The sequence below is a fragment of the Alloacidobacterium sp. genome (genome assembly GCF_035631355.1).
GTDB lineage: Bacteria > Acidobacteriota > Terriglobia > Terriglobales > Acidobacteriaceae > Alloacidobacterium.
Map to the genome: position 1 here is coordinate 1 of NZ_DASQIX010000025.1, position 56,611 is coordinate 56,611.

General features: G+C 56.8%; 59 protein-coding genes (1 of these 59 cut by a window edge). 35 read left to right on the top strand and 24 right to left on the bottom strand.

Annotated elements, in window-relative coordinates; translation table 11 throughout:
• On the bottom strand, positions 1–1,664 hold a 1,664-nt coding region (gene lepA, locus VEV40_RS05320; protein ID WP_324830682.1), incomplete at its 3' end, for a translation elongation factor 4.
• Between the two features lie 109 nt (positions 1,665–1,773).
• Between lepA and VEV40_RS05325 the strand changes: the two genes are divergently transcribed.
• Both VEV40_RS05325 and VEV40_RS05330 read left to right on the top strand, forming a co-directional pair.
• Positions 1,774–3,546, top strand: a complete 1,773-nt coding sequence (locus VEV40_RS05325) for a lytic transglycosylase domain-containing protein (RefSeq protein ID WP_324830683.1) — start codon at positions 1,774–1,776, stop codon at positions 3,544–3,546.
• Positions 3,547–3,667: 121 nt separating this feature from the next.
• A complete protein-coding gene (locus VEV40_RS05330) occupies positions 3,668–4,288 on the top strand; it encodes a hypothetical protein (protein ID WP_324830684.1) in 621 nt (206 codons plus the stop codon).
• Positions 4,289–4,363: 75 nt separating this feature from the next.
• On the opposite strand, the gene VEV40_RS05335 is transcribed toward VEV40_RS05330, so the two are convergent.
• Genes VEV40_RS05335 through VEV40_RS05350 form a run of 4 tightly spaced genes read right to left on the bottom strand, consistent with a single transcriptional unit; the run spans position 4,364 to position 6,624 of the window.
• Positions 4,364–4,735 carry a DUF120 domain-containing protein gene (locus tag VEV40_RS05335; protein ID WP_324830686.1) on the bottom strand — a complete coding sequence of 124 codons (372 nt, stop codon included), beginning with the start codon at positions 4,733–4,735 and terminating at the stop codon, positions 4,364–4,366.
• Positions 4,723–5,172, bottom strand: coding sequence for a DinB family protein (locus VEV40_RS05340; RefSeq protein WP_324830687.1), 450 nt, complete (start codon positions 5,170–5,172; stop codon positions 4,723–4,725). Before VEV40_RS05340 ends, VEV40_RS05335 begins: the two co-directional genes overlap by 13 nt.
• 5 nt (positions 5,173–5,177) lie before the next feature.
• Entirely contained in the window at positions 5,178–5,732 is a 555-nt protein-coding gene (locus VEV40_RS05345) for a peroxiredoxin (RefSeq protein ID WP_324830688.1), read from the bottom strand.
• A 31-nt stretch (positions 5,733–5,763) separates the two neighbouring features.
• Positions 5,764–6,624: an LpxI family protein gene (locus VEV40_RS05350; protein ID WP_324830689.1), complete on the bottom strand. Its 861-nt coding sequence runs from the start codon at positions 6,622–6,624 to the stop codon at positions 5,764–5,766.
• A gap of 138 nt (positions 6,625–6,762) precedes the next feature.
• On the opposite strand from VEV40_RS05350, the gene VEV40_RS05355 reads away from it, so the two are divergent.
• Entirely contained in the window at positions 6,763–7,233 is a 471-nt protein-coding gene (locus VEV40_RS05355) for a DoxX family protein (RefSeq protein ID WP_324830690.1), read from the top strand.
• A gap of 38 nt (positions 7,234–7,271) precedes the next feature.
• On the opposite strand, the gene lpxA is transcribed toward VEV40_RS05355, so the two are convergent.
• From lpxA to VEV40_RS05380, 5 genes are all read right to left on the bottom strand, one after another.
• The gene (gene lpxA, locus VEV40_RS05360; protein WP_324830691.1) at positions 7,272–8,048 is read right to left on the bottom strand and encodes an acyl-ACP--UDP-N-acetylglucosamine O-acyltransferase; all 777 of its coding nucleotides are present in this window, start codon (positions 8,046–8,048) and stop codon (positions 7,272–7,274) included.
• Positions 8,045–8,578 (bottom strand): 3-hydroxyacyl-ACP dehydratase FabZ, encoded by a 534-nt coding sequence (fabZ, locus tag VEV40_RS05365; RefSeq protein ID WP_324830692.1) that lies wholly within the window; start codon positions 8,576–8,578, stop codon positions 8,045–8,047. Before fabZ ends, lpxA begins: the two co-directional genes overlap by 4 nt.
• Positions 8,579–8,790: 212 nt before the next feature.
• Positions 8,791–9,378, bottom strand: a complete 588-nt coding sequence (locus VEV40_RS05370) for a Spy/CpxP family protein refolding chaperone (RefSeq protein ID WP_324830693.1) — start codon at positions 9,376–9,378, stop codon at positions 8,791–8,793.
• Positions 9,365–9,850, bottom strand: coding sequence for a hypothetical protein (locus VEV40_RS05375; RefSeq protein ID WP_324830694.1), 486 nt, complete (start codon positions 9,848–9,850; stop codon positions 9,365–9,367). Before VEV40_RS05375 ends, VEV40_RS05370 begins: the two co-directional genes overlap by 14 nt.
• Entirely contained in the window at positions 9,847–10,425 is a 579-nt protein-coding gene (locus VEV40_RS05380; protein ID WP_324830695.1) for an RNA polymerase sigma factor, read from the bottom strand. Before VEV40_RS05380 ends, VEV40_RS05375 begins: the two co-directional genes overlap by 4 nt.
• A gap of 246 nt (positions 10,426–10,671) precedes the next feature.
• Between VEV40_RS05380 and VEV40_RS05385 the strand changes: the two genes are divergently transcribed.
• The 3 genes from VEV40_RS05385 to VEV40_RS05395 all read left to right on the top strand — a co-directional run bounded on the left by VEV40_RS05385 (position 10,672) and on the right by VEV40_RS05395 (position 13,941).
• Entirely contained in the window at positions 10,672–11,322 is a 651-nt protein-coding gene (locus VEV40_RS05385; protein ID WP_324830696.1) for a hypothetical protein, read from the top strand.
• A gap of 291 nt (positions 11,323–11,613) precedes the next feature.
• Entirely contained in the window at positions 11,614–13,080 is a 1,467-nt protein-coding gene (locus VEV40_RS05390; RefSeq protein WP_324830698.1) for a hypothetical protein, read from the top strand.
• A 438-nt stretch (positions 13,081–13,518) separates the two neighbouring features.
• A complete protein-coding gene (locus VEV40_RS05395; RefSeq protein WP_324830700.1) occupies positions 13,519–13,941 on the top strand; it encodes a hypothetical protein in 423 nt (140 codons plus the stop codon).
• Positions 13,942–14,152: 211 nt separating this feature from the next.
• Here the strand turns inward: VEV40_RS05395 and VEV40_RS05400 are convergent, their stop codons facing one another.
• Positions 14,153–16,279 carry a prolyl oligopeptidase family serine peptidase gene (locus VEV40_RS05400; RefSeq protein WP_324830702.1) on the bottom strand — a complete coding sequence of 709 codons (2,127 nt, stop codon included), beginning with the start codon at positions 16,277–16,279 and terminating at the stop codon, positions 14,153–14,155.
• Between the two features lie 68 nt (positions 16,280–16,347).
• Between VEV40_RS05400 and solA the strand changes: the two genes are divergently transcribed.
• From solA to VEV40_RS05445, 9 genes are all read left to right on the top strand, one after another.
• On the top strand, positions 16,348–17,490 hold the full coding sequence (gene solA, locus VEV40_RS05405; protein WP_324830703.1) for an N-methyl-L-tryptophan oxidase: 1,143 nt from the start codon (positions 16,348–16,350) through the stop codon (positions 17,488–17,490).
• A gap of 232 nt (positions 17,491–17,722) precedes the next feature.
• Positions 17,723–18,073: a phosphoribosyl-AMP cyclohydrolase gene (hisI, locus tag VEV40_RS05410; RefSeq protein WP_324830704.1), complete on the top strand. Its 351-nt coding sequence runs from the start codon at positions 17,723–17,725 to the stop codon at positions 18,071–18,073.
• Positions 18,073–18,948 (top strand): ATP phosphoribosyltransferase, encoded by an 876-nt coding sequence (gene hisG, locus VEV40_RS05415; RefSeq protein WP_324830705.1) that lies wholly within the window; start codon positions 18,073–18,075, stop codon positions 18,946–18,948. Before hisI ends, hisG begins: the two co-directional genes overlap by 1 nt.
• Positions 18,949–20,214: a histidinol dehydrogenase gene (gene hisD / locus VEV40_RS05420; protein ID WP_324830706.1), complete on the top strand. Its 1,266-nt coding sequence runs from the start codon at positions 18,949–18,951 to the stop codon at positions 20,212–20,214.
• Complete coding sequence (gene hisC, locus VEV40_RS05425; protein WP_324830707.1) at positions 20,207–21,289, top strand: histidinol-phosphate transaminase; 1,083 nt, start codon at positions 20,207–20,209, stop codon at positions 21,287–21,289. Before hisD ends, hisC begins: the two co-directional genes overlap by 8 nt.
• Positions 21,279–21,899 (top strand): imidazoleglycerol-phosphate dehydratase HisB, encoded by a 621-nt coding sequence (gene hisB, locus VEV40_RS05430; RefSeq protein ID WP_324830708.1) that lies wholly within the window; start codon positions 21,279–21,281, stop codon positions 21,897–21,899. The genes hisC and hisB overlap by 11 nt, the downstream gene beginning before the upstream one ends.
• Entirely contained in the window at positions 21,896–22,486 is a 591-nt protein-coding gene (gene hisH / locus VEV40_RS05435; RefSeq protein WP_324830710.1) for an imidazole glycerol phosphate synthase subunit HisH, read from the top strand. Before hisB ends, hisH begins: the two co-directional genes overlap by 4 nt.
• Positions 22,483–23,265 (top strand): imidazole glycerol phosphate synthase subunit HisF, encoded by a 783-nt coding sequence (hisF, locus tag VEV40_RS05440; protein ID WP_324830712.1) that lies wholly within the window; start codon positions 22,483–22,485, stop codon positions 23,263–23,265. Before hisH ends, hisF begins: the two co-directional genes overlap by 4 nt.
• Positions 23,259–23,945: a HisA/HisF-related TIM barrel protein gene (locus VEV40_RS05445; RefSeq protein WP_324830713.1), complete on the top strand. Its 687-nt coding sequence runs from the start codon at positions 23,259–23,261 to the stop codon at positions 23,943–23,945. Before hisF ends, VEV40_RS05445 begins: the two co-directional genes overlap by 7 nt.
• Here the strand turns inward: VEV40_RS05445 and VEV40_RS05450 are convergent.
• Positions 23,938–24,102 (bottom strand): hypothetical protein, encoded by a 165-nt coding sequence (locus VEV40_RS05450; RefSeq protein WP_324830714.1) that lies wholly within the window; start codon positions 24,100–24,102, stop codon positions 23,938–23,940. The two genes, VEV40_RS05445 and VEV40_RS05450, sit on opposite strands and share 8 nt — an antisense overlap.
• 131 nt (positions 24,103–24,233) lie before the next feature.
• Between VEV40_RS05450 and VEV40_RS05455 the strand changes: the two genes are divergently transcribed.
• The 3 genes from VEV40_RS05455 to VEV40_RS05465 all read left to right on the top strand — a co-directional run bounded on the left by VEV40_RS05455 (position 24,234) and on the right by VEV40_RS05465 (position 27,234).
• Positions 24,234–25,406: a pyridoxal phosphate-dependent aminotransferase gene (locus VEV40_RS05455; RefSeq protein ID WP_324830715.1), complete on the top strand. Its 1,173-nt coding sequence runs from the start codon at positions 24,234–24,236 to the stop codon at positions 25,404–25,406.
• Positions 25,407–25,533: 127 nt separating this feature from the next.
• Positions 25,534–26,259, top strand: a complete 726-nt coding sequence (locus tag VEV40_RS05460; protein WP_324830716.1) for a hypothetical protein — start codon at positions 25,534–25,536, stop codon at positions 26,257–26,259.
• A 9-nt stretch (positions 26,260–26,268) separates the two neighbouring features.
• Positions 26,269–27,234: a 2-hydroxyacid dehydrogenase gene (locus tag VEV40_RS05465; RefSeq protein ID WP_324830717.1), complete on the top strand. Its 966-nt coding sequence runs from the start codon at positions 26,269–26,271 to the stop codon at positions 27,232–27,234.
• Here the strand turns inward: VEV40_RS05465 and VEV40_RS05470 are convergent.
• The gene (locus tag VEV40_RS05470; protein WP_324830718.1) at positions 27,218–30,160 is read right to left on the bottom strand and encodes an FAD-binding and (Fe-S)-binding domain-containing protein; all 2,943 of its coding nucleotides are present in this window, start codon (positions 30,158–30,160) and stop codon (positions 27,218–27,220) included. The two genes, VEV40_RS05465 and VEV40_RS05470, sit on opposite strands and share 17 nt — an antisense overlap.
• A gap of 85 nt (positions 30,161–30,245) precedes the next feature.
• On the opposite strand from VEV40_RS05470, the gene VEV40_RS05475 reads away from it, so the two are divergent.
• From VEV40_RS05475 to VEV40_RS05500, 6 genes are all read left to right on the top strand, one after another.
• Entirely contained in the window at positions 30,246–31,418 is a 1,173-nt protein-coding gene (locus VEV40_RS05475) for an acyl-CoA dehydrogenase (protein ID WP_324830719.1), read from the top strand.
• 137 nt (positions 31,419–31,555) lie between these two features.
• On the top strand, positions 31,556–32,788 hold the full coding sequence (locus tag VEV40_RS05480) for an MFS transporter (RefSeq protein ID WP_324830720.1): 1,233 nt from the start codon (positions 31,556–31,558) through the stop codon (positions 32,786–32,788).
• 187 nt (positions 32,789–32,975) lie between these two features.
• The gene (locus VEV40_RS05485; protein ID WP_324830722.1) at positions 32,976–34,595 is read left to right on the top strand and encodes an acyl-CoA carboxylase subunit beta; all 1,620 of its coding nucleotides are present in this window, start codon (positions 32,976–32,978) and stop codon (positions 34,593–34,595) included.
• Entirely contained in the window at positions 34,592–34,933 is a 342-nt protein-coding gene (locus VEV40_RS05490; RefSeq protein ID WP_324830723.1) for a cupin domain-containing protein, read from the top strand. The genes VEV40_RS05485 and VEV40_RS05490 overlap by 4 nt, the downstream gene beginning before the upstream one ends.
• A gap of 54 nt (positions 34,934–34,987) precedes the next feature.
• Positions 34,988–35,272 (top strand): DUF3175 domain-containing protein, encoded by a 285-nt coding sequence (locus VEV40_RS05495; protein ID WP_324830724.1) that lies wholly within the window; start codon positions 34,988–34,990, stop codon positions 35,270–35,272.
• A gap of 128 nt (positions 35,273–35,400) precedes the next feature.
• Positions 35,401–37,008, top strand: coding sequence for a S53 family peptidase (locus VEV40_RS05500; RefSeq protein ID WP_324830725.1), 1,608 nt, complete (start codon positions 35,401–35,403; stop codon positions 37,006–37,008).
• Here the strand turns inward: VEV40_RS05500 and VEV40_RS05505 are convergent.
• Both VEV40_RS05505 and VEV40_RS05510 read right to left on the bottom strand, forming a co-directional pair.
• The gene (locus VEV40_RS05505; RefSeq protein WP_324830726.1) at positions 37,005–37,898 is read right to left on the bottom strand and encodes an MBL fold metallo-hydrolase; all 894 of its coding nucleotides are present in this window, start codon (positions 37,896–37,898) and stop codon (positions 37,005–37,007) included. The genes VEV40_RS05500 and VEV40_RS05505 overlap by 4 nt on opposite strands.
• Positions 37,895–40,099, bottom strand: coding sequence for a S9 family peptidase (locus tag VEV40_RS05510; RefSeq protein ID WP_324830728.1), 2,205 nt, complete (start codon positions 40,097–40,099; stop codon positions 37,895–37,897). Before VEV40_RS05510 ends, VEV40_RS05505 begins: the two co-directional genes overlap by 4 nt.
• 192 nt (positions 40,100–40,291) lie before the next feature.
• On the opposite strand from VEV40_RS05510, the gene VEV40_RS05515 reads away from it, so the two are divergent.
• Positions 40,292–41,200, top strand: a complete 909-nt coding sequence (locus tag VEV40_RS05515) for a transporter (protein ID WP_324830729.1) — start codon at positions 40,292–40,294, stop codon at positions 41,198–41,200.
• A 43-nt stretch (positions 41,201–41,243) separates the two neighbouring features.
• Here VEV40_RS05515 and VEV40_RS05520 read toward each other — a convergent pair whose 3' ends face one another.
• Positions 41,244–41,993, bottom strand: a complete 750-nt coding sequence (locus VEV40_RS05520) for a secretin N-terminal domain-containing protein (RefSeq protein WP_324830731.1) — start codon at positions 41,991–41,993, stop codon at positions 41,244–41,246.
• 207 nt (positions 41,994–42,200) lie between these two features.
• Here VEV40_RS05520 and VEV40_RS05525 point away from each other — a divergent pair, with 207 nt between their 5' ends.
• Both VEV40_RS05525 and VEV40_RS05530 read left to right on the top strand, forming a co-directional pair.
• Entirely contained in the window at positions 42,201–42,983 is a 783-nt protein-coding gene (locus tag VEV40_RS05525; RefSeq protein WP_324830732.1) for a zinc ribbon domain-containing protein, read from the top strand.
• Complete coding sequence (locus VEV40_RS05530) at positions 42,980–43,510, top strand: 5' nucleotidase, NT5C type (protein WP_324830734.1); 531 nt, start codon at positions 42,980–42,982, stop codon at positions 43,508–43,510. Before VEV40_RS05525 ends, VEV40_RS05530 begins: the two co-directional genes overlap by 4 nt.
• Here VEV40_RS05530 and VEV40_RS05535 read toward each other — a convergent pair.
• Positions 43,507–44,268, bottom strand: a complete 762-nt coding sequence (locus VEV40_RS05535) for an XRE family transcriptional regulator (protein ID WP_324830735.1) — start codon at positions 44,266–44,268, stop codon at positions 43,507–43,509. The genes VEV40_RS05530 and VEV40_RS05535 overlap by 4 nt on opposite strands.
• Before the next feature lie 236 nt (positions 44,269–44,504).
• On the opposite strand from VEV40_RS05535, the gene VEV40_RS05540 reads away from it, so the two are divergent.
• The 4 genes from VEV40_RS05540 (at position 44,505) to VEV40_RS05555 (ending at position 48,463) form a co-directional block, all read left to right on the top strand.
• On the top strand, positions 44,505–45,428 hold the full coding sequence (locus VEV40_RS05540) for a TIGR01777 family oxidoreductase (RefSeq protein WP_324830736.1): 924 nt from the start codon (positions 44,505–44,507) through the stop codon (positions 45,426–45,428).
• Positions 45,429–45,470: 42 nt separating this feature from the next.
• On the top strand, positions 45,471–46,568 hold the full coding sequence (locus tag VEV40_RS05545; protein WP_324830737.1) for a hypothetical protein: 1,098 nt from the start codon (positions 45,471–45,473) through the stop codon (positions 46,566–46,568).
• 7 nt (positions 46,569–46,575) lie between these two features.
• Positions 46,576–47,370 carry a fumarylacetoacetate hydrolase family protein gene (locus VEV40_RS05550; RefSeq protein ID WP_324830738.1) on the top strand — a complete coding sequence of 265 codons (795 nt, stop codon included), beginning with the start codon at positions 46,576–46,578 and terminating at the stop codon, positions 47,368–47,370.
• 82 nt (positions 47,371–47,452) lie between these two features.
• Positions 47,453–48,463: a transaldolase gene (locus tag VEV40_RS05555; protein ID WP_324830740.1), complete on the top strand. Its 1,011-nt coding sequence runs from the start codon at positions 47,453–47,455 to the stop codon at positions 48,461–48,463.
• 55 nt (positions 48,464–48,518) lie between these two features.
• On the opposite strand, the gene VEV40_RS05560 is transcribed toward VEV40_RS05555, so the two are convergent.
• Positions 48,519–49,151: an FMN-binding negative transcriptional regulator gene (locus tag VEV40_RS05560; RefSeq protein WP_324830741.1), complete on the bottom strand. Its 633-nt coding sequence runs from the start codon at positions 49,149–49,151 to the stop codon at positions 48,519–48,521.
• Positions 49,152–49,360: 209 nt separating this feature from the next.
• Between VEV40_RS05560 and VEV40_RS05565 the strand changes: the two genes are divergently transcribed.
• A complete protein-coding gene (locus tag VEV40_RS05565; RefSeq protein WP_324830742.1) occupies positions 49,361–49,801 on the top strand; it encodes an REP-associated tyrosine transposase in 441 nt (146 codons plus the stop codon).
• Positions 49,802–50,083: 282 nt separating this feature from the next.
• Positions 50,084–50,305, top strand: coding sequence for a type II toxin-antitoxin system VapC family toxin (locus VEV40_RS05570; protein ID WP_324830743.1), 222 nt, complete (start codon positions 50,084–50,086; stop codon positions 50,303–50,305).
• Between the two features lie 690 nt (positions 50,306–50,995).
• On the opposite strand, the gene VEV40_RS05575 is transcribed toward VEV40_RS05570, so the two are convergent.
• The 5 genes from VEV40_RS05575 to ribH form a co-directional block, all read right to left on the bottom strand.
• Positions 50,996–51,703, bottom strand: coding sequence for a hypothetical protein (locus VEV40_RS05575; protein ID WP_324830744.1), 708 nt, complete (start codon positions 51,701–51,703; stop codon positions 50,996–50,998).
• Positions 51,688–52,071, bottom strand: coding sequence for a DUF262 domain-containing protein (locus VEV40_RS20675; protein WP_414637804.1), 384 nt, complete (start codon positions 52,069–52,071; stop codon positions 51,688–51,690). Before VEV40_RS20675 ends, VEV40_RS05575 begins: the two co-directional genes overlap by 16 nt.
• Before the next feature lie 168 nt (positions 52,072–52,239).
• Positions 52,240–53,103, bottom strand: coding sequence for a sugar phosphate isomerase/epimerase (locus VEV40_RS05580; RefSeq protein ID WP_324830745.1), 864 nt, complete (start codon positions 53,101–53,103; stop codon positions 52,240–52,242).
• A 67-nt stretch (positions 53,104–53,170) separates the two neighbouring features.
• Positions 53,171–53,596 carry a transcription antitermination factor NusB gene (gene nusB, locus VEV40_RS05585; protein ID WP_324830746.1) on the bottom strand — a complete coding sequence of 142 codons (426 nt, stop codon included), beginning with the start codon at positions 53,594–53,596 and terminating at the stop codon, positions 53,171–53,173.
• A complete protein-coding gene (gene ribH, locus VEV40_RS05590; RefSeq protein WP_324830747.1) occupies positions 53,593–54,453 on the bottom strand; it encodes a 6,7-dimethyl-8-ribityllumazine synthase in 861 nt (286 codons plus the stop codon). The genes nusB and ribH overlap by 4 nt, the downstream gene beginning before the upstream one ends.
• Positions 54,454–54,537: 84 nt before the next feature.
• Between ribH and VEV40_RS05595 the strand changes: the two genes are divergently transcribed.
• Positions 54,538–55,161: a hypothetical protein gene (locus VEV40_RS05595; protein ID WP_324830748.1), complete on the top strand. Its 624-nt coding sequence runs from the start codon at positions 54,538–54,540 to the stop codon at positions 55,159–55,161.
• A gap of 82 nt (positions 55,162–55,243) precedes the next feature.
• On the opposite strand, the gene VEV40_RS05600 is transcribed toward VEV40_RS05595, so the two are convergent.
• Positions 55,244–55,414, bottom strand: coding sequence for a hypothetical protein (locus tag VEV40_RS05600; RefSeq protein ID WP_324830749.1), 171 nt, complete (start codon positions 55,412–55,414; stop codon positions 55,244–55,246).
• A gap of 474 nt (positions 55,415–55,888) precedes the next feature.
• Here VEV40_RS05600 and VEV40_RS05605 point away from each other — a divergent pair, with 474 nt between their 5' ends.
• A protein-coding gene (locus VEV40_RS05605; protein ID WP_324830751.1) for a DNA polymerase Y family protein crosses the window boundary here: on the top strand, positions 55,889–56,611 show its 5' portion. The gene runs 585 nt beyond the window's last position; 723 of the gene's 1,308 nt are visible here — the first part of the coding sequence; the start codon lies at positions 55,889–55,891; its stop codon lies beyond the right edge, outside the window.

A 56,611-nucleotide genomic window follows, 5' to 3' on the forward strand; every position in this document is an offset into this window, starting at 1 on the left:
TTGGCCAGAACGTTCTTGCGAATTGCGGCAACTGTCTCGCGGGCGATAATCTTGGCGCCGATCGATGCCTGTATGGCGACCTCAAACATCTGTCGCGGTATTAACTCGCGCATTTTCGAAACCAGCGCGCGTCCGCGTTCGTAGGCGAAGTCGCGATGCACGATGATGGACAATGCGTCCACCGGATCGCCGGCCACAAGAATGTCGAGCTTCACCATCGGCGATTCCCAATATCCCGCCAAGTGGTAGTCAAGAGAGGCGTATCCCCGCGAGACCGACTTCAGCCGGTCGTAAAAATCAAGCACAATTTCATTCAGCGGCAGCTCGTATTGCAACATGACTCGCGTCGAGCTTACGTATTCGAAGCTCTTCTGTTTGCCACGCTTCTCTTCGACCAGTGCCAGAATTCCACCGACAAATTCTTCATTGCTGAGAATCGTCGCGAGAATCACCGGCTCCTCAACTTTGGCGATTTCGCTCTGCGGCAGCCATTTTGAGGGATTGTCGACCTCGATCACCTCGTCGTCAGTCTTTGTAATCTTGTAACGCACCCCCGGAGCCGTAGTGATCAGATCAAGCCCGAACTCACGCTCCAGCCGCTCCTGAATGATTTCCATGTGCAGCAGGCCAAGAAAGCCGCAGCGAAAGCCGAAGCCCAGCGCCGCCGAACTCTCCGGCTCAAAGCGGAAGGACGAATCATTCAGCCGCAGCTTTTCTAGTGCGTCACGCAATAACGTGTGTTCGTGCGAGTCAACAGTGTAAAGTCCGGCAAAGACCATCGACTTGATGTCTTCAAATCCGGGCAGCGGGGCGGCAGCGGGGCGATTATCTTCCGTGACCGTATCGCCAATTTTAGTGTCGGCGACATTCTTGATCGTCGCCACAAAAAAACCTACTTCGCCGGCCGTCAGCTCGTCAATCTCAACCGGCTTCGGCGTCAGCACGCCCAGCGATTCCACATCGAAGACCTTGCCATTCGACATCAACCGGATCTTAGCGCCTTTCTTCAGCGTGCCGTTTACGATACGCGCCAGCACAATCACGCCGCGATAGGCGTCGAACCACGAATCGAAAATCAGCGCCTGCAGTGGAGCACTCGCATCGCCCGTCGGCGGAGACAGCCTGTGCACGATGGCTTCAAGAATGTCCGGCACTCCCTGCCCGGTCTTCGCGCTTACCGGAATCGCGTCCGTAGCATCGAGACCCACAGCCTGCTCAATCATCTCCTGCGTGCGCGGAATATCGGCGCTCGGCAGATCGATCTTGTTGATGACGGAAATAATCTCGAGCCCGTGATTGATGGCCAGATACGCATTCGCCAAGGTCTGCGCCTCAACGCCCTGCGAGGCATCCACCACCAGCAGCGCTCCTTCACACGAAGACAGCGAGCGCGACACTTCATAGGAGAAATCCACATGCCCCGGCGTATCGATCAGGTTCAGTTGATACGTCTTGCCATCTTTCGCCGGATACATCATGCGCACAGCGTGGGCCTTGATGGTAATGCCGCGCTCGCGTTCAAGGTCCATCGCGTCGAGCACCTGTGCCTGCATTTCGCGCGCAGACAAAGAGCCGGTTAGCTCCAGCAAACGGTCGGAGAGCGTAGATTTGCCGTGGTCGATATGCGCGATGATCGCGAAGTTGCGGATAAGCTTACTGTCCATGAGAAAAAAGCGCGAGGTGGAAGGAAACGTCCCAGACCTACTTGCTCTATTATCGCATCCAACTATGGCAAGCAAGCGCTCGCAACCCATACAATAAAGCAGTATCTGCATGGTTGTTGCCAAACTTTCAGGCGCCGCTATCGTTGCGGCCATCGCATCTCTCCTGTGCTGCAGCGCGAGCGCTGAAGGCCAGGCTTCCCCGGTTGTCCCCGGCGCCGCACAGCAGGGGCAACCCACAGCGGCTCCGCAGAAAACCGCGCCTTCTCCTCAGGCGATATCGTCGCGCGACCAATCGCTCATCGACAGCGTAGAACACGCTTATCAGACCGGCCTCAGTAATTACCGCGACGGCCACATTGATGCGGCGCGATCCAACTTCAACTATGCCATCGACATGATGCTGCGCAGCGGTATCGACATCAAGAACGACACCGCCATCAGCGAGGAATTCGACCACATCGTCGACGCCGTCAACACGCTCGAGCTGGACGCGGTTCAGGAAAAGGGTATCCAGACGGCGCAGCAGCATCCTGAAGACGCGCCTGTCGACATCGCCAACGATGTCACTTTCCCCGTCGACCCGACGGTCAGGGCACAGGCGGAAGCGGAATTGAAAACTACGCAGTCCGACCTGCCGCTCGTCATGAACGACTACGTCGCCGGCTATATCAACTTCTTCACCAACACCGTCAAGGGACACAACACCATCGTCAACTCGCTCACGCGCGCGGGCCGCTACAAGGACATGATCGAGCGCGTGCTCAAGGAAGAAGGTGTGCCGCAGGACCTTATCTATCAGGCCGTCGCCGAGTCAGGCTTCCGCCCGCAGGCAGTCAATCCACGCTCGCGGGCCGGCGGCATGTGGCAATTTATGCCCGGCGATGCCTTTGCTCCCGAGCGCAGCGCCTGGTTCGACGACCGCTTCGATCCGGAAAAAGCTACGCGCGCCTACGCGAAGTACATCAAGTATCTCTACGACCAGTTGGGCGACTGGTATCTGGCAATGGCCTCCTATGACTGGGGAGCAGGCAACATTCAGCGCGCCGTCGAGCGTACCGGTTATGCTGACTTCTGGGAGTTGTACCGCCGCAACAACCTTCCCCAGGAAACAAAGAACTACGTCCCCATCATCCTGGCCGTCACTATCATGGCGAAGAACCCGAAGCAGTATGGGCTCACGGACCTGGTGCCTGATCCTCCGCTGGTCACTGATACCGTAACAACGAACAATGCCGTCGATCTCCGGCTCGTGGCGGATGTGGTTGACGCCCCCCTCCAGGAAATTGAATCTCTAAACCCCAGCCTGCTGCGCATGAGCACGCCGCCTGACGAACCATTCGACCTGCACCTGCCTAAGGGGACAAAGGATCTCTACGAAAAGCGCATCGCCGAAATTCCTGAAGACAAGCGACGTTACTGGCGGTTTCATATCCTCTCGTCCAGCGAGTCTCTGGAAGACTTGGCCCACCAGTATCACGTCTCTGCCTCGGAAATCGCCTTCGTCAACCAGCTGAGTTCCACTTCCGCTGACCTTGGCGGAGTCGATTCGCTGGTCATTCCTGTCGCGCCTTCAGCTGTAACGTCATCGGCACGCAACAGCACCTACAAAGTTCGGCACGGCGATACCCTGGTCACTGTGGCTGATCGCTTTGGAGTCACCGTAGAACAGCTGCGTCGCTGGAACCACCTCAGCGGCGATGCGATTGCGCCAGGCCATAAGCTCTATGTCAGCGAGCCGGCGCGGATTTCAACCTCGCGGTCCCGGCATGGAAAAACGACAGCCCGCAGTTCGCAGGCTGCATCTCATCATGGACAGGTGCATGCTGAGCCAAAGGCCGCGGCACACACCGCATTGCCGAAGGGGAAAAAAACGGACGAGTGAGAACCACTATATACTTGCGTTCATTGGCAAGCCGTTGCATGCTGTTGCTATAATCCGCGCCGCAGAGCATTTCACTCTGTGATAGAACGGAAAACAGGCGCCGAAGCCGGAGGGCATTTTCATGCAGGACGATCGCAAACTTTACGCGCAGAATGACGGTGAATTCGAACCTGAAACCGACGACTACTCGGAAGAAGTGGAAGACGGCTTCGGAGAAGACGAGGAAGAGGAAGAAGTAACCGTCTCTGTCTCTTCCGACGACGACGACATCGAAGATCTCGACGAAGAAAAACCGGGAGTCTTTGAAGAACCCGCGATTGTCGCCGAAGAAGTAATTGTGGCGCAGCCTGCGGCTCCGCCAAAGGCGGCGAAAAAAGCCGCCCCGAAGAAGAAGGCACACGCAAAGAAGGTTGCCAAGAAAGCAGCCAAAAAAGCGCCTGTCAAAAAAGCCGCTAAGAAGGCGGCGAAAAAAGCTCCAGCCAAAAAGGCCGCTAAGAAATCTGCCGCTAAGACCAGCAGTAAGGGCGCTCGTAGCGGCGGTAAAGCCACAAAGAAATCTGTGGCCAGTAAGAAGAAGAGCGCCAGCGGTAAAAAATCAACCAAACGAGGTACTAAATTGGCAGTAAAGAAGGCAGCAAAGAAGGCAGCGGCGAAGAAGGCCCCTGCAAAGAAAGCAGCGAAGAAGGCAACAAAGAAGGCCCCTGCGAAAAAGGCAGCCAAGAAAGCGGCCAAGAAGAAGTAATCGTGTAATTCTCAGGCAAGCAAAAGAGCCCGGCTCATAGCCGGGCTTTTTTGCATCCATACGCGAGCCTCCCGGCTACAACTGCACCTCAACTTCATCTCCATCACGGAGACCATAGGCATCACGCAGCTTAATATCCGTCGCAATCTCAACGATGTTTTTAGGATGATGTCCGATTCCAGCTTCGTTTGCATCTGTACGGAGGAGAAATGCACGGCGGCCGAGGATGGTACAAGGCACAATGTTGACGGAAACCGTCCCGCCGTACTCTTCTTTCTCCAGACGAATCACTTCTTCGGGTAGGGAATAGGGCTCAGGCAGCCGCAGATTCAGCGTACCCGGAAAGAGTCGCAAGCCTGTCTTCTGGGTATAGAAAACTTCCAGCTTTTCCAGCCAGTACGAGAAATTTCCCATCCCGGAAACAACGACTCCTTTTAGGACGGGCATAGTAACTGCGCCAGATGATGCCGCTGGTGGACGATATAGTCCTCGATCAGGAAACGCAGCGTCACCTGCTCGTCGTCTCCAACGCGGCATTCTGCGTCCAGCCTGTCCTCAGGAATGCGTTCAACTACAGCTTTCAGCATCTCGTGATAGGTCTGCCACCATGCAATCAGCGTCGGCCACGGTGTCTCGTTATAGCCGTGCGCTGCAACCCAGCCCTCCTGTGCATAGAAGGGACCGGCATAGCTGCCATCAAGCGACGCGCGTACGAAGCGCTGATGGTTATTAGCGGCTGAATCGATCATGTGTCCCAGCACCTGCTTGCGCGTCCATCCGCCATCGCGCCATGGTAGGGCGGCAATCTCTTCCGGCACCTGTAAAAGCGAATGGCGGATTGCTTCGCAACCCGCCAAAAAATCCTTCGCTGTTTGGTTCATCATACTGGTTAGTGTTGCCCCTCGGCCTCGTTCAGCGCTGTCAGCACTTCTTCACTGTGGTGCGAAGGATCGACCTTCGTCCAGACCTTCACAATTTTTCCCTGCGGATCGATGAGAAATGTATTTCGGTTCGCGATCTTAAAGCCGGCATAGCTGCCCAGCGATCCGTATTCCGCTACCACCTTCTTTTCCTCATCGCTCAACAGCGTGAAGTTGAGACCATCCTTCGCGCAGAATTCCTTGTGGCTGTCGACTGAGTCCACGCTCACGCCCACGATCACCGCGTTCACCTTCTGGTACTTTTCCTGGTCGCGCTGGAAAGCGTGTGCCTCAATCGTGCAGCCCGTAGTCATGTCCTTCGGGTAGAAATAGAGCACCACCCACTTGCCGCGAAAGCTGTCGAGGCTCACCGGCTTGCCTTCCTGCGAGTTCAATGTGAAGTTGGGGGCCATTTGGCCCACCTGCGGCATCGCCGACTCGTCGGCTGCGAAGCCGCGAACAGCAAACACGCCCAATCCGACAACGACAACAACCCCAAGCAATGCGATCCAAATCTTTGACACGGCGATTGGCCCTCCTTTTCGGGCGCTTTTATTATCCCCGCTCCACCGCCACAATCGCAATCTTCGCTGTGTTGGCGCGCAAAAGAACTGTACTCCTGTCAAAAATCAGCGTCCGCCCAGCCTCAATCGCCAGACAAGTCGCATTTGCCCGCTCCATGGCCTCAATCGTCTTCAGCCCAATCACCGGCACATCGAAGCGCATGTCCTGGTTCGGCTTGGCAACCTTCACTACCGTCAGGCGGCGGTCCAGCGTTGAAGCATCGCCTTCCTCGGCCAGAGTCTTCATGATCGTCCCCGCGCGTTCGATGGCCGCGTCTGTCCCCTCCATCGCCTCAACCGCAACGCACGCCTGGCTCGCGACAACTACCGTCTGCCCAATGTCATATCCGGCGACCGCCATCGCTACTTCACGTCCGTAATCAATATCACTCTGCTCCTGCTCGGAAGGCACGCGCTCGGTCAGCACTCCGGCCTGCGCCAAAAGCGGTTCCAAGTATGCTGTAGACGAAATCAGTTCAATGCCCTCATCGCCCAGAACCTTAGCCACAGCGCCCAGCAGCATGTCTGTATTCCTGGTGCGCAGAGAAAGCAGCAGCTTTGCCAGTCTCCAGTCAGGCCGGATGCTCGAAAAAATCTGCTTGTGCTTTACCTGCCCAGCCATCACCGCGCGTGTGACATTTTCTTTCTGAAACGTCTCGATCAGCTTCGACAACTCACCCAGTGAAAGCCAATAGACGCGCACGCCAGAATCCGCAGCCGCACGCGCATCCATTTCCGGATCAGTCTCTTCCTTGATCGCCGCAACAACAACCTCAAGCCCATGTGCGCGCGCCGCATCCAACAGCAGAAAAGGAAAACGCCCATTCCCGGCAATCAATCCGAGCGTATTCAATCAATACTCCATCCAGATACCGCCATATTTTCCTTGTAACCCCATGCCCAAAAACCGGGTCGAATAAACGACACAGTATTCGCTCAATGCCATCACAGATCCTTACTTTCGAGCAACCATGAGGTTTTTTCCCCAGCTATGTTTAACCGACTTCAATCTTCTTCGTGGGCACCTATCGCATTGCGCTTTATCGTGGGCTATGGCTTCATCGAACACGGCTACTCCAAGCTGCTCAAGGGTCCTGATGGGTTTGCATCTATCCTGCATGCGTTAAACGTTCCTGCTCCCCACCTCATGGCATGGTTAACTATCCTGGTTGAACTGTTCGGCGGTTTGGCCGTGCTGCTTGGGGCATTCGTTCGCATCGCTAGTGTGCCAATGGCAGTGGTCTTATTAACGGCCATGTTCACGGTTCATTTGCGTTACGGCTTCAGTTCCATCAAGATTTTGGCGGTAACACCCGGGGGAGCAATATTCGGTCCGCCGGGATATGAGTGCGATCTCCTGTATCTCGCCGCATTAACAACGCTCGTCCTCGCAGGCTCAGGACCGTTTGCAATCGACGGCTTTCTTGCAAGACGGCGAATAGCTGGAGATGAAGCTATTTGAGAAGAGCAATCCGTACGGGCATTTTGTCCTGCTGCGAATTACTTGTGGAGCCCGCGCTCCGATTTCTCAATAAACTCCACTAGATACACCACATCTTCGCTCGTGGCTCCCTCGGACTTGATCTTTTCCAGAGCCTGCGAAGTATTCATCTTCCCCGCCAGCAAATGCCGATAAGCACGCTGCAGCGCCCGCAACCGCGTGCTATCAAACCCCTTGCGCTCCAGCCCGACTTTGTTCAGCCCGTAAGCATGCGTCTCGCGCTTCGCCGAAGTCAGCGAGAACGGCAGCACATCCTGCACCACCGTCGTCCCGCCACCCGTATACGCATACTTCCCGATCCGGCAAAACTGGTGAACCTGGTTCAGCGCGCCGACAGTAGCGAAATCCTCGACAATCACATGGCCCGCCAGCGTAGCAGCATTCGCCAGAATGCACCCGTCGCCCACCACGCTGTCGTGCCCGATATGCACGTACGCCATAATCAGGCAGCCGCTGCCCACGCGTGTTGTGCCGCCGCCGCCAGCAGTTCCGCGCGAAATGGTCACAGCTTCACGGATGACGTTGTCATCGCCCAGCACCGCGCCAGTAGGCTCGCCTTTGTATTTCAGGTCCTGCGGCGCAACACCCACGCAGGCAAAGGAATAAAACCTGTTCCGCGCTCCAACCTTCAGCCGTCCGTCGAGCACCACATGCGAAACCAGTTCGCAGTCTTTGCCCAGCTCGACATCCGGCCCAACAGTGCAATACGGCCCGACCGTGCATGATTCAGGAATGACGGCCCCAGCCGAGACAATCGCCGTCGGATGAATATTCACTCTGTAGTCACCGCCGTCATCGCAGGCGCATCTTCAAGCTGCGCAGAAGCCGTATCCGGCCTGCGCCGCGGAACAAGCTGGCACATGACCGTACCCTCGCATGCCAGCTTGCCGTCGACCGTTGCCTTGCCTTCCAGCCGCGCGTAGCGCGCCTTCCACTGCAAGACATTGACCTCGATGCGCAACTGGTCCCCAGGCACCACCGGGCGCCGAAACTTCGCCCGCTCAATCCCGGTAAACACCATCAGCTTGCTATCGCGGTCAGGAATCTCCGTCAGAAGCAGCGCCCCGCCCGCCTGTGCCATGGCTTCCACCACAAGCACGCCGGGCATGATCGGATAATCCGGAAAATGTCCCTGAAAAAATGACTCGTTGATCGTCACATTCTTAATAGCGACAATCCGCTTCTTCCGCTCCATCTCGATCACCCGATCGATCAGAAGCAGGGGGTAGCGGTGCGGCAAAATCGCCATGATGTCGGTAATATCCATCACCAGGCGAGACTCCGGAGCGTGGGTTGAGTTCTCCATAATCTGCACGTGCGATTATAAAGGGGACTGGCCGTCCAGGCACACCCGCCCTTCGGGCGTCAATCCTTGCCTCATCAAAATTTTGTCATCCTGAGCGAAGGCTTCTCGAAGAGAAGCCTTCGTCGAAGGACCTGCGTCTCGCAGACAGAAGCACGAACAAGAGCACACTAAAAAAGGAGCGGCTCATAAGCCGCTCCTTCTAACCAGAAAACCTATTCCATCTGTGGTTGCGGAGTCGGAGGTCCTCCGTTGCCGCCATCGGCCGCAGGCGGCGGACCGCCGGGACCGCCCCATCTGCCGCGCATGCCGCGTCCGTCGCGATTCCGCTCGTCTCGCTTCTCATCACGCATGGCCTTCAGCTTCGTCCACTGGTCCGGCGTCAGCGTCTGCCGAATTCCCAGCAGCATCCGCGCATTCGCCTTTTCCAGCTCTGCCCGGGCCTGCGCAATCGAGTCGATCTGCGCCAGGATCTTCGTCTCATCCGGCTGATCCGCTTCCATCAGCGGCTGCATGATCGTTTCCTGCTTCTCCAGCGCTGCATGCAGATCGATCAGCTTTAGACGATTCTGCTGCATGATGTCGTCCATCTTCTTCTGCTGATCGGCCGACAGCCCAATCTTCTGGGCCGTCTCCGGATCGTCCCACCACCGCCCGTGCATCCGGCCGCCGCCAAACGCGCGTTCCATCGGAGGTGGTCCCGGCTTCCAGTCCTGCGCCACGGCGTGTCCATACACGCCGAGAGCACCAAGGCAGCCGGCCAAAATCAGCGCCAGTCCCAAAGATTTCCTAGTTTCTCCCATTGTTCTTCTCCGTTTCCCCCGCCGTACTCTGATAGCTCACATGATCCGCACCCATCTCCGCCAGCGGCTGCATCGAATCCGGGACCGCCTCGGAAAGCTCGCTTGTCACCTGGTCCAGCAGGGCCGAATCCGCCTCGCGCTGCTTCAGAATCTGCGCTTGCCGCTGTGCTTGCAATTGCGCCACATGCTCGCGGTGCGAATTGACCGTCGGCACTACCGCAGCCGCGCACAGCACGATCGCAGTCACCGCAGCCATGGCCCATTCCAGCACTAACCGGCGCCGCACAGACCGTCTTCGCTGCCGCGCCTGCTCCAGTTGCCACGCTACCTGCGCTGGCTCTCCCTGAGAGGCAATATGATGCACTGCCGCGCGAAACTGGCTGATCGAATTCGCCAATACTTCCAGGTCGCGTCTGCTTGCCGCATCGCGCTCCGGATAAAGCTCGTCGAGTTTCATCTTTTCTGTGTTCATTGCTTGCCACCCACTCCTTCCCGCACCGCCGCCAGCGCGCGGTACAAGTGCGTCTTCACGGTGCTCGGATTCATCCCCGTCAGTTCCGCAATCTCTTTCAGCTCCATCTCTTCCACAAAGCGCAGAACAAACACGCTGCGTTGCTTCGCCGGAAGGTCACTCACCGTCTTCCACACATGCGCCACCTGCGTCCGCGCAACCAACTCGGCCTCAGGTGAGCTTCGGCCATCCGGGACCCAGTCGCTCACATCCACCGGGTCAAGCGCCGATTCCCGCGTCTTCGTCCAGAACCGCAGCCGCTTGCTGCGCAGATGGTCACGCACCAGGTTCATGGCAATCTTCATCAGCCAGGTGCTCAGGCTCGAGTCGCCGCGAAAATGTTCCCGCCCCATATACGCCTTCAGGAAGCAATCCTGCGTCAGGTTCTCCGCCGCATCGCGGTCACGCAGCGACGCCAGCAGAAACCGGAAGACCCTCGGACGATACAGCCGCACGACCTCGTCAAAATCGGCCAGGCCAAGCACCGCCTGCTCTCGCGCCAGCTGCGTCAGCTCACTCGCTGCAGTTTGTTCCATGCAAAGAAATAGACGAAGGGATCAGCAGGCGAGTTTACCTGCCTAATAATACGAACTACCCAAACACCCTAAAATTGTCCTCCTGAGCGGAGCGAAGTCGAAGGATCTGCTTTTGTGTTTTTTCGCGGAGCACCTGCATCCGATGAACTCAACCCTCAAACAAACACTGGTATTTTTGCCGGTTAACGTCCAGTACTCCCCGGACTAATATGAGGACTTCCTCGGAATAAGAACCGGAGTGAAGCCATGCGAAGAAAATCATCCTACGTAAATTTGATTTGCATCATGCTCGTCGCCGCTACGTCGGGAACTGCAGAATCCCAGCAGACCAAAACCCTCGTGGTAGAAGGCCATCCAGGTCATGCTCCGGTGATCGACGCAAACGGCCAGTCCTGCGTAGAGATTCAGGCACTGGCAAGCCTCACGAATGGTTCCCTGAGTTTCAGTGGAAGTCAGATTACCTTGACACTGCACGGCTCTCCGGCGGGCCAGCCGCAAAGCCAGGGATTTTCGAGGGATTTTTTGAGCGCAGGGATTGAGGCCATGTCCGAAATTCGGGAATGGCGCAGCGCGCTGCAGACCGCTGTTCGATACGGGTTTCCGCCGAATCCGGATTGGGTGAATTCCTACAGCGGCGCGGCAACGTCGAGCGTCCGGCAAGCCTCCGTCGCCGCGTCCACCGAAGCGGATCGCAATGCAGCTCAACTCATCAGCCAGGAGCTCAATCACATGCAACAGTTGAGCGACAAGATGGTGTCAGCGCGGAAAAATATGACATATATCGCTCCCGACGCGCTCGACAAAGATCCACTCGACAAGAAGATCATCAGTTGCGCGCACTCATTGGAGGCCATGGCCGCAAGTGGCCAGTTCCATGATGATGGCTCTTGCCATTGAACCGGCTTTAACCATCAAGACGAAGGTGCCCCATTTAAAGCGGGTTTTGGCTTGAGTGGGGTGGTTTCTAAACCTCAAACTCAAAAGACACTCCGGGTAGCAGCCCTGCACTTTCCAAAATCTTGTCAAACCCCTTAAGAATCCGGCTAATAACGCGAATCTCCAATAGCAGAACACTGACGAAAGTCTTACCGTCGCTTGACAACCGGGCTCTGTCTGTCCCAGTACCGTTTCCGGCGTGAGTCAAATCGGCCCCTCTGCAAACAGGGGCGCAATCTGGGAGGAGAGGACATGAAAGCCTGTCACTTTAAATTCTCTATCACTAATGTGTTGCTTCTAACGCTTGCCACGATGTTTAGCTATGCTGCCGCGAACGCGCAAAATTCCGGGCTACAAGCGGATTTGCGGAGTTCCGCCGCAGTTCCCAATCAGGGTGGAGTCCTGCCGACGGCTCCTGCCGGTGGCGTTGTCGTCGGCCAGCAATCCTGGGTCTGTGATGCGGCGGAAGGTTTTGCGCCTGTCGTAAACGCTCAAACCGGAGCTCTCGATCCGTTTCTGGCGATCGGAACATCTGGCAACATAAAACTACCCATCTCGCCGACGACTGTCCCGGCGACTTGCGGCCAGTCGGCCCTCCAAAGCAACGGCTTGGCATACATCACTCAGGCTGTCGTGGACACGAGAGACACGCCCTCTACCGCGCGCGGCGTCCTGCGCACTGCTCTCGATCCGGATACGGGTGCACTCATTGGCCCGTCAAGCTACATTGCAACAACCGCGGGCCTGGATGGGAACCAGCCCACCGCCGCAGCTATCGGTCCCGATGGCAATCTGTATGTCGGGTTTCTGAAAAACGGCAATATTAAGAGAATTGTGAATCCCGGATCTGGCGTGGCCCAGGTCGTCCAAAGTGTTGGCAACACGCCGCAAGGTCATCCCGCGCGGGCATTCGCGTTTATCGGGAACGATTTGTTCATCGCTTCCGTCGATGCATTGTCGGTCATTCTCAATGCCACCAGCCCGTCCTGCACCGGAGGCTGCAACGCTACCGCTATCTCCGACGGCTTCACTGGCGCCGTCCACACCGGATTGACAAGCGATGGCGTGAATACGCTGTATTTCGCTGTTGCCGGAGACCAGCAGATCCCGGGCAGCAGCCAGATCTGGCGCTACTCAACTACGAACGCGCACTTCACATTCGTGTCACAGGGAGGCGTGGATAAGAATGGGGCTAACGCATCTAACTTCTCTTTCGTAGCCGGCAAGACGAACCTGCTGGCGCTTGATGCCGCAGGCAACCTTTGGATCGGAGACGACACCAGCAATGCAAGCGCGGTCGGCGCTGGCCGCTTGTGGACCATTAGCGCAGCCGCATTGGCAACTCTTCCCGCTGGCTCGACGACAGGCGGCACCAATACGCAGACTATCTTCAATCTGCTTCGTGGCCCGTGGTTCATGGGCTTTACCCAGCTCGGGTTCACGCCCACCTTCAATCCTGACGGGACCTTCACCGCGACGATTCTGTCCAATGCTGGCGGGCTCACGACGGATTCAGGGACCTGGACGTTAACGCCACCGAAGGTGGCCCAGCCAATCGGGAATCCGCAGGGCCATCTCACGCTTACGGATTCAAAAGGTGTCGTCCTGTTTTCTGCTGACTTCCTGCTACTCAACGCGGACGAACTGGTCGCGGTGATGCCTTGGACAGGCAGCTTGGGAACTCCCATCAGCGGCGTTCTCATCAAGCAAACCATTTGAATGTAGCCCAGGTCTCGATTCTCAGACCTGGGCTCAATTTCGAAGATTTTCGGCTAGAAGCGCCGGGGTTAGCCCGGTGAATAACCAGCCGCAACAGAAGGTGTCTTATGAAGGGGCTTCCGGGTAAAAGCCCACAAGGATTCATCGGATGCTGAAAACATTGCTGTTTCGAAAGGGCATGGCTTCAGCCATGCCTAAGTCACTCAAATGCAATGGGCCTTAGCCCCTGAGGTGAGAGGATTTCTCGAACAACGCCTATTAACAGGAAAGAGGCGCCAGCCCCGGCTGTGTACAACTCGCGGCTATATTTTTCTCGAAGAACTGAAGAAATACGGTATACTTGCTTCGTAGTCGGCCCTCGTTCCTCCCCGCAGATTCGCAAGTCAGCTTGAATCGACCACGGAACGAATCCATTCCACCTCAGGAAACCTGTTAGAAGTGAAACACGCCATCCCTGCATTACTGTCTACTGCCGTTCTCATCGGCTCGATGGGATTTGCCTGGCATGAAAGCTTCGCCAAGCACGGCCAGCCAGCCGCGGACCTGACGGCCGCTTCGCAAGTCCAGCCCTTTTCTCCGGCGAACTCACGGAAAAATGCCGCCATTACCGAGGCTGACCTGCTGTCGCTTCATATGTGCCAGGATAGCCACAAGCTCTTCGTAAATGAGCCGTCGCCCGCTACCGCTGCCGAGCTCGTTGATGCGCAAGGCGCCGCCGAGTGTGTCGTGCAACTGCGGTCCGCGCTGCGCGAGGTGCCCCAAACCCATCCCGCATACTCTGACATACAGTCTGAGTTGGCCTGGTGGAACGGCAAACTCCTGGAACTCGATCCGGCCGACTATCATCGCCTGAATTCCTGAACGGCACCAGCCGTCTCGCGGGCCCATTCAGCCCTCGGGCTCGAGGGGGTAAGTTTTTCTACAACTTAAGCCCCCCGAGGCCTCCGGCGGAAGCACCGGACACACGGAAGGGATCTCAGCCTCGGGTCTGGAGAAAAATCTTGTCAAGCCCACAGTGACTTATCCACCCCATAATTTGCTGGATCGGACATAGAACTCAAACTCGGCACGGCTACGGCGCGCTCGTTTCGTTCCATAGAAACGCCAACTCATCCGCCTCATCATCCACCAGTTGAGTAAGCGAGACTCCCGAGCTGTGACCGCCCTTCAGGCTGTAGTGCAGCAGAATGGGCCGATCTCCGCCATTTGCCGCCTGCACCCGCGCCGTCATCTTGCGCGCGTGCAGCGGGTCGACGCGCGTGTCACTATCGCCAGTAAAGAACATAATGGCCGGATACTTCGTCCCCGGCTTCACGTTCTGATAGGGTGAGTACTTCAGCAGGTAAGGAAAGTCCCTGGCATTGTCTGCGTCGCCGTACTCCGTCGTCCAGAAGCGACCGATAAGGAAATCCTGATAGCGCAGCATGTCGAGCAGCGGATAGCCGCACCAGATCGCTCCGAACAAGTCGGGCCGCTGCGTTATCGACGCGCCCATCAATAAGCCGCCGTTTGACCGCCCGCGAATAGCAAAGCGCTCCGGCGTAGTGTAGTGGTTTTGGATGAGGTACTCGGCAGCAGAAAACCAGTCGTCAAAGACGTTCTGCTTCTTTTCAAACATCGCCGCTTTGTGCCACGCTTCGCCGTACTCGTCGCCTCCGCGCAGGTTAGGCTGGGCAAAGTAGCCACCCTGCTCCATCCACCAGGCGTACTCGGGGTTCCATGCCGCCAGCATGGGAATTTCGAAGCCGCCGTAGCCGGTCATCAGCAGGTGCGCGCTGCCGTCTTGCTTCAGACCCTTTTTCCCGGCGATAAACATGGGAACGCGCGTGCCGTCTTTGGAGGTATAGAAGACCTGCTTGATCTCATACTGCGATGTATCAAACGGAACCTTCGGCTGGAAGAAAATGTCGGACTTACCTGTTTTCGTGTCGTAGCGGTAGATCGTAGGAGGCAGAATGAAGGACTGGAAAACATAGAAGCCGGTCTTCTGCTCTGGGCGGCCGATCAAGTCCGTTCCTGACCCGATGCCGGGATATGTGATCTGCCCGATCTGTTTTCCATCGAGCGAATAGATCGAGGTCTCGGTCTTCACATCGTGCAGCCGTCGCACAAACAGCTTGCCGCCGACGATGTTGAAGCCATCAATTACGTCTTTGCCTTCGGAAATGACGATCTTCCACTGCTCCGGTGACTCGCCTGGCTTCGCTTCAACAATCCGCTTGTTCGCGGCATTGTAGTCGGTTGAAAGAAAGAATCGATCACCGATGTTGACCGCTGAGGTGCGCGCCTCGATGCCGTATACCAGCGGCACAATCTCGCTGTCCGGCTTGCGCAGGTCTTTAACCAGAATGTCTTCGCGTGTGGCTGGAACGCCGCGGCTGATGCGGATCATCAGATAGCGTCCATTGTCGGTAACGCCGACGCTGATCAGCTCCAACTCGCCCAGCTTCTCCCCGCGATACTCCTTGCCGAAGAGCATCGGGTCGTCTGCAATCGGCGTGCCCAGCTTGTGGTAGTGGATGGTCGTGCCTTCATGCGTAAAGCGCGCGTAATAGATCCCCTCCTTGTCCGGACTGAGAGCAACGCCAAAGTAGCGGGCGCTGGGCAGTGAGTCTGACAGGTCCTGGCGCGTATCAACATTGAGAATATGCACGGACTCTTCATCCGCACCGCCCTGCCGCACGCCGTAGACCAGCATCTTGCCGTCGCTGGAGATGTCGTTGATCGTCACGGACGTGTTCTGGTCGGCGCTGAGTTTGGTCGCATCGACTAATCGGATGTCCGCGCTTGTCCAGCCTTCGCGCATGTAGATTGAGGACTGATTTTCGTCGGCCAAACGCTTTTCAAAAAAGATTCTGCCGCCATATTCTCTGGGGACGGAGTAGACATCCACGCGTTGCAGTTTTGTCAGACCATCGACAATCTGCGACCGGTTTTTGATCTGCGAAAGATAGTCGTCGGTGTACTTTATCTGCAAGTCTATCCAGGCTCGCGTCTGCGGACTCTTCGCATCCTCAAGCCAGCGGTAAGGGTCGGCTATTTCGACTCCGTGCAGATTGTCAACGACGGTGTCGGTCGCTGTTGGCGGAGGCTCCGGCAGTGAAATGCCATTGCGGCCTTCAATCGTTTTTCCGCTGAATCCGTACGAGCTGCAAAGAAGGGCAATCAGGCAAAGGGCAGAAGTTCTCACAATGCGCATAGTTTTCCTTGTGGGCGAAACAGTCAGGATAAAGTTCGACGACACAGGATAATCTACACAGAACACAAATGGCACAGACGTTTGACGCGATCGTAATCGGACTCGGCGGGATCGGCAGCGCCGCTGTCTGCCATCTTGCAGCCCGCAGCAAGCGCGTGCTTGGGCTGGAGCAATTCACGCCCGCCCACGATCGAGGGTCTTCGCACGGCAGTTCGCGTATCATCCGCCAGGCGTACCACGAGAATCCGGGCTACGTGCCGCTGGTATTGCGCTCTTATGAATTATGGAAAAAGTTGGAGCACGATACCGAAACACAACTGTTGACCATTACCGGCGGCCTGTTCATGGGTGCCGAGAGCAGCGGGGTGGTTCAAGGCAGCTTGCGAAGCGCCCAACAGCATAATCTTGCGCATGAATTGCTCGACGCGAAGGAGATTCGGCGTCGATTTCCCGTTTTTAATCCGGGTACTGAAGATTGTGCGGTCTATGAAACTAAAGCTGGTTTTCTGCGCCCTGAAGCCGCGGTTGCCGCGCATCTGGGGCTGGCAGCGCGCCATGGAGCGGTCTTGCAATTTGAAGAGCCCATTTCCGATTGGACTGTAACCGGATCAGGCACAATTCGCGTTGTCACCTCGAAGGCGACTTACGAAGCGGACCATCTGGTGATTGCGCCAGGCGCGTGGGCCAGGAGCCTGCTCAAACTGTCGTTACCGCTGCATGTGCGACGGCATGTTATGGCGTGGTTTGACCCGCCGGATGGCATTTCACAGTTCAAGTGTGGACGTTTCCCCATCTATATCTGGCAGACAGCCAGTGACATGGTCTTCTATGGATTTCCCGCGACTGATTGCGAGCACTGCGGAGTGAAAGCCGCCATTCATTCCGGCGGAGACAGCTGCACACCCGAAACCCTTGAGCGCAAAATTCAGAAACATGACATTGACGAAATCCGCGAACTGCTCGCGGCTTACATTCCATCCCTGAACGGAAAACTTCTCCACGCTGCGCCTTGCATGTACACCATGACGCCGGATGAGCACTTCATCGTCTCGCAGCACCCAGATTACGCCCAAGTGACCATCGCCTGCGGCTTCTCCGGCCATGGATTTAAATTCACTCCTGTTCTCGGCGAAGCGCTGGCCGATATCGCAATCGAAGGCCGCACAAAATATCCGATTGATTTCCTCTCGGCGCAGCGCTTCGCTAAATAATTTGACATCATTCCGAGAGCCAGTTATCTTCAACCTAGATGCAGATTCACCTTCACCATCGTCATCACCACCATCATCACGTGACGAGCGTGTCGGCGAATCCTTATGGCCTAAAGTAAAAAGCCAGAATCAAAGGACTAAAAGCCCGCCGATGCGTTAAGCGCAGGCGGGCTTTTTGCATCTGCCGCCTGCACAAGAACCGTAAAGCCGGGTAATTAACGAAGGGTGAGCGATGACGGATACGACAATTGATTTCGCAAAAATGGATGGCCTTGTGCCCGCCATTGTGCAGGACGCCTCGACAGGCCAGGTGCTGATGGTTGGATTTCAGAACGAGGCCAGCTACCAAAAGACGCTGGAGAGCGGTTTCGTAACATTCTGGAGCCGCACGCGCCAGAAACTGTGGATGAAGGGGGAGACCAGCGGCAATCGCCTGCGGATTGTTGAAGCCTCAACTGACTGTGACCAGGACACGGTGCTCTACCGCGTGCAGGTGGAAGGTGACGGCCTTGTCTGCCACGAAGGAACAGTCAGCTGCTTTACTCGGCCCCTTGCGATTACCGCCGCAGCGGAGGTGCGCTGATGGCGAACAAGCTGAAGCTCGGCATCCCCAAAGGCAGTTTGCAGGACGCGACCATTGCATTGTTCCAGCGTGCAGGCTGGAACATCTATGCCAACGGGCGCTCCTATTTTCCATCGATTGATGACAGCGAGATTGAATGCACCTTGATCCGCGCGCAGGAGATGGCCCGCTACGTCGATCATGGCGCGCTCGACGCCGGACTCACCGGAATCGACTGGGTCGTCGAAAGCGGACGTGAAGTAAAAAGCGTTACCAGCCTGGTTTATGCCAAGCAGAGCCGCCAGCGTGTTCGCTGGGTGCTGGCCGTGCCTGAAGACTCGCCGTATCAAAAGGCGGAAGACCTTGCCGGCAAAACCATTGCTACTGAACTGGTTGCTGTCACCAAGCGCTACTTCGCGGATAAAGGCGTGCCGGTTACCGTGGAATTCAGCTGGGGCGCGACGGAAGTCAAACCACCGACACTGGCTGATGCGATCGTCGAAGTTACGGAGACCGGCAGCTCTCTCAAGGCAAACCGTCTGCGCATCATCGACACCGTCATGTTCAGCGAGACACATCTCATCGCTAACCCGGCCAGCTATGGCGATCCCTGGAAGAAGCAGAAGATCGACAACGTCGCGCTGATGCTGCAGGGTGCGATTGCGGCGCAAGGACAGGTTGGCCTGATGCTGAATGTAGAAAAAGCGAACCTTGAGAGGATCTTGGCGGTGCTGCCCGCGTTGAATTCGCCAACGGTTTCAGCCTTGAGCGATTCTTTGTGGGTCGCGGTCAATACCATCCTTGAGGAAAGCGTCGTCCGCGATGTCATTCCAAAGCTGAAAGCGGCAAACGCCACCGGCATTGTCGAATACCCGCTCAGCAAGGTGGTGTTGTAAATGAAGGTGCTGCGCACTACCGGGCGCGATGCGAAGCGGGCGGAAGCGCTAATCGCAAAGCTGGAAAATCGCCGCAATAGTATCGATGAGCGAGCCGTCCTGGTTGCGCGGCGCATCATTGATGCCGTGCGCCGCGGCGGCGATGCGGCCCTGCGTCGCCATGCCACCCGCTTGGACGGGATTTCGCAACAATCACGGTTACGAATATCCGAAGACGAGATGCAGCAGGCATGGCGCGAGGCTCCGTCTGCATTTCGCTTGGCAGTTCAAATAGCGGCAAAGAACATTCGCGGCTTCGCCCAGTGGCAAATGCCGAAAAGCTGGACCTTCGAGCAGGTCCCCGGCCTGACAGTTGGCCAGCAGGTCCAGCCTCTGGAATCTGTTGGGTGTTATGTTCCCGGCGGACGCTATCCGCTCCCGTCCACGATGCTGATGACCGTTACTCCTGCACAGGTCGCGGGAGTAAAGCGAGTTGTAGTAGTATCGCCAAAGCCGGCGCCGGAAACACTCGCTGTTGCAGGTTTTCTGGGCATCACGGAATTTTATCGAGTTGGCGGCGCACAGGCGGTAGCCGCTCTGGCGTATGGGACGGAAGGCATTGCTCGTGTCGACAAGATTGTCGGTCCCGGCAATGCTTATGTAACGGCAGCGAAAAAGCTCGTTTCGTTCGACTGCACCATCGACATGCTCGCGGGACCGACGGAAATCGTGGTCACAAGCGAGAAGGGCGACCCCGCTGGTATTGCATCCGACCTCGTCGCGCAGGCGGAACATGATCCGGTCGCGCTTGCCGTCTTCATTACCGCAAACAGCGCTTTGGCCAGTCGTGTAATTGCGGAAGCAAATCGCCGTGCAGCAACTAATCCGATTGCCAGAGAATCGATAAAGGACAACGGGATCATATTTGTAACTGAAACAGTTTCAGAAGCCCAGACTCTCACCAATCGTCTCGCTCCTGAGCATCTCACGGTCGATGAAGAGAGTGACCTTGCCTGGGTCACGAATGCAGGATCAGTCTTTGTTGGACACTACTCAGCCCAACCGCTGGGCGATTACATCTCCGGGCCGAACCATACATTGCCAACAGGCGGTTTGGCGCGGGTACGAGGCGGTTTAAGCGTGTTAGATTTCCTGAAACTCATTACTGTTCAGAAATATGATCGGAAAGCGGTCAAACAACTCGGCCCATCTGCGATTGCGCTCGCCGAGGCCGAAGGACTGCATGGCCATGTGGAAGCCATCCGTGTACGAGGCGCCAATGGCTGAATATCCGAGTCCGCGAAAAGCAGCGCTGCGCACAAAGGAGTATCACCCTCCCCTGGGATCGCGCGACGGCGTGCGCCTCGACTTCAATGAAAACACTTTCGCCTGCTCGCCAAAGGTGCTGGAAATGTTAGGACGCATCTCGCGCTCGGACCTCACAAAATATCCTGAGCGCGAGCCGGTGGAGCGGTTGGTAGCGTCGCAAACGGGCCTGGACCCCGCACAAGTCCTGCTAACCAATGGCGTCGATGAGGCGATCCATGTACTCTGCCAGACCTACCTCGATATCAGCAATGAGTTTCTGTTGCCGGTGCCAACCTATTCTATGTATGAGGTGTATGGCTCTTCGACAGACGCAAAGCTCGTTTGCGTACAGGCGACGGATGATTTTTCATTCCCACTGGATGCTCTGCTCAGTAGGATCACACCCGCGACAAAGCTCATCGCCATAGCAAACCCAAACAGCCCTACGGGACGCGCGGTGCCGCGTGAAGCAATTCTTAAAGTCCTAGAAAGCGCTCCTCACGCGATTGTGCTGGTCGACGAGGCGTACTTCCACTTCTACGGTCAAACAGTCCTTGATCTGATTGATCAGGCTCCGAATCTGGTCGTCGCCCGCACATTTTCAAAAGCATACGGACTGGCTGGCCTACGTCTCGGCATGCTGGCCGCGCATACAACGCAGATGCGCTGGATGCGGCGCATGATTTCGCCCTATAGCGTGAACGGTCTCGCCCTGGCCTGCCTGCCTCCAGCCATTGAAGACGAAGCGTATTTAAATTGGTATGTCGATGAGGTATTGCAGGGACGCAAGCTCTTCATAGATGCCCTTGAACGGATCGGTGTCGCTTATTGGCCGTCAGAAGCTAATTTTGTCCTGGTAAAAATCGGCGCCAAACACAAGGAATTTACAAGTGCCATGCACCGGCGCAACGTGTTGGTGCGCGACCGCTCCAGCGATCCCGGCTGCACCGGCTGCGTGCGCATCACCGTCGGGACATTGGAGCACACGGCAATAGGCGTTAAGGCGCTTGAAGAAACTCTGATGGAAATTGAATGGAGTCCGGATGAAAGCTAAGCGACAAAACCGCGCGACACGCAGGCGCACTGCGGAAATCAACCGTAAGACTGCGGAGACGCAGATCGCGCTGCGCCTCACGATTGAAGGATCAGGGCGCTACAAGGTCAGCACAGGTATTCGCTTCTTCGACCACATGCTGGAACTGTTCACGCGTCACGGCGCGTTTGATCTTGAACTGACGTGCAAGGGCGATCTGGATGTCGATCAGCACCATACTGTCGAGGATGTGGGCATCGCACTGGGCGAAGCCTTCGACCGCGCTCTCGGCGATAAAAAAGGCATTATGCGAGCGGGATATTTTCTGATGACCATGGACGAGACGCTGGGCATCGCCGCCATTGATCTCAGCGGGCGAGTTTCTTCCGTTATCGAAACCAAAGTGAAAACACGTCTTATCGGCGATTTGCAATCAGAGCTTGTCGAGGATTTTTTTGAGGGCTTCGCTAGAGGCGCGCGCGCCAATGTTCATCTGAAAACGATGTATGGCCGCTCGAACCACCACAAAGTTGAATCGCTTTTCAAGGCGTTTGCGCGGGCGCTGCGCTTTGCCGTCATGCGCGACCGGCAACTCGGCGGCATACTTCCCAGCACGAAGGGCCTTCTGTGATCGCAGTCATCGATTACAAAGCCGGCAATCTCACTTCTGTGATGAAGGCGTTGCATGCAGTCGGAGCGAATGCAATAGCGACATCCGATCCGGCCACCGTTCTACAGGCCGATAAATTGGTGCTCCCCGGCGTAGGACACTTCTCTGCGACAAGCTTCCTTGACGAACACGGATTGAGAAGCACAATCACGGAGCGGGTCCAGAGAGGCGCTCCGTTTCTGGGCATCTGCGTGGGTTTGCAATGGCTTTTTGAAGGCAGCAGCGAATCCCCGGACACGTCGGGATTTAAAACATTTCCCGGCCGATGCGAGCGGTTCGCGGATTGGATGAAAGTTCCGCATGTAGGCTGGAACTCGCTGGAAGTCAGGGAGTCTCGCCTGCTGCAAGGCATTGCGAGCGGTGATTTCGTCTATTTCACGCATTCCTATTACGCTCCTGTCCTTAATGAAACAGTGGCGGTTACAGAATACGGTGTAGCATTCACCGCCGCTGTCGAACGCGGCAACATTATGGGTGTGCAGTTTCACCCGGAAAAATCCGGCCAGGTAGGCCTGCGGATTCTCGACAATTTTGTGAGGCTGGCATGAGCCTGACAAAGCGCATCATTGCATGTCTTGATGTCAAGGCAGGCCGCGTAGTCAAGGGTGTACAGTTCGTGGACATCATCGACGCCGGCGACCCGGCTGAACTGGCCCGCCGCCATGCGGAAGCGGGCACGGATGAAATCGTCCTGCTCGATATTACGGCAACTCACGAAGGCCGCGGGACCCTGATCGATACAGTGAAACGCACTGCGGCCCAGCTTTTTGTTCCGTTTACCGTCGGTGGCGGGATCCGCACTGTCGATGATGCAGCGGCTGTCTTCGATGCCGGCGCCGACAAGGTCAGCATCAACTCCGCAGCCATTGCCAGGCCTGAACTCATCGACGAAATCGGCAGCAAGTTTGGAGCGCAGGCCGTTATCGTGGCCATCGATGCAAGGCGTGCAAAATCAGTAGGCAATCCGGTCGCCGATGCCGAAGTCTTCGTAAGCGGAGGCCGCAAACCCACAGGCCACAAGGTGCTCGATTGGGCAGAGGAAGCCGAATCGCGCGGAGCAGGAGAAATTCTGCTGACGTCAATGGACGCTGATGGAACGCGCGCAGGCTTCGACTGCGAACTGACCGCACGAGTGAGCGAGGCGGTTCGAATTCCGGTGATTGCTTCCGGCGGAGCAGGCACATCTGATCATTTTGCTGATGTGCTCCTACGGGGAAAAGCGGATGCCGCTTTGGCGGCAAGCATTTTCCACTTCGGCATCGCCAACGTCCGTCAACTTAAGGAAGAAATCGCCATACAAGGCGTTCCAGTGAGGTTGCCATGCTGATTCCTTCAATTGATCTGATGGGCGGCCGCATTGTCCAGCTTGTACAGGGCGAAAAGTTGAAGCTCGCCTTCGATGATTTTGAATACTGGATCGAGCGCTTCAGCGCATACCCTATGGTGCAGCTGATCGATCTCGATGCTGCCATGCGCCAGGGAAATAATGCAGGATTGATTGAGAAAATCGCCCGCCGTCTGCCCTGCCAGGTCGGTGGTGGCATAGCGAATATCAGGCGTGCTCGTCAAGTTCTTGATGCGGGAGCCAGGCGCGTCATTTTTGGCTCGGCGCTGTTCGGAAGCGACAACGGCGTTGGCATTGTGAACACCTCTCTCGCCGCGCAGATTCAGGCAGGCATTGGCACGGAGCAATTCGTAGCCAGCATCGATACCAAAAAAGGCCAGGTTGCCGTCAAAGGATGGAAAGAACAGGCTGGCCTCACTCCGCAGCAGGCAATCGCCACGCTCAATCCCTTCTGTACCGCTTTTCTCTACACGCATGTCGATACCGAGGGAACGATGAGGGGATTTCCGCTGGACGTAGCCCGGCAGTTGCGAAATCTCACAGACCGTCAGCTCATCGTTGCCGGCGGAATTCGCGAGCAGGCTGAAATTGACGCGCTGCACGAGATGCGGGTCGATGCTGTCGCGGGCATGGCCATCTATACGGGGGCGCTCGCTACCTGATTTTCTCTTTGCGACGAAACGATATGGCCACGGCGAGAAACACAAGGGCAATAAGCGCCTGAAACCATGCCAGCCGCCAGCCTTGATGCAGCGCAGTGATGATTGTGACCACGAACCAGAGTACTGCGATCAGGAACCAGATGGCGGAACGGCGCATAAGCCGAACATAACATTTTCAAACGCTCCTCTGAAAAACCCTCACACTACGGCGGCTTCGGATAAGCTAGAGAGTCTGGCGCTGCTCCTCCTCGCATCACGCCGGGCGGACTTCTTCGGAGAACGGTCAAGATGACTACGAAAAAAAGCGCGCTGCGGCTTGCAAGACGGCTTGATGAAGTCGGCTTTTCTGACATCGTGCAGATTCGCAATAAGGTCATCGAATTACGTGCAGCAGGCCAGATGGTGCACGCGTTCCATGGTGGCGAGCCGTTCTTTGAAACTCCCGAGCCCATCAAATACGCCATGGTGCGCGCGCTGGTTGAGAACAAGACCAAATACGCGCCATCCTCCGGGATCGCCCCTCTGCGCGAAGCATTGGTGGAAAAGCTGAAAAAGCGTAATCATCTCGATGTGACAGTGGACGAGGTGCTCATAACTGCGGGCGGTGCCCATGCGCTTTATGCGGCTTTCCAGGCAGTACTCGATCCGGGCGATGATATGCTGCTCTTTTCGCCCTACTGGACCCCGATCCGCGACATGGTGACAGGCGCCCAGGCACGTCCTTTGCTGGTTCCCACAGCGAGTGCAAGGCGCCATGGCCTGACTGCGGCACTGGAACAATTTTCCACGCCCCATACAAAAGCGATCTACTACAACACACCGCAGAATCCATCCGGGGCCGTCTTTTCGCGCGAGGAAGCGGAGGAGGTTGCAGCATTCGCGAAAAAGCACAACCTCATCGTAATAGCCGATGAGGCTTATGAAGACCTCGTCTATGAAGGCGATCATGTGTCCATTGCTTCATTGCCGGGCATGGCTGAGAGAACTATTTCCACCTACACATTTTCCAAAAGCTATGCCATGACCGGATGGCGAGTGGGCTATGTCATAGCGAAGGAGCCATTCATCACCGGACTTCGCAAGTTGGTTCTTTACTCCGTGAATGGAGTTTCTACGCCCTCGCAATGGGCGGCGGTGGAAGCACTGGCCACGCCGCAGAGTTTTATCGAGCAGCGGCGGAAAGAATACCGTGAAAAGCGCGACCTTCTCGTGAACGCTTTGAATGAGCTTGGTCTTGATTGCGAAATGCCACAGGGAGCGTTCTACGCGCTTCCTAAAATCGGGAGGGTACACAAGGACAGCCGGAAGGCAGCCGCAATGCTGCTGGAAAAGGCCCACGTCGCAACGATTCCCGGCGTGGTTTTCGGAGCGCAGGGAGAAGGACATGTGCGGTTCGGCTACTCCGTGCCTACGGCGGCGATCGAAGCAGGTATCGCAGCCCTGTCAAATTTTCTTAAATGATGGATTTGTTGAAATGCTTGCTCGGTTTCTTTGCACCCGGTTCGCGATATCGCTCGTCTAAAGCAACATGCACTCACGCACGTTTTTGACGAGATGGATCGTTTTTAGCCTTCTCGCCTGCGCTACTATGGCGCATTCGCAATCGATTGCATCTGGCAGCGACATTCCTGATGCGCCTGACGTTGCCTTGGCTCAACAGACATCAAGCCAGAGCGACAGCGCTCAGAAGCAACAACCCGCCAGCACGGATCCTACACTTGAGGGAAAACAAACAAAGCGCATTCTTTGGATTGTGCCGAATTTTCGTTCTGTTTCAGTCGATGAGAAGCTTCCGCCTCAATCGCTGAAAGACAAGTTCATCACAACAACGCTGGACAGTTTTGACTATTCAGCATTCATCTTCGCCGGCATACTGGCTGGCATCAGCCAGGCGCAGAATTCCTACCCCGAATTTCACCAGGGCGCCGCTGGATATGGCCGATATTACTGGCACACTCTGGCCGACCAGGCAGTTGAGAACTACAACGTAGAATTCATTTTTCCCACAGTGTTCAAGCAGGATTCACGTTATTACACGCTGGGCCGGGGCGGCATCATCAAGCGGACAGGATATTCTTTTTCTCGCGTATTGATTACACGGACCGACTCCGGCAACGAGACGTTCAACGCCTCGGAAATCATGGGCGCCGGTTCTGCGTCTGCTCTTTCGAGTCTCTACTATCCCAGCCGCGAACGGACGTGGACAAAGATCGGCCAGCACTGGCTCACGAATGTCGGCCTCGACGGAATGACGTTCATCTTTAAAGAATTCTGGCCGGACATCAACAGCGCCATCTTCCACCAGAAGCAATAAGATTGTTGCATGGTGAAAGTTGGAGTTCCGCACTGGGCTGAAGATTACATGCTGGCAAAACTGCCTGCTGACGCGGATGTCTGCGTTCTGCCGAAAACCCCATCCGCCCCGGTTGAAATCGACTTCTGGGCCGCGCCGCTCTTTCGCAAAGACGCTGAACCTGTGGCGCCGTACCTCCGCGGCGTGAAAGTAGTGCAGTCGCTTCAGGCGGGTGTCGACTGGCTGCGGTCTTTCGTGCCTCCCGGCGCTGTTTTGTGCGACGCTCAGGGCGCACACAATGTGGCTACCTCCGAGTGGACAGCTTCGGCGATTCTGGCCATGACGAAATTCTTGCCCTTTTATTTTGACCTGCACCGCAATGGGAAATGGGTTTCACGCGAAGCCGCCGAAGACAATTACAGGTCTATCTATAGAACAAACAAGCGCAGCTATCCGCCCGTATTGATTGAAGAGTTGGCAGGCAAGACGGTCATGATTGTCGGCTATGGCTCTATCGGCAGGTCGATTGAAGAGCGGCTTGTTCCGTTCGGAGTAAATGTCATTCGCGTTGCGCGCTCGGCAAAGCCCGGAGTGGAACCGGCCGGCAGGCTCAAAGAATTGCTCCCGACCGCAGACGTGATTGTGTTGATCGTGCCGCTCACGCCGGAGACGCGCCACCTCATCGATGCTGACGCCATCGCATGCATGAAGCAGGGCGCGCTGCTGGTAAACGCGGCGCGCGGCTCGGTCATCGATACAGACGCGCTGGTGAAAGCACTCACTGAAAACCGTATTCGAGCCGCTCTCGATGTTACCGACCCGGAACCTCTCCCCGCAGGCCATCCACTTTGGAACGCGCCCAACTTGCTGCTCACGCCTCATGTAGGTGGATCAAGCCCGCTCTACATGTCGCGCGCTTTTGACCTGGTAGCGGAGCAGGTGAAGCGCTTCGCCAGCGGTGAGCCGCTTAAGAATGTTGTCAAGGAAGATTACTGAGGATTTCGGCAAAGTGCCGCGCCCGCCGGTCAGTGTTTTGAGCAATCTGCTCGCGGCAACTGAAGCCGTCTGTGACCACCAGCGTGTCCGAAGCTGCGCTGCGAACCGCAGGCAGCAGCACGCGCTCGCCCAGGGTCTGCGACACCTCATACTTTTCCTTCTCAAACCCAAACGGCCCGGCCATGCCGCAGCAGCCCGAGTCCAGCACCTCCACCTTTGCGCCTGTTGCCGTGAGAATGGTCAATTCATCATTCATCTTAAGCAGGGACTTGTGATGGCAATGCCCGTGCAACACAATGCGTTTCCCCGCCAGTGATGGCGGCTTGTATTCAGCGGCTTTCTGCGCGAGAAATTGACTCAACAGCAGAGTCTGACCGCTAAGGCGCTTCGCCCGTTCATTCGTTGGAAAGAAATTCAGCAGCTCATCGCGAAAGACGCTTGCGCAGCTCGGTTCGAGAAATACAAATGTCGTCCCCGCATCGATCTGGGGTGCGAAATCTTGCAGAATCTTCTCGAGATATGCGCGTGCTTCCTTCAGAAAGCCAAAATCATAAAGCGGGCGGCCGCAGCAAACATGCTGCTTTGGCGTATAGGGAGCGTATCCCGCATCCGTGAGCACCTGTTGCGCTGCTTCCAGCACATGCGGATGGTAGTAGTTGTTCCATGTATCCGGCCACAGCAACACCGAAGCCTGCGCGGAATGATTTGATCGCATTCGGCTCTGATAGCTTCGTCCTGCAAATCGCGGAAGCTTTCGCTGCGGCGCGATTCCCAGCGTCTGCTTCACCAGCGCCGATAAGCCGGGGACCTGCAACGGCAGGTTAGCAAGGTGTGGAGTGACACCTGGGATCGCCGACGCGAGCCGCGCCCACCGATCCATAAAGCCAAAGGCATAATCGCGTAGATGATGACGATGTGACTCGTGATAGTGCGCGAGAAATTCCGCCTTGTAGGTGGCCACGTCCACGTTGACCGGGCACTCACGCTTGCAGGCCTTGCAGGAAAGGCACAAATCCAATGCCTCGCGCACCTGCTCATTGCCCCAGTCGCGATCGAGCACGTCGCGCTCCATCAACTCCCACAGCAAATGCGCGCGCCCTCGCGTCGAGTGCCGCTCTTCCTGCGTGGCCATATAGCTGGGGCACATCGTGCCTGGACTCTTCTTTCGGCAGGCGCCCACGCCAACGCAGCGCAGCGTAGCTTCGGCAAACGACCCTTTATCGTCGGGGAATTGAAAATACGTAACGTCTTTCGCCGATTCGTATCCCGCGCCCAGTCGCAGATTTTCGTGTGGCTCGTAGACATTCACCGGATCAATCAGCTTGCCGGGATTCATCCTGTTCAGCGGGTCCCACAGTGCCTTGAATTCCTGAAATGCCCGCATCAACTCCGGCCCGAACATCTTTGGCAGGAGCACGGCGCGGGCCTGTCCATCGCCGTGCTCGCCGGAAACCGATCCTCCATGAGCGACAACAATGTCCGTGGCCAGATCAAGGAAAGCCCTGAATTTGCGGATGCCTGGCTCGCTCTCAAGGTCGAAGTTAATGCGCATGTGCACGCAGCCCTCGCCGAAGTGTCCATACATGGGACTGCGGTAGTCGAACTCTTTCAGCAGCTTGAAAGTTTCGCGCAGGAAAGAGCCAAGCTTTTCCGGAGGAACGCCGGCATCTTCCCATCCTTCCCATCCATGCGGCTCGCCCGGAATAAAAACGGTCGAGCCCAAGGCTGATTCGCGCACATGCCACACTCTTGGCGCTTCAGCGGCGGTGTAGCTGCGAACGACAGCGGGAGTTTCCGATATGGCACTTAGGAACCGCTCTACCTGCGCGTCCGCATCTTCCGGCGACCATCCTCCAAACTCAACGAGCAGATGTCCGCGGCCTTCAGGCAGCAGAACCACATCGTCAACCGCAAGCTCCTTGCGCTTCATAAAATCGACCAGCATGCCGTCGAAGCCTTCGAGTCCAATCGGCTTGTACTCCAGCACGAGCGGCACATGGTCCGCCGCAATAAATGGATCAGCGAAGCCGAGGCCCACCAGCCGCCGATACGGCGGGCTTGGCTTCAAATGCAGAGTTGCGCCAAGCACCGTGGCACAGGTGCCCTCAGTCCCCACAAGAGCGCGCGCTACGTGGAAGCCGTTCTCCGGCAGCAGTTCGTCGAGGTTATATCCGGAAACACGGCGCGGGATGCGTGGGAAGCGCTGGCGCACGAGATCCGAATACTGGTCGCGGATGCGACGCAGTCCTGCATATATCTCGCCGCGACGTCCTCCGGCAGCAATGATCGCGCTCAGTTCTTCTTCCGTAGTCGCGCCGACAGTCATACGCGTTCCGTCGTAGAGCGCAATGTCGAGCGAGTGGATGTTGTCTACCGTTTTGCCGCCCATCAGCGCGTGCACGCCGCAGGAGTTATTGCCGATCATGCCGCCCAGCGTGCAGCGGCTATGCGTTGCCGGGTCCGGCGCGAACGTCAGGTGATGTTCTTCAGCCGCTTCGCGCACGCGGTCGAGAACAATTCCCGGCTGGACTTTCGCCAGCTTCTTTTCCGGATCAAGCCATTCGATCGAGCGCATGTACTTCGAGAAATCGAGTACAACGGCAACGTTGCAGCATTGCCCGGAAAGACTGGTGCCCCCGCCTCGTGCCAGAATCGGCGCGCCAAGTTCGCGGCAGGCAGCAATGGTTGCTACTACGTCAGCAGAGTCGCGCGGAATAACCAGTCCAATCGGCACCTGACGGTAATTCGAGGCGTCAGTGGCATATAACGCGCGTGATGCGGGATCGAAGCGCACTTCGCCTCGTATCGTGGCGCGCAGTTTCTTCTCCAGTTCCTGAGAGTCGGAAAAAGCCTCGTGCGGATGATGCGTGTTGTTCAGGACCGGAAAAGGCGAAATAGTAGTCACGGCAGTATCGTAGCAGTTCATGGAGATGCTCTATTACCATTCCGCGGTGTTCCATCGCGATTGCCCTCTGCTACACTCAAAGGTTTTCCTGCTTCCGAGGTTTCACGTGCCCGACACACTCGCTACAAGTGCGCTGCCACTGACGCAACTGAACGAAGACGAACTGCTGTTCCGCTCCACCGTGCGTGATTTCGCGCAACAAAGTATTGGCCCGCTCGTCCGCCAGATGGACGAGGAGCAGCACTTTTCCCCCGACCTCTTGCCGCAACTCTTCAGCCTGGGCCTGATGGGAATCGAGGTTCCCGTTGAATATGGCGGCAGCGGTGGCACGTTCTTTGAAGCCATTCTCGCCGTCGAGGAAATATCCGCGGTCGATGCCTCCGTTGGAGTGCTGGTCGATGTGCAGAATACGCTATGCGTCAACGCATTCCTTCGCTGGGGCACGGAATCCCAGAAGAAGACATGCCTCTCGCGACTAGCGGCAGACACAGTCGGCGCCTATGCGCTCTCGGAAGCTGCGTCCGGCTCTGACGCCTTCGCCTTGCAGGCGCGCGCCGAACTGCGCGGAGACTACTACGTTCTCAATGGCCAGAAGCTCTGGATCACAAACGCGAAGGAAGCCGGAGTCTTTATCATCTTTGCCACGCTTGACCCTGCCGCCGGATATAAAGGAATCACTGCCTTTATCGTCGAAAAAGATTTTCCCGGCTTTTCTGTCGGCAAGAAAGAAGACAAGCTTGGCATCCGCGCCTCATCTACTTGCGAATTGATTCTCGAAGACTGCCGGGTGCCCGTCGCCAATGTTCTAGGCGAGCCGGGCAAGGGCTACAAAATCGCCATCGAAACGCTGAACGAAGGCCGCATCGGCATCGGCGCGCAGATGCTCGGCCTCGCGCAAGGCGCATGGAATTGCGCCGCGAAATACGCTCAGGAACGCAAACAATTCGGCAAAGCCATTGCGGAATTCCAAGCGGTACAGTTCTCGCTCGCCGAAATGGCGACGGAAATCGAAGCCGCTCGCCTGCTCGTCTACAACGCGGCCCGTTTGAAAGATGCGAAACTCAGCTACATCCGCGAGGCCGCGATGGCAAAATATTTTGCCTCACAGGTTGCCGAGCGTGTCGCCAGCCAGGCTGTTGAAATCTACGGCGGCTACGGCTTCGTCAAGGACTATCCCGTCGAAAAATTCTACCGGGACGCCAAGATTGGAAAAATCTACGAGGGCACCTCGAACATGCAGCTTGCGACCATCGGCAAACTCGTGCTCAACACAAAATAGAGTAGTTTCGCTGCTTTGAAGGGGCACGGCTTCAGCCGTGCCATAAAGTGGTTGCATGAGGACGGCTTTAGCCGCCGAGGGAATTTTTTCAATAACGACAGCCCGGAGCAACTGTATCCCATCCTCTAAACTGATGTTTGGCTGACATCGAGACCATTTCACCCGAGGCCCCAGTAGAACTGCATCCGAGGCATCGCAGTCTACTGCCTTTTCTCGGTCTGGCATGCGGCGTCGGCGTCTCGAACATCTATTACAACCAACCGCTTCTGCTCGACATGGCCCGCAGTCTGCGCGTCGATCACAGCCAGATGGGCACTGTGGCTGTGGCCACACAGGTCGGCTATTCCATCGGTATCCTTGCCTTTGTGCCGCTCGGCGATGTCATCGAGCGCCGCGGCCTCATGGTGCGCCTCTTTGCCGGAGTCGCTCTCTCGGCCCTGCTCACCGCACTGGCGCCGAATCTCGCCACGCTACTCGCGGCCAGCATTGCCATCGGCTGCACCGCTGCGGTTACCCATGTTGTAGTGCCCATCGCGCCTGAACTCGCCGATGAAGAAGAACGTGGACGCGCCATTGGCACCGTGATGACCGGCCTGCTACTGGGCGTCCTGCTGGCGCGCTCCGTCTCCGGATGGATCGCCTCATTCCTCGGCTGGCGGGCAGTCTTTTTATTCGCGACGCTGTGCAACGCGGCTTTCGTTCCGCTGATGTTGAGCAAGCTGCCCAAACTGCCGCCGCACAAGCCGCTGCCTTACGCGCAAGCCCTTCGCTCGCTCTGGACGCTTATCCGCACACAGCCCCTGTTGCGCGAATCAGCCGTCCTGGGCGGCCTGGTCTTCGCTGCCTTCAGCGCCTTCTGGACGACACTGGTCTTCCTGCTCGGCTCAAAACACTACCATCTCGGAGCGGGCACCGCCGGCAGCTTTGGAATGCTCGGCGCAACCGGCGCGCTGATTGCGCCTCTCGCCGGACGTGTCGCCGACCGCCGCGGTCCGCGTGCCGTGGTGACGCTCGGCCTCCTGCTACTCTCAGTCGGCTTCTGCATCCTCTGGCTGCTCGGCTATCACATCCTGGGATTGGTGCTCGGCGTCATCGTGCTCGACCTCGGCGCGCAGGCAACTCAGATTGCCAACCAGACGCGTATTTTCGGGCTCGAACCCGGCGCGCGCGGACGCATCAACACCGTCTACATGACCATTTTCTTTTTTGGCGGATCGCTGGGGTCGCTCTTCTCCACCATGGCCTGGTCGCGCTGGGGATGGGGCGGCGTGTGCGCCCTCGGCCTGGGACTGCTGGGAATGGCCGCGCTCCGTCATGCCACTGGAGTACGTGAGGGCGCGACCGGTAGCCTGAGCGAAGGATTTGGATAGAAGCACCGGCCTCCATAACCTGCGGCCAGCACAGTTATGCAACTAACTCCGGGCTCCTTCGGCAAGTTCAGACAAGGCTCTCCGCTCCATATCCATCTTTTTGATAGATACTTCGATTCGGAATGGCAATCCAATGGTGTTGGAACATCGGCGGTGTCTTTTTTGTGCTCTTCTATAATCTCTCTTCATGGAGAAATCCGGGCCGGCCATCCGCGCTGAATCGCTTGAGGAACTGGAACGCCGCAACCGTCTAGCTGAGGAGGGCGGAGGGCAAGAGCGGCGCGAACGCCAGCACAGGGAAGGCAAGCTCTCCGCGCGTGAGCGCATCGCGCTGCTGCTCGATGAAGGCACTTTCGAGGAAACCGACAAGCTGGTTACCCATCGCTGCACCGACTTCGGCATGGAGCAGAAGCGTATTCCGGGCGACGGCTTCGTCACTGGGCATGGACGCATCGATGGCCGCACGGTCTTCGTTTTCGCGCAAGACTTTACTGTCTTCGGCGGATCACTTTCGGAAGCCAACGCAGCCAAGATTGTCAAAATCATGGACACGGCGATGCGCGTGGGGGCGCCGGTCATCGGGCTGAATGATTCAGGCGGCGCGCGCATTCAGGAGGGTGTCGTTTCCCTCGCCGGCTATGCCGATATTTTTCTACGCAACACGCTGGCCAGCGGGGTGATCCCGCAAATCTCGGCGATTCTCGGACCATGCGCGGGCGGGGCCGTCTATTCACCCGCTATCACCGACTTCACGCTGATGGTGGACAAGACCTCCTACATGTTTGTGACCGGGCCGGACGTCATCAAGACGGTCACGCATGAAGAGGTGACGAAAGAAGAGCTGGGCGGCGCGAGCACGCACAACGAACGCTCGGGCGTGGCCCATTTCATGGCCCATGACGATGCTGAATGCCTGGCCATGATTCGCGAGCTGTTCAGTTTTATTCCGTCGAATAATCTGGATGATGCGCCGCGCCGCGCCTGCTCAGACCCTATTGACCGTGCCGATCCAGAACTTGATTCACTTGTTCCGGCGGAATCGAATCAGCCATATGACATTAAGACTGTCATCGAGCGCATCGTGGATGACGGCTATTTCTTCGAAGTGCAGGAGCACTTTGCGCGCAACCTGGTCATAGGATTTGCCCGCATGAATGGGCGTCCGGTGGGGATCGTCGCCAATCAACCTTCGTTTCTGGCCGGCGTCCTCGACATTGACGCCAGTGTGAAGGGCGCGCGCTTTGTGCGCTTCTGCGATGCCTTCAACATTCCCCTTATTACTCTGGAAGACGTGCCGGGTTTTCTGCCGGGCACGCAGCAGGAATATGGCGGGATCATCCGCCACGGTGCAAAGCTGCTTTTCGCCTTTGCCGAGGCCACTGTGCCTAAGCTTACTGTGATTACGCGCAAGGCTTATGGCGGAGCATACTGCGTCATGAGTTCCAAGCACATTCGTACCGACCTGAATCTCGCATGGCCCACCGCTGAGATTGCCGTGATGGGACCGGAGGGCGCGGTGAACATCGTGTACGGACGCGAACTGAATCAGGTTGTTGCCAACGCCGAGACACTCGAAGGAACGTTGAGTGAAGAACGCAGGCAGGAACTGCTGGCTGCTGCGCGCGCGGAAAAAGTCCACGAATTCCGCGAGCAGTTTGCCAACCCGTATATTGCGGCCGAGCGCGGCTATGTCGATGCGGTCATCCTGCCGCGTGAAACGCGCCGCAGGCTGATCTCTGCTCTTGAAGTGCTGCAAGGCAAGCGCGATAAAAACCCGCCGAAGAAGCACGGGAACATTCCGCTGTGAGCGAACCCATTAGCAAAGACACGGCGGAGCACTATGTCTGGGGTAAAGTCTGTGATGGATGGCATCTGGTTCGCTCCTCCGACCTCAGCGTAATTGAGGAGTGCATGCCGCCGGGCAGCGAAGAACAGCGCCACTGGCACCAGCGCGCGCGGCAATTCTTCTATGTGCTCGAGGGTGAGCTGACGATGCAGTTCGACGGCCGGACTGTGGCCTTGAAGCCACAGCAGGGCATTGAGATTGCTTACGGCGTGCCACACCAGGCGAAGAATGTCTCCGGCGCCGATGTGCGTTTCATCGTCATCTCGCAGCCGCCCAGCCACGATGATCGCCAGACCTGAAATCAGCATCTCTCTGTATAAGGCACGAGCAGACATATAACAGGAGACGCAGAGATGACTGCTTCGCAGAGAAAATGGGTCAAGAACGTCAAGACCGATTCCACCCAGCCACCGGAGGGACTCTTCAAGAAAAGTCCTGAGACGATCGCGCGTACGCTGGCCTCGAAGAAGGTCTCGCCCAAAGGCCCCGGCTCAGGGATGAGGATGCTGACCTTCTTTATCAATCGCGCAGGAAAAAGCTTGAGCGCTCGGGACAAGTCCAGGCTTGAAAAGGCGAAAGAGTTGCTTTCCCGACGGGTTGAAAAGGCCCACGAAAGGGAGCACAAGCGAGCTGCCTGAATGCAGCCCGACACCTTCACATCCTGAAACGCCGATTAATCGTCGCACACCATTTATCCGTCGGTGGTATTGTTATTGCCTGCCGTTGAACCTGGTCAAGAAACCCATCTGTGAGATTGAGGTGATCTATGGCTTCCCGTACTACTTTGGAAAAAAGCGAACACAAGGCGCCAGCGGAAGCGACCCATCTGGGTCGCACATCGCCACAGCAGCCCGTCAGCGTTTCCGTCATTGTGAGACGGAAGAACCCTCTCCATCTGCATGAACTGCAGGGGCGCAGGCTTTCACATGCGGAATTCAACGCGCAATACGCCGCTGATCCGGCGGACTTCGACAGCATCCGTACCTTTGCGCGTAACCACGGCTTGACCGTGGATGAAGCAGCCACCAGTCTCCCGCGCCGCACCATTGTGCTGAAGGGCACGGCTGAGGCGATGGAGAAGGCTTTCGGCGTGGAGCTTAACAGCTATCAGGACACGCGCCGCAATAAGCGCTTCCATGCCTTTACCGGCACGATTTCGCTGCCCGAAGAACATGCGCCGGCGGTCGAGGCCGTTCTCGGTCTGGACTCGCGCCCCGTGGCGAGCCCGCATTTCCGGCGGCGGGACACTTCCGCCGATCCCAACAGAAAAAAGAAGCAGCCAACCGCTCCTCAACAGCAACCACAGCCATTCAACGCTACACAGGTGGCGCAGCTTTACAACTTCCCGACCAATCTGAACGGGAGCGGCCAAACGATTGCAATCCTCGAACTAGGCGGCGGTTATACGGCAAGCGATCTTCAGACCTATTTCCAGGGCGTGGGCCTGAATACTCCTAATGTTGTTGCAGTAGGCGTTGACGGCGGTTCGAACTCGCCCGGAGATCCGAACGGCGCGGATGGCGAAGTCGAATTGGACATTCAAGTGGCAGGCTCGGTTGCGAATGCGGCGAACATTGCCGTCTACTTTGCGCCGAACAGCGATCAGGGGTTCATTGACGCCATCACGACCGCAGTCCACGACACGACCAATAAGCCTTCAGTGCTTTCGATCAGCTGGGGTGGTCCGGAATCGAGCTGGTCGCAGGCTTCGGTCACCGCGCTCGATAATGCGTGCCAGTCGGCAGCAGCTCTGGGTGTCACCATCACTGTGGCCTCAGGAGACAGCGGATCGAGCGACGGCACCACTGGAACTGTGGTTGATTTTCCTGCGTCCAGCCCGCATGTACTCGCCTGTGGTGGGACGGCGCTCTATGCCAACGGTACTTCCATTTCAGAAGAGGTCGTATGGGATGACCAGCCGCAGGGAGGCGCCAGCGGCGGCGGCTTCAGCGGTAGTTTCGCCGTGCCAACCTGGCAGACAAGCGCTCTGCCGTCGGGCAGCTCGGGACGCGGTGTTCCTGATGTTTCCGGCGATGCCTCTCCGGAGACAGGTTATAACATCATCGTTGACGGGCAGCCGCAAGTCGTGGGTGGGACCAGCGCCGTTGCTCCGCTCTATGCCGGGCTGATTGCCCTGGTAAACCAGCAACTGGCAACGCAAGGCGCGGCATCTGCGGGGTTCGTCAATCCCACGCTCTACCAGAGCGCAAGCGATTTCAACGACATTACGCAGGGCAATAATGGGGCCTATTCCGCCGGTCCCGGATGGGACGCCTGCACCGGGCTTGGCTCACCGAATGGCGGGTCGATTCTGACTGCATTGACGAGCGCGGCGCCTGCGCCGCCGGCGAATTTGGGCGGCTCAGTGAGTTAGGCGGGCTTCACCACTGGCTTGCCTTTTTCGGTCAGCTCGACATAGCCGAAAGGCGTGTAGTGGTCGTGCGTAAAGAGAACGAGCCACTTTTCAGGAATCGCGCGCGAATAAAACCGCTTGCGCTCCTCAATGCAGGTCAGCGGGTCGAGGTCATAGCCCATCACCCAGGTGATGTCGAGGTGAGCACTCGTTGGAATGAGATCAGAGACATAGCAGGCGCGTTGGCCGCCTGAATCAAGATGCACAGCCATCAGATGTAAGGTATGCCCAGGAAAGCCTTCGACGGAAATGCCGGGCATGATCTCATGCGTCTGCCCGCGCTTCACATCGAGTAGCGTCATTTGCCCGCTTTCGATTAGCGGATCATAGTTCTCGCTGATGTAGCTGATGGCGTCGCGCTCCAATTGCAAATGCCCGTGCTCCACTTCTCCGCGATGCGCGAAGTAGCGCGCATTAGGAAAGGTCGGGACAATGCGGCCATCCGGCGTGCGCGTAGTGTTCCATCCGCAGTGGTCGAAGTGAAGATGGGAGTTGATGACGATATCGACTTCTTCCGGCTTGATGCCGGCAGCGGCAAAGGCCAGCGGCAGTTTCTCCTGCGCGCCGTAGATCGCCTTCAATTTGTCACCTAGCTTGTTACCTATTCCGGTTTCGATAACGACAGTATGCTTGCCTGTCCGTACGACGACCGTATTTAAGCCAAGCAGAATGCGGTTCTGATCGTCCGCAGGAGCGCGCTTCTCCCACAAAGGCTTTGGCACCACTCCGAACATCGCGCCGCCATCGAGAAAATAGAAGCCGTCACTCAGAACGGTGATTTCGAAATCTCCAACTGTGGTGCGGCCGCGAACCAGATCGTACGAATCAGATCTTTCTGCCGGATGGCTCACTGCGCCGCCCCCGCGGGTTTCAGGTAGGTCTCAAAGTGCCAGAGGATGCGATCGAAGAGATGCGTGTGCGCCACAGGCCCCGCAATCGAATGCGTTTTGCGCGGATACGGCTGAAAGTCGTACTGGATTTTCGCGTCAATCAATTTCTGGATGTACTGAATGGAATTCGCAAAGTGCACATTGTCGTCACCCGTGCCGTGAACCAGCAACAGATGGCCTTTCAGGTTCTTAGCCGATTCCTGTACAGACGCGGCCTTATACGCGTCCGCGTTCTGCTCCGGCAGGCCGAGATACCGCTCCGTATAGATCGAATCGTAGTTCCTGAAGTCTGTCACAGGTGCAACGGAGACACCGGCGCGAATCCGGTCAGAATGCGACATGGCGTTCAGCGTGAACGTCCCGCCCCAGCTCCAGCCCCACCATCCCAGACGGTTCTTATCGAGCTGCGGATACTTCTCCAGCACCTGGTCAATCGCGGCCATCTGATCGCTCAACTGCACCGGCCCGAAGTTGCGATAGGCAGCCTGCTCAAAGTCGCGCCCGCGCCCACCCATGCCGCGATTGTCCACATGCAGCACCGCGAATCCATGCTGCGCCAGCAGCAGATCGAAATAATAGCTCGCTCCGCCCCAGCTGTCGCGCACTGTCTGTGCGTGCGGGCCGCCGTAGGGATTATTGATAAGCGGCACGCTGGCCGGCGAAGTCATTCCGGGAGGCAGCAGGAGTGACGCGTAGAGCATCGTCTTGCCATCGGCGGCTTGGAGGTGAAGTACTTCCGGCTGCACCAGGTCATAGCCCTTTGGCGGCCCCGCATGCCAGATTCGCTGGCAGAGAGTGTCGCCGTGACAAAGGCTGATCGTAGACGGCGTCGCGCGGTCAGAGTAGCGGTCAAGAAACACCGAGCTGCCCTCGGCGAAGCTGGGACGATGCACGCCCTCGGCCTTTGAGATGCGCTGCTTTCCGCTGCCGTCGAGCTTCACCGACCAGACCTGCGACTGCTGCGGATCGCCCTCGTTCGAGGTGTAGTAGACGGTATTTGTCTTCTCCTCGATTGACTCGATGGCGCCAACCTCATAGTCGCCGTTCTCAAGCTGCCGGACTGGCTGTGCCGGGCCATCGAGCGGGTTTTCTTTGTTGTAGGTGTAGTAATAGATGTGCGTGTGACCGTCGCGCCAACTGGTGATGAGGAACTGGCCATCGGCAAAAAAGTTTACGTCATAGACTGCATCAAAAAACTTGTCATCGCTCTGCGCCAGCACCAGCCGCGAATCGCCGGTATGCGCGTCGGCGAAGTAGAGGTTCAAGTGCTTATGATCGCGTGTCAGAACCTCAATCCAGACTACGTGCGGATTGATCCATCCAAAGCGCGGAATATAGTCACTACCTTCATCCATCGGGACTTTCATCCAGTTCGTCTTGCCGCCGTTGGCGCTGACTACGCCAACACGCACGCCCGGGTTCGGATCCCCCGGCTGTGGATAACGCTGTTCATCGATGCCCGCATGTGTCGGAATCCAATCGACAATCGGATACTGCGGCACGGCGGCCTCGTTCATCTGCAGGTAGGCCAATTGCTTTGAATCGGGCGACCAGAAATAGTTGCTGCGTACATCCAGCTCTTCGAGATACACCCAATCCACTTCACCGTTCAACAGCGTCGGTTCATGTGTGTTCGTGACGGCAGACGCAGGTGTCGCTGGCCGTCCTACATACAGATTGTGATCGTGCAGGTAGGAGATGAACTGACCGTTGGGCGAGAACTTAGGATCGTCACCACTGCCTTGTCCTGTGCGGCCTATCTCAACGCCGGTTCCGTTCTCGAGGTGGTAGACCCAGAGCGTGCCGTTGGTATCAAAGAGCAGATCTTTTGAGTTCGGAGTCCAGATGTAGTCGGGCTCGTTGTAGCGCGCGCGATGATCGCGGTCTTTCTCGCTGAGCTGCACGTTCATGATCGGCGCGAGCTTTTCGTGATCGAGCAATTTACTGGTCTTGGCTGTGGCGGCGTCGAGCTGCATCAGGTCGCCGTGGTCGCCGATGTAGATGGCGCGGCTCGCGTCCGGCGCCCAGGTCATCTCGCCCGGACCGCGCTCAGAGAGGTTGCCGTTGCCGTAGATATCGGCAACGGTCCACTGTTTTTGTGCCTGGGAATGAAGGCAGGAAATCAGCAGCAAGGCTGAGGCATAGGCAAGCAAACGGCGCACGTCAGAACCCCCAATATTATGCTTACGCCGGCCCGGGACAATTCGATACGCGGCGAAAGAACAATTCTAGTGCCTCGGATGCGCGGTCCTGGAACAAATCGGCATTGGCACGGTTACAGAACGCAAGTCGCACGGGGATCGCTATTGTGATTATTGCTTACGCGCAAATAACGGGTTTGCTACATTGCTGTCATGCGCAAACGGCTGCTCTTCGTCTGCTTCGCTTTGGCCGTTTCACATGCTTCCGCCCAGTTCACAGACCCCCACACGTATGACAACACACCAGTAGGAACTAATCAGATCGAGCTTGCCTATGCCTTTGCGCGCTCCGATTCATCCCTCGACACGTCACTCATTGTTTCAGGCGCAAAGCTTGACGTGAATCAGGGATCCATTCAGTACGCACGCTATTTCGGCTTCCTTCACCGTCTGGCCTGGGTGCAGCCCGGTATTCCGATTGCCGGGCTCAACGGGTCGATCTCCGGCATAAATATCAGTGGATCGACCGTTGGCACAGGCGACTCCAGCTACATGTTGGCCATGCTGCTCAAGGGAGGCCCAGCGCTCAGCATGGCGCAATTCGAAAACTACAATCCAACGACCGTCATAGGCGCGAGCCTTACCGTTACAGCTCCCACCGGCTTTTACAACTCGAGCAAGCTGCTCAACCTTGGTTCAGACCGCTGGTCCTTCAAGCCGGAAATCGCTCTCTCGCAGCCATTCGGCCCTGAGCAGAAGTGGCAGCTCGATGTCTACGCCAACACATATTTCTACACCGACAACACTTCTTATCGCGGGGTTGAAATCCTGAGGCAACAGCCCCTGGCTGGCCTTGAAGGACACATCAGCTATTCCTTCACCAACAGTGTCTGGGCGGCTGTGGATACGCGCTATTCCTTTCGCGGCGAGACATTGGTCAACGGCGTGGACCAGAACAACTCACAGCAGAATTTCATCCTTGGCAGTGAGGTGAATGTCTCTCTCAATGCCCGAAACTCGCTCGTGTTCGAATGGGCCAGGGCGCTGGCGCATCAAAATGGCCCGGCCATTTCCGGCTTTGCCGTAAAGTACGACTACAGCTGGGGCCGGGGCTATCGATGACTCTATGCGCCATCACAGCCCCGTGAGAATCATCCGTTCGTGCTCATGGAATGGGCTCTGAAACGACTTCAATTTGTTGTCGGCGCGTACCGCCCGGGATATCCAGCGATCCCAGAACAAGCGGCTTGCCCTGCGCCAGGGTTGATACAACATCCAGGGTCGTTTGACGGACAATTGGGTCTTGCGTGCCGATGCCGGATTTCTCGTCGGCAACACTCGACTGCTCAATTTTTGAATGCAATCTCAATCCATCGGAGTATGCGTCGAGAGACGCATCGACGTTCAATCCCACGTCAAGATATTGCACTTGAGAGTTGGCGTTGGAAGACCCTTCGTTGTAGCTTCCTGTGACTATGGGCACTTTGTCGCCCTGCTTCAGTTGAGTTTTTCCTCCCGCCGCGACAACGAGAGTGAAATGTTGTGTTCCGGCGGCCTTGCCTCCGTCCGTTTCGGAGACGGTGTAAGTGAGACGATACGTCTTCCTTGGCCTGTCAATGTCCGAGAGAATCTTCTGTGCAAGTTGAATCTCGTCAGAAGTGGCGCGCACAGAGATGGCATTTTGCGACGGCACATAATACAGCCGGGCTTTGGGAAGCATGTTGCGGAGGTCAGTCACAATATCATTGGCTTCCTGCTGCTGGGTGACGCCGGACAAGTAAAGAGTCTGATATGTTTCTGCATTGGCTTTCGGTTCGGCTGGTCCGGACTCCTTTGCCTGTGTCTGCGCGCCCGCGCTTGCTGCGATGAGCGCCAGGGTCACCGTCAAAAGAGCAAATATCCCAGCGGAATTCATTGTCTTGTTTCCAGTATCGTCACAATTCAGTCTCATTACGCGCCTCTCGAAAAGTCTTGACCAAGGGCCATCAGGCTGTATCGCTCGATCACCCCGATAGGCCTTCTACCGAGACGGACGCGCCATGTCTGCTTCCGCTCGACAAATGTTTCCGTCGCCCGGCTTAGTCGAGTTAGAGAGCCGCGTGCTAGACTGCACTTTTCAACGATGGACGCCTCTCTCGAACACCTTATCCGCCTGCAGGAAGCCGATGTAGAAGTCACGCAGCTGCGACAATCGATTGCCGCCTTGCCCGGTCATCTGGCCGCGATTGAAGAAAAATTGCGCTCGCAGACGCAGACCGTCGAAAAGGCGGACAAATCAGTCCAAGCGGAGGAAGCCACGCGCCGCCGCCTTGAAAGCGACATCAAGGATCAGCAACAGAAGATCGCTAAGTTCCGCGACCAATCGAGCAGCGTCAAGACCAACGAGCAGTTTCACGCCTTGCAGCATGAAATCAGCTTTGCGGAAAACGAGATCCGCCGGCTCGAAGATGTGGAACTGGAAAGCATGGAACGTAGTGAGCAGTTCGAGCGCGTTCGCGCACAGGCACGCCAGGACCTGACCAGTCACAAAGCGTTCGTCGAAAGGGAAAAAGAATCAGCGCGCAAACAGACCTCCGAACAGCAGGCGCGGCTCGATGCGTTGAACAAATCGCGCGCCGCGCTGCGCAAAGAAATTGACGAAGACCTGCTCGCCGACTACGACCGCATCGCCTCCTCGCGCGGCACCGGATTGGCGCACGCGCAGGGGCAGCGCTGCATGGGCTGCCAGATGTTTCTCCGCCCGCAGATGTGGAACCAGGCCCGCCAGGGCGAGCGCATCCACTGCGAAAGCTGCGGCAGGCTGCTTTACTACGATCCATCGCTCGAACCCATTCCTGAACCTCCCATCGGCGAGCCAAAGCGCAAAAAGAAAATCGGAGTGGAAACACCTGAAACCGAGTCATGAAGCGCATCGCCATCGATATGGATGAGGTGCTGGCCGACACGCTGGCCGAGCACATCGTCCGCTACAATCGCGACCATGACGAAGCCGTAACCAAGGCCGATCTTAAGGGCAAATGGCTGTGGGAAATTGTCTCCGCCGACCGCCAGGAACGGCTTGAAGGCTATTTACGATCGGAAGATTTCTTTGAGGATTTGGGAGTAATGGCCGACAGCCAGCGCGTTGTCAAAGCGCTCGCCCAGCAATATGAAGTGTTCATTGCCACTGCGGCAATGGAATTTCCTAATTCGTTCGGCCCCAAGTTCCGATGGCTGCGCAGGCATTTTCCATTTCTGCCGCCCACGCATTTTGTTTTCTGCGGCGACAAGAGCATTCTGCAAACCGACTATCTCATCGACGACCAGCCACTTCACTTCCGGCGCTTTTCCGGCGAGGGAATTCTCTTTACCGCTCCGCACAACTTGCACGTCACCGGATATCGACGCGTGGACAACTGGCGGCAGGTGGGACAGCTTTTTCTTGCAGATTAGTGCCGCCCGTTCCCGTGCACCGGAGTTGCTGCGCGCGCCGCAGTTGGATAAGTCTCTGTCTCGGTCTTTATCCCCGGTCCCTGAGCCGGACGCGTTCCTGCGGGCGCTCCAATGGGGCGAAGATGCATCGTGGGCTGTTGGATATGCTGCTGGTGCATGGTCACAATCAGCGCAATGGCCGCAGTTTTGCCCGCGCACCGGTAGGAGTGCGGAGTGCTCGCATCGAAGTACACGCTGTCGCCCGCTCCAAGCACCGTGGTCTTGTCGGCATGGCGAATTTCCAGCTCGCCATCCAGCATATAGAGGAATTCATAGCCAGGATGGACGTGGGGCCGCACCTCGATGTTCTTTTTAAGTGGAATGAACTCCGCATAGTAGGGATCGAGATGGCGGTCGGGCACCATATAGCCCAGGCTCTCAAAATAATAGGTAGGGTCGTCGACGCCCGTTTGCGGCAGCCGCACGCGGTCATTCTTTTTATGTACGCGAAAGACTGTATGTGGTTCTGATTCAAAGAAATAGGAGAGATCTTTGCTGAAGACCATTGCAATACGAGCGAGGTTCCGGAGGGTCGGCACCACGCGGCCTGTCTCAAGCTGTGAAAGAAAGCTCGCCGAAAGCCCGGTGTGCTTTCCTAGCTCGACCAGTCCCATCGACTTTTTCAGCCGCAAACGCTTGATGCGCTCGCCTATATGCTTTTCAGCAATAAAGGTTTCCGCACTAACGGGATCTACCTGCTCGTTGCTTTGTTGCTTCATGGCCATAAATGCCCTCGTTCGCGTCCTGCACATTTAATCCGATGCAATCAGCGATATTGATGTTACAGTCACTAACAAATTTTCCGCTGCATCAAACGCCATAAGCCGCCATGATTGTGCAGCTTCCGATCTGCCGGAAAATTCTGCTCACTGCATCCTATGAAATATGACCGGATTGCGTGTCCTGAAGTTGTCATTAAGTTGTAAAAAATAGGACGAATAGCTTCTTGCGGGCCATGACCAGACCGTCTCGAATTCTCGTCAGTGGCGCCTCCGGATTGATCGGTACAGCATTGGTACGCACTTTCACCGCCAGTCAGATTTCAGTGACTCGCCTGGTAAGAAAACCCAAACCGGACAATGAGCAGGAGATTTGCTGGTCGCCGCAATCTTTTCCGGCAATTGGCGATCCATCCCAGCTTGAGGGCTTTGATGCAGCCATCCACCTTTCCGGCGCCAATGTCGCCGCCCACCGATGGACAACCGCCTACAAAAAGGAAATCGCCGACAGCCGCGTTCAAACCACGGAGACCCTGGCAAAATTGCTGGCGGAATTGAAAAATCCACCGCCAATCTTTTTGTGCGCCTCGGCCATCGGCATTTACGGAAATCGCGGTGACGAAGTGCTGACAGAAGCCTCCCCGCACGGAATCGGCTTTCTCGCCAAAACCTGCATCGCCTGGGAAGCAGCAGCACAACCCGCCAAAGATGCCGGAGTCAGGGTTATACATCTGCGCTTTGGCGTAGTGCTGTCATCCGAAGGAGGCGCGCTCGCCAAAATGCTTCCTTTGTTTCGCCTGGGACTCGGAGGCCGACTCGGTTCAGGCAGACAGTGGATGAGTTGGATTTCTCTGCCGGATGTGGTCGCGGTCGTCTCGCACATTATTGCCAGGCAAGAACTCTCCGGCCCCATCAATCTTGTCACCCCCAACCCTGTTACTAATTCCGAATTCACGCGAACACTTGCGCACACCGTCCACCGGCCGGCCGTTTTTCCGGCTCCGGCCTTGGCCCTGCGTGTGATCCTGGGAGAAATGGCCGACGAAGCGTTGCTTGCCAGCGCGCGCGTCATCCCTGCACAACTCACGGAATCCGGATTCCATTTTCAGCATGAGCAGCTAACCGCCGCGCTCGAATCACTGCTTGTGAAATCAACCTGACCGCCTCTGCTACGCTGGATTAGAAACGGAAAAACAACAGGAATGAACCAGCGCGCGCGGGCATCTCTATCTTTTCTATCGTTGGCCGCCGTCCTGCCATTTCTAGTTGCCTGCGGAATGGTCGCGCCGCCCCAGCCGCCAAGCCTGTATTTGCCGCAGCCTCCAACTGATCTCACAGCGACGCGCATCGGCAATGAAGTCCATCTCCACTGGACGATGCCCAAGCGCGCCACTGACCGCGTTCTTTTAAAGGGCGATCAGGACGTGCATGTCTGTCGCAGCGTCGCCAATGGTCCCTGTGAAACGGCAGGCGACGCGAAATACGCGCCGGACGCGGAAGCCGACTTCACTGACCATCTGCCCGGCGCGCTGACCAGTGGCACGTCCCAGCTCGTTACTTACACTGTTGAACTCCGCAACCATCGCGGAAAAACCGCTGGTCCTTCGAATCCGGCCTGGTCCGCCTCCGGAGCAGCACCCGCCCAGGCAGCAGCCTTCGCAGCTGAAATCCACACGGAAGGAGTCCTCCTGCGCTGGCAGCCCACAAAGGACGCGAGCACACTCATCCGCATCGAGCGAACTTTCGTCGCAAAACAGGAACCGTCGCCAAAGCAAAGCTCTGCTCTGCTCCGTAAAGGGGCTGCAACTCCCCCGCAACAGACCCTCGAAGTAACCTATAAATCGGGACACGACCCCGCACGCGCCTATGACAAAGACGCCGCATTCGATGAGACCTACCACTACACTGCCCAGCGCATCGAAACCCTGAGCCTCGGGGAACACAAAATCGAAATCGCCAGCGACCCCAGTCCCGTCGTCACCCTGAATACGCGCGACATCTTTCCGCCTGCTGTGCCCACAGGGCTTGTGGCTGTAGGCAGCCCAGATGAACACGCCATTGACCTGTCGTGGTCTCCCAATACAGAGAACGATCTTGCCGGATACATCGTCTACCGCCGCGAAGCTGGATCAACCGCCGCTCCAATTCGTATCTCACCGACGCAGCCCATTGTCGGACCAGCTTTTAGAGATGCAGCCGCCGAACCTGGCAAAGGCTATGCTTACTCCGTAAGCGCCATAGATCACGACAAGAATGAAAGCCCGCGTTCGCCGGAAGTCGAAGAAACCCTTCCACAATGAGGAATCCATGAAATATTGCCGCTTCCAATCTCAATCAGGCCCGCAATACGGTGAAGTCTCTGACCGCAACAGTGCGCTCTGGATCGAGCGCCTGCTTCCGCCGCCGGAAGAAGATCCGTGGACGAAACTTGCCGACAATGCGACTTTCAGCCCGTTGCCATTCGACCAGGCAACTCTCTTGCCGCCCGTTGTTCCGTCAAAAATCGTCTGCATTGGCCGTAACTATAGAGAGCATGCCGCTGAGTTGGGGAATGAAGTTCCAAAAGAGCCGCTGCTGTTTCTAAAAACACCATCCTCACTCATTGCCCATAAGCAGGCCATTCACAAACCGGCCATCTCGCAGCGCGTCGATTTCGAAGGCGAGCTCGCCATCGTCATTGGCAAACGCTGTACAAGAATCGGCCCCGAAGAAGACGTGCGCCAGTACATCCGCGGCTACACTATCGTCAACGACGTCACAGCGCGCGACCTGCAGAAATCCGACGGTCAATGGTCGCGTGCCAAGGGCTTTGATACCTTCTGCCCCGCAGGCCCTATTGTCACGGACGAAATCGATCCCGAAACAGGCATTCAGGTCGAAACGCGTCTCAACGGTGAGCTGCGCCAGAACGGCAACACCCGCGACCTCATCTTTCCCATTGCCGTTCTGCTGCGCCACATCACGGCCGCCATCACTCTCTATCCCGGCGACTTAATCCCTACCGGGACCCCGTCCGGCGTTGCGCCTATGCAGCCCGGCGACACGGTTGAGGTTACGATAGAAGGCATAGGAACGCTCTCGAACCCGGTAATCGTGGGATAATCGGAAAGCGTATCCTTGCTTGTGGCGTCGCATCTAATCTCATATAGCCCTGAAAATCAGGCCCTGAGACCTAGGAGGAATCATGCCGAAGACCCTGCTCCAACAGCTCCGCGAAATGACCGTCGTCGTGGCCGACACAGGCGACATCGAAGCCATTGAACAAGCCAAGCCGCAGGATGCGACCACCAATCCGTCGCTCATTACTGCCGCCGCGCAAATGCCACAGTATCAGTCCATTGTGGATGGAGTGCTGCTCGACGCGCACAAGCAGCTCGGCGATGGAGCCAGCGACAAGGATGTAGCCAATCTCGCCTTCAAGCATCTGGCCATCGAGTTCGGCAAAAGAATTCTCGCTGTCATCCCAGGCCGCGTCTCGACTGAAGTTGACGCCCGCCTTTCCTTCGACACCGAAGGCACAAAAAAGATGGCCCACGACATCATCGGCCTCTATGAAAAGTCCGGCATCTCGCGCGAGCGCATCCTGATCAAAATCGCCTCTACCTGGGAAGGCATCCGCGCCGCCGAGCAGCTTGAGAAGGAAGGCATCCACTGCAACCTGACGCTGCTCTTCGGTCTGCATCAGGCCATTGCCTGCGCTGAAGCAGGCGTCACCCTCATCTCGCCGTTCGTTGGTCGCATTCTCGACTGGTACAAGAAAGACACGGGCAAAGACTACAAAGGCGCCGACGATCCCGGCGTGCAGTCCGTCACCCGCGTTTACAACTACTTCAAGCGCTTCGGCTACAAGACGGTGGTCATGGGCGCGAGCTTCCGCAATACCGGCGAAATTATTGAACTGGCCGGCTGCGACCTGCTCACCATCTCCCCGCACCTGCTGACCGAACTCGCCACTACGGAAGGCGACCTGTCGCGCAAGCTCGATCCGGAAAAAGCCAAAACGATGCAGATCGAAAAGCTCACCATCGACAAGGCGACATTCGACAAGATGCATGCTGCCGACCGCATGGCAAATGACAAGCTGAAGGAAGGCATCGAAGGATTCAGCAAAGCGCTGGAAAATCTGGAAGTCCTTCTGGCCAAGCGCCTCTGCGAACTGGAAACCCGCGACCTGAAACTTGTCAGCGCAGACTAAGCCTTAACCTGAAACGTAATCCTTCCCGTTCATTTCAATGAAGGGGAAGGATTGCTTACAGCGTCTCCTCGACCAGCCGCCTCATCTCCTCGGCGCTGGGCGATCCAATCTCCGCCAGGCCCTCGACCACCCCGCGCCTGTCAGCCTCCGACCGGTTCTGGCTCACCTTCCACTTACCTTCCAGCCGCTCGATCTTCATCTCCAGCCCGACAATCCCTTTGATGATCGACGCGATATAGTCTGCCGGAGCATCGCTCACCGCCCACGGCTGAGACATTCCCGCTTCATGGATCTTCACCAGGCTCTCCACATGCGCCCGCAGCCACTCGACGTCATCCATCACTTTCAGATGGCCGTAGGCATGAACGACGGCATAGTTCCACGTCGGAACCACCTTGCCCGTCGCCTGCTTTTCCTCATACCACGTCGGAGAGATGTAATGCTCCGCGCCGGAGAAGATAGCCAGCGCCTCGACCTGCGGATCGAAATCCTTCCACTGCGCATTCGCCCGCGAGACATGGCATTTCAGCAGCCCTAGCGGCGCAGGTTCGTCATCGAGAACCATCGGCAGATGCGACGCAAACAGCCCAATCCGTCCATAGGTGACCAGCGAAGCCAGTGGCCGCTCGCGCATCAACTGGTACAGAACCGGAGTGCGCGTCTCTTCATTGAACTTTGGGATATACATGGTTCCACGATAGCGAAAGGTATCAGCGATTGGATAGGCGACTTCGGCGGTAAAACTACCTTAAAAGCCTCTTGTTTCGCAAGGGCACGGCGTCTAGAGGCTACAGAAAAGATTCGCCGGTTTCGTAAGGGCATGGCTTTAGCCATGCCGCACAGGTCTCTTCGTCAAAGGGCTTCAGCCCCTGAGGTAAACGCGATAAAATCGCGTCGATGTCGGCCCCGCCAAGACCCACACATTCTGGAACATTCCTTGTCACATCTGTGACCTACAATCGCAAGCGACTCTTTCAGGTTGTTGCCAACTGCGAGCTCTTCCTCGAAACCCTCCAGCACTACCGGCGTGAAGGACACTATCGATTGCACGACTTTGTCGTGATGCCCGAGCATGTGCATCTGCTGTTGACTCCGCAAAATATTCCGCTCGAACGCGCTGTTGGATACATCAAGGGCGGTTTCTCGCGCCGCTTGCATTCAAAAGCTCCGGTGTGGCAGCGGGGATTCACCGACCGGAGAGCGCGCAATCGGGAGGAGTTCCTGAGCTTTCGGCAATACATTCGCATGAACCCTGTAGAGGGCCGCCTCTGTGAATCAGCCGAAGATTACAAGTGGTCCTCTGCATGGAAGGGATGGCAAAGAGCCGTCGCAGGTTGAAAAATTCCATTACCTCAGGGGCTAAAGCCCCGTTCGATTCGAGCGACGTGCGGCATGGCTGAAGCCATGCCCTGACGAAACCAGAGAGGTTTTTTGCAATCTCTAAACAGGCTGCTGAGATTTTTACAGCATCGTAAGAGCACGGCTTCAGGAGCCTGCCCTGAGCGAAGTCGAAGGGTGCCGCAAAGATCCGTCATAAGGAGGCTTTAGCCCCCGAGATAAGCGGAGGTTTAAGCTTCGGAAGGGCACGGCTTTAGCCCCTGAGGTAATTCGAATGGATCTGTGTATCTGCGGGAAGCCCTGCCATGGGAAGCCGGATTTCTTGCCGGAAAGTGCTTCGTGACATATCGCCGTCGTGGAGGCCCGCGACAGGCTCCATTGCCCGATTTTTACATCGGCGCGCACGCGGCGATTGAAAATCTTGCTTTGCTCACGCGTGACGCTGTGGGCTATCGGACTTACTTCCCGAAACTGGAGATTCTCGATCCGGGCACAGTGATCTGAATCGAGCAGGCATCATCCCAGCATCCGGTCGCCCAACAACAGAAGAGGATCAAATCCATTAAGGCGGACGATAGTCCAATATTCTACTTAGACAGCTTCCGCGCTATCATTGCGCAAGTGCTTGCGATGTCTTCATATTGCGTTTGAGGGGGCGTCACACGAAAAACAGAGCGAAGAAACCCAGCGGGAGTTCGCTCGACAGGCAGCAAAGGCACGCCACCGAGAACCTCATTCTCGAACTTGTAGCGAGCGGCGCGGCTTTGGTGGGCGACAGCGTTTCGAATCGTCAAAATCCGATCAAGGGCCTTCTTGTCTGCTTTATCTAAATTGCTGAAGGGTTGCCCCCGACGAAAAAAAGCAAGCGCGCGTTTCTCAGTAAAATGGTACGGGAGCCAATCGATATATGCTTTCCCACCTAACACCACATCTCTTGCAATCACAGTAGACCGAAAATTTACCCTGGGACAAATGTGGCGTCTCGATGTAATCCCGCCAGTCAGAAGCCCGATGAATAGGTCATCCATTAAGGCCTCAAAGGATGTAACAGTTCTTAGGAAGATGCCTTCATAGAATAAGTGAATATCGTGACGAGTTACATACCCATTCAAGAACAGTTGTTCAAGCTTTGCTCGGGAACGCTCAAACTTCCGCAAGCGAGCCGTAAAGTCATCCGAAACTGCCCTCGCCGACCTAGCCATGAATGAGTCGAGACTTCAGATAATCGACAACGGTCTTACGAGAGTCTTTGTGTGTCGTACGTCGCGCGAGCGCGTCTATCACCTTATCTGGTGCCTTTCCCATTTGAAGCGTGTCGCTTACATGTAGAACGCGTGATCTGAAATTGGCTGGAAGATCCACCGCTTTTTTCTTTTTCAGCAAAGAGCCAATCTCGAATGAAGCGTCATAGACCACAGCGAAGAGAGCATAAAAAGCAGCACGATTGGTAAATGCAGTATTAGCCAAATCGGAGCCAACCGTGCGGGCTAGTTCTTCCATGCAGTGCCTGAACCGACGTTCTCCCTCTGCTCGTTCAGACCATATTTCTTCCAGATCTCTGTACAAATTATCGAGAGCTTTTTGAGTTTTACCTACAAGCCCCTTAATCATGATCTGAAGAAATTCACTGGTAATTTCAACCTCTAACATTCGAGAGATCTGTGACTCAGAAAATATTCTCCACTCTCTCCATCGCCGCAACTGCTCCGCAGATATTGCGTATACGGATGTTTTGAACTCACCAAAATATGCGGCGTTGCGCAGTTCTTGTGCATTCAGTTTGAGACCAGTCGCATTCATGCGTGCAAATATTTGCAGCACTTCTCGATCATCAACACTTGATGGGAGAACATGGACACTGAATTGATAATCGAGGATTGTCTGCTTTACGCCAGGCGGCAATTCCTTGAACGCTTTACCAGCAGCTCTTTATTGTGGGCAGCCTTGATGGTGAACTCATCTCGATTGGGATCGAAGTTCTTAACTAAAGCTGGCGTGAGAAATGCCAGTAGTGTCCTAATCCGTTGTTGACCGTCCACAACTTCACGCTTCGGCTCGAGACTTTCAAGGTCAGTTTTTTGTTCCCGCAGGAAGATTATCGGGATTGGTAGACCCCTTACAATCGTGTCTATGAGAAATGATTTAGCTCCCGTTGGCCACACAGAACGACGCTGGAATGAGGGACTAAGAATGAGTGTCCCAGCCTTGGCCCAAGTGATAAAGTCGCTGACTTTGTAGTGGGTCTTACTAACTTGGTGTGTTTTCATCATGGGTTCAAGCGTTAATTGTAAAGCTTCGAATATGGGAGTTCAGTAGCGAATTGAGGGGATGGTTATAGCTGAAACTTTGAGTATGCCCATAGTGCCTTTAAGTCTTAATGCATTGAGCAATGACTGATGATTAACTGATTAGAGCAGGGATCTTTATAGAGAACCTCACTACCCCGCATACCCCATCTCACCCAGAACCTTACGCATGTAGTTGATGCTCTCCGTCGCTCCGGGCATCGGGTCGTCACCGTGGATTTCGTACTCTAGATCGACATAGCCCTTGTAATTGAGCGCAACCAGCGTCTCGAAGATCTGGCGGACGGGCATTTTGCCCTCGCCCACCGGCACCTGGCTCTCCTTCACCTTCATATCGGCGAGATCTTTCATATGCACGTCAAACAGGCGCGGCCCAACCGCCTTGATCGCCTCTACCGGGTCAACGCCTGCGCGCGCCGTATGGCCCACATCGACGCAGCAGCCCATGCGCGGATCCATGTTTCCGACGACCTTCAACACATCGAGCGGCGAGTGCCAGAGCTTGTCCTCCGGCCCGTGGTTGTGGAGCGCGAAGCGGATGTCGTACTCCTTCACAAACTTCTCGATGCGCGGCAGCGTCTCCGGCGTCGGATCGCCGGCGACGATCACCTTCACACCAGCGCGTTTCGCGTAATCGAAGCGCATGCGCACGTCGTCGTCCTCGTCCTTGGGAAAGTAGACCGTGCCCACCGCGTGCGGCATGATGCCCGCCGCCTTGTAAGCGGCCACCGCCGCCAGCGTCGCCTCGGGCGGAGTCATCGGCAGATGGTCCTTGACGTCCTTGGCATTCAGGCCGGTCAGCTTCAGCTCCTTCATCCACTGAATCACATGCGCCCGGTCGAACTCGCGAAACGTATAGCTGCACATCCCCAGCCGAAACGGCGCCTGCTTTCCGGCCTTGGCAAATAGCGGGTGAACGGCAACAGTGGAGGCAGCAGCGGCAAAAGCGCTGGAACGGAGGAATTCCCGGCGGGTCATGGACATGGACGCCATCATAATTTTCTCGTGGTCAGCGTGTCCAAAGGGAACGTCTCGCGTTGCGGTACGCCTCGCAAGTTTGAGGTCAGGCGTTCAGCCGGGCCCTGGCCACTGCATCGAGAACCCCATTGAGAAAATTGATCGACTCCGGAGCGGAGTAGCGCCGCGCAATTTCCAGCGCCTCATTGATGACAATGGGCGCGGGTGTTCCGGGGAAACCGAGCATCTCGGCAATCGCCATGCGCAGAACATTCCGGTCCACGCTGGCCATGCGCTCCAGCCGCCAGTGTGCCGAATGCTTCACGATCAGGTCGGTCACTTCGGGCTCGCGGGCGACGGCAACGCGGAAGATGTCCTCGGCAAAGCCGCGCACGTCGGCGTCGTCTTCCTCGCGCGCCTTCCAGAAAGTGTTGCGCACCTGGTCGGGAGTGTTCTTGCCCATGTCGAGCTGAAAGAGCATCTGCATGGCAAGCTCGCGCGACTTGCGCCGTTTCCCCGGAGCCGAGCTCATACCCCGGCCCCGATCTTGCGGTGCAGTGAGACCATTTCGATGGCAGCAGATGCGGCTTCGAAACCCTTGTTTCCGGCCTTGAGACCGGCGCGGTCGAGGGCCTGCTCAAGCGTCTCGCAGGTGAGTACACCGAAGGCATGGGGAATACCGGTATCCTGCTGCGACTGCCCGATTCCGCGCGAAACTTCGTTGTAAATGGCCTCGTAATGCGCCGTTTCGCCGCGCAAAAGCACTCCCAGCGTGATGACTGCGTCGACTCTTTCCGTCTCGGCAACTTTGCGCGCGGCTGAGGGAATCTCCCACGCGCCGGGAACGCGGATGACCTGAACATCTTCTTTCTTCGCTCCGCTGCGATAGAGACAGTCGAGCGCGCCTTGCAGCAGGCGGTCTGTAATGACCGCATTCCACCGCGCCACGATGATGGCGAAGCGCATACCTTCTGCCGAAAGATCGCCTTCGAGCGCGATTGGCTTGCCTTTCAGCGGCTCAGACCACTCCCAGAAGGAAAAAGCAACACCGGGAACCGGCTCGACGGTAAAGAGCCGCGACTTCCAGTCCGTATCGGCAGTCGCGGTGATGTGCGGCGTGCTGTCGCCCCAGTTCTGACTCAGCCAACGTTCAGCAATCTCATGCACCGAATCAAGACTGGTGACCTCGACAAAGACATCGGCATTCGACGGAGGCATCCCGTCTACAAACTCCAGATTACCCAGCGGCGCGAGAAACGCGCGGCCCCGGCTCTGCTCCTCGTCCCAGCCTTTGCCTTTCTCCAGCCCAAGCGCGGCGAAAAAGCTTGCCAGCTTGTCGAACACAGCCGGAGTGCTTGTCTGCCGCACTATGGTGATGCCTTTGATCATAGTTTGACTTTACCAGTGAAGCGCCGGCGCGGAAACCTGCGCCGCGCGACAACAACTTTCGTTAGTATGGCTAAGGGAGACCTGATGTTGGCAAAGTACCGTAATGGCTGGAAGCCTTCCTTGATATTTGCGGCGCTGCTTTTAGCGTCACTGCTTGCGCAACCGGCAGGCGCGCAGACCTACCTGAAAAACAGCGAAGTTGCGTTGAGCGCCTTTGGGCAGTTCACGTCAACCGTAGACGGCAACGGCATCAAGGTTACGCCGCTGTATTCGCTGGGCGGGCAGGCGACCTTCCGCCATGTATATCACCCGTGGCTTGGTTATGAAGCCGGTTATGGTTACACCAGGTTCACTGACCGCTACTCCAGCTATCCGTTTGCGATTCAGCACAACGTCCATGAGTTTGAAGGCTCCTATCTGCTGAGTGCGCCGGGGCTGCTGGGAATCAGGCCGTTTGGGCTTGCAGGCGTGAGTGCGCTGCTCTATGCCCCAACATTGAACGGTGGCCAGAACGCCAGCGCGCAGGCGCGGGCCGCGATCACCTTTGGGCTGGGAGCCGATTTTCCCCTGCTGACGTCACACTTTGGGATGCGCCTGCAATATCGCGGACTCTATCATCAGACGCCGGACTACGGTGAGGCTCAATTCAAGACCGGAACCTGGCGGATATCCAATGAGCCTGCGGTCGGCTTGTATCTGCACTTCTAGATTGTTTTTTGAGTGCCGGGTTAAATAGAAACAACAACCCAGGCCTTGAAATTCTCCGCAGCCTCTGCAGCCCGGCCGCGCTCTAATAGACCTCTTTGTGAAAGAGGTCGTCTTTCTCCTCGCAAGGAGAGCAGACGCAACCCACGGCGCACCCAATCAACATCGCAACGCCAATCGTAACCAGGATGGCGGGCAAATAGTCGCTCAGGCGCGACAAGTGATTCAGCAAATCGTGCATGTGAAGGAACCACATACTCAAACCCTCTTCCAGAAAACCCGCGTCATGCCCACAGCTCCCCGTGATTGCCACTATCATCTCACTGGTTTTTGTCGGTAGAAAGCAAATTTTGTGAGAAGACGTGACCTGCGTGCCTTATCGGCGCGCGATCCACGCTGCATAACGCCAATTTTTAAGATGCGGAATTTTTCTGCTTCGTATACATTCGACCAGAGGTAGGCGAATAAAATACGAAGACGTAGCCCACTGAAAGGTCCGATACCTCAAAGGTTCACATGGTGTTGAAAAACTTTCGCCCTATAAGAGCATGGCTTTACAGGCTGCGTAAAACCCAAAAATGGCCTATAACGCATAGAGGTTTCGTAAGGGCATGGCTTCAGCCATGCCGTAAGTGGCTTAGGACAAATCGGGCTTTAGCCCCTGAGGTAATGGAATCTTCGCTTACGTGACTTTTCAGCAGCTTCTTCAGCCATAACGAAATAACATCCCGTGCCTTCGCTCACCAAATCCGATGAAAGCCAGACCCCGCGCGTCCGCTGGCTCTTCCTCGACCTGAACTCCTACTTCGCCTCGGTCGAGCAGGAACTCCGCCCCGAGCTGCGCAACCGCCCCGTCGCCGTCGTCCCCGTCATGGCCGACACCACCTGCTGCATCGCCGCCAGTTATGAGGCCAAGGCCTTCGGTGTCAAAACCGGCACCCAGGTCGGAGAATCCAAGCGTATGTGCCCCGGCATCGAGCTGGTCGAAGCGCGCCATGAGCTCTACGTCGAATACCACAACAAAATCGTCAAGGCCGTCGAAACCTGCGTCCCAGTCGCCAGCGTCATGTCCATCGACGAAATGGCCTGCAGCCTCATGGGCCGCGAGCAGCCCCTCATGGCCGCGCTCGATCTCGCGCGCCGCATCAAGGAAACCATCCGGCGCGACGTAGGCAGCACCCTGCGCTGCTCCGTCGGCCTCGCGCCCAACCGCTATCTGGCAAAGATCGCCTCCGACATGGAAAAGCCCGACGGCCTGGTTGCCCTCACGCAGGACATCCTCGAGCCCGCCCTGAAACAGCTAGTCCTGCGCGACCTGCCCGGCATCGGCGCGCGCATGGAAAAGCACCTGCACGCCCGCGGCATCCGCACCATGGAGCAACTGCTCGCCCTCGACCACGAACAGCTCAGCGATGTGTGGGGCGGCGTTGGCGGCGAAAAGCTCTACCACTGG

Bases quoted from the DNA above. Each gene is read 5' to 3' on its own strand.
- VEV40_RS05325 (WP_324830683.1), top strand. From the start codon at position 1,774: ATGGTTGTTGCCAAACTTTCAGGCGCCGCTATCGTTGCGGCCATCGCA.
- VEV40_RS05330 (WP_324830684.1), top strand. From the start codon at position 3,668: ATGCAGGACGATCGCAAACTTTACGCGCAGAATGACGGTGAATTCGAA.
- VEV40_RS05335 (WP_324830686.1), bottom strand. From the start codon at position 4,735: ATGCCCGTCCTAAAAGGAGTCGTTGTTTCCGGGATGGGAAATTTCTCG.
- VEV40_RS05340 (WP_324830687.1), bottom strand. From the start codon at position 5,172: ATGATGAACCAAACAGCGAAGGATTTTTTGGCGGGTTGCGAAGCAATC.
- VEV40_RS05355 (WP_324830690.1), top strand. From the start codon at position 6,763: ATGTTTAACCGACTTCAATCTTCTTCGTGGGCACCTATCGCATTGCGC.
- fabZ (WP_324830692.1), bottom strand. From the start codon at position 8,578: ATGGAGAACTCAACCCACGCTCCGGAGTCTCGCCTGGTGATGGATATT.
- VEV40_RS05370 (WP_324830693.1), bottom strand. From the start codon at position 9,378: ATGGGAGAAACTAGGAAATCTTTGGGACTGGCGCTGATTTTGGCCGGC.
- VEV40_RS05375 (WP_324830694.1), bottom strand. From the start codon at position 9,850: ATGAACACAGAAAAGATGAAACTCGACGAGCTTTATCCGGAGCGCGAT.
- VEV40_RS05380 (WP_324830695.1), bottom strand. From the start codon at position 10,425: ATGGAACAAACTGCAGCGAGTGAGCTGACGCAGCTGGCGCGAGAGCAG.
- VEV40_RS05385 (WP_324830696.1), top strand. From the start codon at position 10,672: ATGCGAAGAAAATCATCCTACGTAAATTTGATTTGCATCATGCTCGTC.
- VEV40_RS05390 (WP_324830698.1), top strand. From the start codon at position 11,614: ATGAAAGCCTGTCACTTTAAATTCTCTATCACTAATGTGTTGCTTCTA.
- VEV40_RS05400 (WP_324830702.1), bottom strand. From the start codon at position 16,279: ATGCGCATTGTGAGAACTTCTGCCCTTTGCCTGATTGCCCTTCTTTGC.
- solA (WP_324830703.1), top strand. From the start codon at position 16,348: ATGGCACAGACGTTTGACGCGATCGTAATCGGACTCGGCGGGATCGGC.
- hisI (WP_324830704.1), top strand. From the start codon at position 17,723: ATGACGGATACGACAATTGATTTCGCAAAAATGGATGGCCTTGTGCCC.
- hisG (WP_324830705.1), top strand. From the start codon at position 18,073: ATGGCGAACAAGCTGAAGCTCGGCATCCCCAAAGGCAGTTTGCAGGAC.
- hisD (WP_324830706.1), top strand. From the start codon at position 18,949: ATGAAGGTGCTGCGCACTACCGGGCGCGATGCGAAGCGGGCGGAAGCG.
- hisC (WP_324830707.1), top strand. From the start codon at position 20,207: ATGGCTGAATATCCGAGTCCGCGAAAAGCAGCGCTGCGCACAAAGGAG.
- hisB (WP_324830708.1), top strand. From the start codon at position 21,279: ATGAAAGCTAAGCGACAAAACCGCGCGACACGCAGGCGCACTGCGGAA.
- hisF (WP_324830712.1), top strand. From the start codon at position 22,483: ATGAGCCTGACAAAGCGCATCATTGCATGTCTTGATGTCAAGGCAGGC.
- VEV40_RS05445 (WP_324830713.1), top strand. From the start codon at position 23,259: ATGCTGATTCCTTCAATTGATCTGATGGGCGGCCGCATTGTCCAGCTT.
- VEV40_RS05450 (WP_324830714.1), bottom strand. From the start codon at position 24,102: ATGCGCCGTTCCGCCATCTGGTTCCTGATCGCAGTACTCTGGTTCGTG.
- VEV40_RS05455 (WP_324830715.1), top strand. From the start codon at position 24,234: ATGACTACGAAAAAAAGCGCGCTGCGGCTTGCAAGACGGCTTGATGAA.
- VEV40_RS05460 (WP_324830716.1), top strand. From the start codon at position 25,534: ATGGCGCATTCGCAATCGATTGCATCTGGCAGCGACATTCCTGATGCG.
- VEV40_RS05465 (WP_324830717.1), top strand. From the start codon at position 26,269: ATGGTGAAAGTTGGAGTTCCGCACTGGGCTGAAGATTACATGCTGGCA.
- VEV40_RS05470 (WP_324830718.1), bottom strand. From the start codon at position 30,160: ATGAACTGCTACGATACTGCCGTGACTACTATTTCGCCTTTTCCGGTC.
- VEV40_RS05485 (WP_324830722.1), top strand. From the start codon at position 32,976: ATGGAGAAATCCGGGCCGGCCATCCGCGCTGAATCGCTTGAGGAACTG.
- VEV40_RS05495 (WP_324830724.1), top strand. From the start codon at position 34,988: ATGACTGCTTCGCAGAGAAAATGGGTCAAGAACGTCAAGACCGATTCC.
- VEV40_RS05500 (WP_324830725.1), top strand. From the start codon at position 35,401: ATGGCTTCCCGTACTACTTTGGAAAAAAGCGAACACAAGGCGCCAGCG.
- VEV40_RS05515 (WP_324830729.1), top strand. From the start codon at position 40,292: ATGCGCAAACGGCTGCTCTTCGTCTGCTTCGCTTTGGCCGTTTCACAT.
- VEV40_RS05520 (WP_324830731.1), bottom strand. From the start codon at position 41,993: ATGAATTCCGCTGGGATATTTGCTCTTTTGACGGTGACCCTGGCGCTC.
- VEV40_RS05525 (WP_324830732.1), top strand. From the start codon at position 42,201: ATGGACGCCTCTCTCGAACACCTTATCCGCCTGCAGGAAGCCGATGTA.
- VEV40_RS05530 (WP_324830734.1), top strand. From the start codon at position 42,980: ATGAAGCGCATCGCCATCGATATGGATGAGGTGCTGGCCGACACGCTG.
- VEV40_RS05535 (WP_324830735.1), bottom strand. From the start codon at position 44,268: ATGAAGCAACAAAGCAACGAGCAGGTAGATCCCGTTAGTGCGGAAACC.
- VEV40_RS05540 (WP_324830736.1), top strand. From the start codon at position 44,505: ATGACCAGACCGTCTCGAATTCTCGTCAGTGGCGCCTCCGGATTGATC.
- VEV40_RS05545 (WP_324830737.1), top strand. From the start codon at position 45,471: ATGAACCAGCGCGCGCGGGCATCTCTATCTTTTCTATCGTTGGCCGCC.
- VEV40_RS05550 (WP_324830738.1), top strand. From the start codon at position 46,576: ATGAAATATTGCCGCTTCCAATCTCAATCAGGCCCGCAATACGGTGAA.
- VEV40_RS05555 (WP_324830740.1), top strand. From the start codon at position 47,453: ATGCCGAAGACCCTGCTCCAACAGCTCCGCGAAATGACCGTCGTCGTG.
- VEV40_RS05560 (WP_324830741.1), bottom strand. From the start codon at position 49,151: ATGTATATCCCAAAGTTCAATGAAGAGACGCGCACTCCGGTTCTGTAC.
- VEV40_RS05565 (WP_324830742.1), top strand. From the start codon at position 49,361: ATGTCGGCCCCGCCAAGACCCACACATTCTGGAACATTCCTTGTCACA.
- VEV40_RS20675 (WP_414637804.1), bottom strand. From the start codon at position 52,071: ATGATGAAAACACACCAAGTTAGTAAGACCCACTACAAAGTCAGCGAC.
- VEV40_RS05580 (WP_324830745.1), bottom strand. From the start codon at position 53,103: ATGATGGCGTCCATGTCCATGACCCGCCGGGAATTCCTCCGTTCCAGC.
- nusB (WP_324830746.1), bottom strand. From the start codon at position 53,596: ATGAGCTCGGCTCCGGGGAAACGGCGCAAGTCGCGCGAGCTTGCCATG.
- ribH (WP_324830747.1), bottom strand. From the start codon at position 54,453: ATGATCAAAGGCATCACCATAGTGCGGCAGACAAGCACTCCGGCTGTG.
- VEV40_RS05595 (WP_324830748.1), top strand. From the start codon at position 54,538: ATGTTGGCAAAGTACCGTAATGGCTGGAAGCCTTCCTTGATATTTGCG.
- VEV40_RS05600 (WP_324830749.1), bottom strand. From the start codon at position 55,414: ATGTGGTTCCTTCACATGCACGATTTGCTGAATCACTTGTCGCGCCTG.